This is a genomic window from Paenarthrobacter sp. NPDC090520 (assembly GCF_044769205.1).
Taxonomy (GTDB): Bacteria; Actinomycetota; Actinomycetes; order Actinomycetales; family Micrococcaceae; genus Arthrobacter.
Window position 1 is genome coordinate 1 of the sequence record NZ_JBIVXM010000029.1, and the last position, 46260, is coordinate 46260.

A 46260-nucleotide genomic window follows, 5' to 3' on the forward strand; every position below is an offset into this window, starting at 1 on the left:
GGGCCAGACACATCCGGTGCCGCGGAAACCTCTGCATCGCCCGCACCAGCAGCGGAACACGCCCCACCGACCGCCTCTCCAGCAAAGCCGCCCGGCCCACCCGGCACCTACGACCAACGCCTCGGCGACCAGACCCTCCCCGGCCGCCACCCCGACCTCCAACCCACCATCGGCGACACCGACGGCGGCCCCGGCACCTGGCAGGAACCACCTGGACGAAGCCCTAACGGTGCGCCGGACCAGACGTTCGCAACCGGGGTCACAGCCACCGGCCCCAAAGGCAACGCTTTGGAATACGTCACGGACTACATCACCGCCGCCGGCGAAAAGAAATCGATCGCCTTCGACGGCCACCTGTGGCGAGGACGCCCACCCATCCAGATCTTCCAAGAAATCAAAGGCAACTATGATCTCGTATACCGTGGGCTCTTTGAGGGGTTTCATGGCAAAGCCGCAATTCAGAAGGCGATCAATAAATGGGCTGATCAGACATTGATCAAGCAGATCGAAGCCTTGGAAGGTCGAGCTCCAGGGAGTCGACTGGAGTGGATCTTCACGCACAACCGCGAACTTAGCGAAATGATGGAGGACGCAGTCGATGCCTACCTCGAATCGCACCCCGACTGTACTGTCTCCATCGACGTCAAATTCATTCCCCTGGAGCGGTGATGATAAATTCCCCTATTACGATCGGATCTTTCAATGATTGCCTCGGAACTGTTTGACCCCGCACTGCGGGCAATAAGCCTTCGATTGATATTGGGGGGTCGAGACGCTAGCCCCGAGCAAATAGCTGTCAGGGTCATGTCTACAGTGGAACTCCTGGAGACTATGGACTCTCGCCCTATCGAATGGGCGCACGCCAATGCGTCGCGTCAGCGAACACACGACGACACGCTGCCTCGAAGTCTTCAGGATCTCTCACTCAGCGTAGAGGATGGGGCTCGCGTGGACGACGCAGGCAGGTTCCACCCAAGTTTCGGCTACTTCGTTTCTTTGTTCGGATTTTTAGCAGAATCCAAGCGAGAGGTATTTCCCTTTCACATTTCCGTCACCGACGGATGCCCTGGCCCCCATTCCGGCGACTCGTTCAAACTGGGCTTCGATGAAGCTGATGTGGCCGGGTGTTCGGCGATCGTCGACGGATTCTGCGCGCTCGTTGACATCTGGGAACCCGTCCGCGGCGCGGTCTCTGGGCTCGCGCTGGCAAAGCTGCACCGCAATGACCCGATCCTTTACCCACCAATCGGTGTACTCACCTACTTCGCCAACAGCAGCGGCTATAACCTCCCTGAAAGCCCGCTCGTAGACCTGCGGGTGCTGCAGCACGGCACAGTCGCAGTGCTCAAGGAATGGACCCTTGAGGCCAGCCTGGAGTATAAGAAGTCATTCGCCGCAGTCAACGAGGGTATACCCAACCGACGCTTAGGGAGCTGACGCCTCGTGGATGAACCAATATGGGACGAGCTGTTCGATGCGAATCTCGATGACATTGATCTCCGATTCCATCTCGGGGGGAGGTCCGCAACACCAGTCGAGATTGCGCGGCGGATACTGTCGTCCGTGGATGTCCTGGAACAGTTGGATACGCGCTCTCTGGAATGGGTTGACGTTCTATATCCAGGACGGAGCCGGGCTGCTGATGATTCACTCCCTCGGTCCTTTGAAGACGTAGTCGCGAGAGTACAAGACGGCGCCCGCAAAGACGATGTCGGCAACTTCCACCCGAGCTGGGGCTACTACCTCTCTGTGCTCGGCTTCCTCGCAGGGTCGGACAGAAGCCTCTGCCCATTCAGCTTCTCCGTCTCAGACGGAGAGGACCCACCCGGATCGAGAAACTCGTTCGAATTGGAGTTGAATGACGCCCTGGTTTCCGGACGAGAAGCAATAACCGAATGCGTCGCATCTCTTGTGGACATCTGGGCTCCCATCCGTGGGGGCGTATTCGGATACGAGGTAACCAAACGGAACGAAAACCACCCACTCTGGTATCCGCCGGTGGGAGTTTTGACGTACATGGCTAACGGCTCCGGATACACTCTTCCGTCAAGCCCCCTCGTGGACCTACGTCCACTTCAAAACGGGACACTCGCGGTCCTTACGGATTGGACGCTCGACGCAGTCCTCGACTATCAAAGCGAATTCAGAGCAGTCGATGCAGGAGCCGAGAGGGGCTGAGGGGAAGGTCATGACTGAGCAGAAAACAGAGCGATGGAATCGCTATCTTCCGAATGATGGCGGCGTAAAGGGCAGTCATTGGAGCACTCAAGACCTTGCTGTCTTCCATGGTAATTACGGAAACATTCTCGATCGGGTAGGGAACGAGGACGGCGCATACCTCTACGCGCTGAAAAATGGCGAGCCAACGAGCTTTGAAGATCGCTCGCTTCCAGTCGATGCACTGAAGCTTCCGTACACGCGTTATCGCGTAGCGGAGCAGTGGCCCGATGGGCTTGAGGGGTCGACAGTTCAGGCTGCACTGGTGGCGCCTTGGTTCGGCCGGGCCGGCGGGTCAATCCAAGCTTTGTTCTTAGATGGGCAAGGCAGGCTAATCACCACAGAAGAGCTACTGAAGACGGGTGTACTTTCCTATGATCGATGAGTTTGACGCCATGATTGAGCGGCTGCACCCTGTGGTCAACTCGGCGAGATACGGCATAACCGGCTACGAAGATGGTGTGTGGTGTATTTCCAGTCTCGGCGGAGAGATCAGGCTCTACCTGGAGCGCAAGGGCAAGTGGATCACGCTGACAGAGGTCGAGCGTGCTTGGCACGAACGTCCAGTGTTTGCAGCCACCCATCAGGACGACATTCAACGAGTACTACTTTTTCGCTTCATGAACCGGTACAGACGTGTTCAGTTGCAGAGCAACTACCTGAGCCCAACAACTACCCCCATCAATGCGAGCAAGGTGGCCACCGGCTACAGCCTCAAGGTTGGTGATGACGGCATGTGGCAGCTGGAGAAAACCGGTTCGCCTGACACATGGCGCGGTAATCTCACCGTCTTGGTTGAGTTTTCCCACTACGCACACATGGACTCCCACGATCTTTGGGAGTGGCTCTACGCGCCAGAGGGCGGGATATTCCAGGAGATCCTCACCTGATTGCCACTCCGCGCTTGTCATTTCGGAAATTTCCGACATATCATCATCACGTGCTTCCCGACGTCTTCGGCGCCCTCGCAAACCCCTCGCGGCGCACCATCCTCGACAGCCTCCTCGGCGGCCCCTTGTCGGCGGGCGAACTGACGGGTCGCTTGACACTCAGCCGTTCGTCGGCGTCGGAACATCTGACCGTCCTCAAGGACGCCGGACTGATCCGCGAAGAGCGGCAAGGCCGGCACAGGATCTACCACTTGCAAGCTACGGGCCTGCAGGAAGTCAGCGGCTGGCTGCAGCACTACGAGCACTATTGGAACCAGCGGCTCGACGCCCTGGGCGAACTACTTGATAAGGAAGACCCATGACCGAGAACGCCATCCGCCTTGAGCGCACCTTCGCCCACTCCCCCGAAGCCGTATGGGCCGCCCTGACAACGCCCGACCTCCTCGCCAAATGGTGGGCACCAGGCGATATCGCACCGGTGGTCGGCCACCGATTCACCATGGACATGGACCGCTGGGGCCAGCAGCAGTGCGAAGTCACCGCCGTCGAACCCGGTAAGTCAATCACGTTCGTCTTCGCAGAAGGCGTCCTGGACACCACCATCACGTGGTCGCTTGAAGCCAGGGAAAACGGCACCGTCCTGCATTTCGAACACGCCGGTTTCAACCTGGACACCCCGATGGGCCGCACGGCCATCGAAGGCATGGGCAACGGCTGGCCAGGCCTGATCGCGCGCATCGACCAGGTGCTGGTCAGCGTCGACTAGACGCGACTACCCGGCGAGCGCCGTGCAAGGATGAACTGATGGACACTTCTTCCGAGCTCCTGGCAATCGCAATCGGCAAGGTTATCGGCGGTGGCCGAGGTGTCCCCTACGAAGCGGTTTCGCTCTGCCAGATCAATGGCCGCGTTGAGCGCGAGCCGGAACCCGAACCGGGTGAGCACGACTTCGGTTTCGTGGCAGGCCACAAACCGTAGACCACGACTGATTTGGGGGAAGCATGGAGCTGGATGTTGCGTCGTTGTTGGCCGGACCACGCGGTCGGCGCTTGTGCCTTGAACTCGCGATGGAGGCTGACGACGAAGTCCGCATAGCCGTTTTCGACTTGGCCTACGACCGCGATCCCGGTGCGGGTAAGTCCCGTGTCATGACGTCGTCGTTTGCTTCGTCGGGCGAGGTTCCGCCTCCAGCGCCCAAGCCGACGGTTGCGGAACTGGCCGACCGGATGTCCCGGCTGGATCTGGGCCGCATCGATGACGCCCTCGTACAGAAGGCCTTGCTTCGGGCAGTCGACGCGGCACGGTATTGGCAGCAGCCGGACGGTGAGGACGTCTTGGCTGCCGAGGCACGCCTGGCCGATGCGCTTGAACATGTCGCCAGCGGTGTCCTCGCTACCCGTGCAGCCAAGGCCTGGGGGAATCAGTTCAGCGCACCACAGTGGGCAGTCGACTGGAGATCGGCCGCTGACCCCACACCACTGTCAAGGAACCCGAGCCAGACGCTCTCCGAGTGGACGGAACACACGCTTGACGTGGAATTCCGCAGCGCCTGGCAACTCCCGGCGGACCTCAGGGCCCAAGTGAGCGGAGAATGGTGGTCCATCCCCTACCGCCTCATTCAAACCATGAGTCGGATACCCGAAGGGCTCGACCTCATCGAAGACTCACTGGGATGGGAAGAAGCAACGGTCATCCCTGTCTCGGGATCCGGCCGGATTCTCGAAGTCGAGGTCGCCGAGGATTGGGTCACGCTCTTCCGCGACTTCCCGTTCCAGGTCACGGCCTCGCGTCGCCATGACTGGTACCGCACCACGGGCCGCGACGGGCATTGGGTGATCCCGGACTGGGAACAGGTAGCCACACGTTGGGACGCCGTACACCTGACAGTGAACGGCTACCTCCACCTGGCAGGACGGGCACTGGAGGTGGACGCAGTCCAGGGAACAGCCAGCGTCATCGCGGGCTGGAACCCAGACACAACGCTGTGGCTTACGGACAGGCTCAGGGAAACCGAAGAACCCCGCCAACACTGGCGCCGGGAACACAGCTGGGACGAATGGATGCTGCTCGGAAGTGCCTAGCTGGCATCCCGTGCGTCAGCTGGCCGAGCCAGCGAGGGGTGAAGGTGTTTGTCCGTCGCGTTGAACAAAGCAGCGGGGGCGCCACCAGAGGCCGCTCGTACCTTTTGACCGGTGTCGTGCAGTTGCGGGACCATTTTGCGCGTGAAGTTGCCGGCGGGCAGGGAAGTGTTCCACACGGCGTCGTAAACGGTACGGAGCTGGGTCACCGTGAACGACTCCGGCAGGAGCCGTGCCGCAATCAACGTGTACTCCATCTTGCCGCTGAGACGGTCCAGTCCTTCACGCATGATGGCTGCGTGATCGAACGCGAGATCACCCTTGAGTGTCTCGTGAACCGGCGACCACTCAGCACCCGCCGCATCAGACCCAGCAGCGAGTGGAGGCAGGGTTAGTCCGTCGGTGGCGAGCAGTACCAGATGGGCTATCGACACGATCCGCATGCGGGGATCCCTGTCAGGCGAGCTGTAGGTCGCGAGCTGTTCCACGTGCGCCTCCGGTGAAGGCAACGTCATGCCCGTTTCCTCGGCGAGCTCACGCCACGCAGCATGCAGGGCGTCCTCATCAGGGTGAAGGAAGCCGCCCGGCAATGCGAGGGAACCCTTGAAGGGGTGTTCACCGCGTCGAACCAACGCAACGTGCAGAACACCCTGCGCGACGGCCAACACAACCAGGTCCACGGTGACAGCGGTAGCGGGATAGTCCTCGGGCCGGTATGACGCCAAGAATTTCTTTTCGCTGTTCAAGCGGTGGCTCCTATCAGGACGGTTCGTTTGGCCCACGGCGGTGAAATGAATGTGGACCGTTGCTCCAGTATGAGGTCGATGATGGTGGTAGCCGTAGCCATCCTGCGTTCGTGACTGCCCGTCACCAATACCCAGGAGTGCCCCGCTGCGGTCAGTGCCTCCTTGAACCACTCCGTCATGTCTGCCCGGATGTGCTCACCGTCGCGGATTCCGTCGTCTTCGAAGTCGACACCCTCGTGATCCGTCAGCAGGTAAATGTCACGCGAAGGGAGGTTCGCGGCCGCCTCCGCAGCGCCGAAGCTGTCCGTGCCCATGTAGCGGCGCTCCCACAGTACGGTCGCCAACGAGTCGGTATCGGCGATCACCAGCGGACACTGGGATGCGGCGGCGTTCTCCAACTCGTTCTGTCGCTTCGCGATGAGGTCGAAGTCCTCGGTGGTCCACACCAGGTCCTCAACGCCCGCGCCGGGATTGAGGCTCCGGAGTTCGTCGAGCTTCTCGTAGGTGCGCAGGCGCCCGTACTCGGGGACATCCCCGATGGTCTGGTACCGGCTTCGGTAGTGATCCATCAGCGCCCGCGTCAACGTAGTGGTGCCCGTGGACTCTGCTCCGACCACGATGATCCGCGTAGCCAAACCCTGCCGGGCAGGTTCAATGATGTGCGGCCAGGCCGCGTTGAGGTCATCCCTGCAGAGAGTGCCGCTGACGGGAAACTCGCTCCGGTCAGGGTCCACCAGGACGTGCCGCGCATTGAAGGCATCCGCCAGTTGGTACCCGTACATCTCCGAGGTGAAAACGGCGTCAACTTTCGCAACCCCGGCGTTCTGCAAAGCCGAGCGCATTACTTCAACGTGGGCCTTCCAGATCTCGTCCGAGCCGTAATCCACGGGGCAATCATCTGCTTGGACAAGGATTCGCACGTTAGCGTGAGTCTCGAATTCGGCGGAAAGCCACTGAGCTCGGTCAGCCATGCTTATTGACTCGAAGCGAGTACCCAGGACGATGACATAAACGCTGTCCGACTCAGCTGCCGCCGCCTCGATCAGGTGCCGATGCCCTGCATGTGGAGGGTAGAACTTACCAATGACAAGTCCGTTGCCGTAGAGGTTCATACCAGCGCTCCTTCGCTCTGCGCGGCGTCAACGCCCTGCAGCCGGCGTGCACGGTTCCAGTCCACCAACCCGTAAATGCAGAGCGCCAGGAAGCCGATGTAGAGAATGCCGGTGAGCGCCAGCCCCTTCACGAAGTACAGCGGTATCGAGACGATATCCACGATGATCCAGACGTACCACTGCTGCAGAATCTTCTTGGCCTGGCCGTAAGTGGCCACCAGGGATGCAGCAAGGATGAACGCGTCGGGCCACGGAACGGTGGAATTGGTTTCGACGGCGAGCATCCATCCCACCAGCGCCGTGGCGACCGCCGTGATGCCTACTCCCCAGGCGATCTCGGCGCGGCTTGCATCGCGGATGGGAAGGTCGTCCTTCACTGCGGTGCTCCGGTTTCCGCGGATCCAGTTGAACCAGCCGTAGGCCCCAACCACGCCGAAGATAACCTGCAACGCCGTATCACCGTAGAGACCAGCTCCCAGGAACAGGATCATGAACGCGATGTTGTTCACGATGCCAACCGGCCAGCTCCACAGCTTCTGTCGGGCGACTCCGTAGACGCAAGCTGCGCCAGTGACGAATCCAATGACTTCGATCCAGCTCACGGGGCTGCCCAGAAGGTTCGGAACAGCCGGGGAGTTCATCCAGTCGAGCAGGGCATTCATGGCCCCTCCAATCGTTATTATCAAATTGATAATAACGAGACTACACCATCCGGACCTGAAACCGGGAGGCCATGCGATATCTCGCCCATGTGATGTGCGCAACAGAGGAAACCCGGCAATTTCGGAACCTGGATCACAACCAGGATCGTTGGAAGCTACGTAAGACACCCTGACGTTTCACCCGCACAACTTCCCGGAGGCAGCCACCCCAGCCACTCGCCGTCGTACTTCCCCACAAGGCCATGAACCAACGCCAGGCGACCCAACCCGGTAGGTTTATGGCAAGAGTTTTTGACCCTCGCTGAGTTACACGCCCCTCACGAAAGCAGGATCACATGACCGTCTCTCCCCTCATTTGGGGCATCACGATCGTCGTTATTTTGGCGCTTCTCGCCTTCGACTATTTCTTCCACATTCGCAAAGCCCACGTTCCGTCGCTGAAGGAAGCAGCAATTTGGTCGTCCATTTATGTGGGCCTGGCCGTTGTCTTCGGCATTCTGGTTTTGGTCTTCGGCGGAGCCCAAATGGGGTCCGAATACTTCGCCGGATACATCACGGAGAAGGCCCTGTCAGTCGACAACCTCTTCGTCTTCCTGATCATCATGGCCAGCTTCCGGGTGCCGCGTGAGGACCAGCAGAAGGTGCTGCTGTTCGGCATCGTCTTCTCGCTGATCGCCCGGACCGGCTTTATTTTCCTGGGCGCCGCGCTGATCAACTCGTTCGCGTGGGTGTTCTACCTGTTCGGCCTGATCCTCCTGCTGACCGCCGGCAACCTCCTCAAGCCCGGCGACCACGGTGACGATCAGGCGAACAACTTCATCATCCGGCTCGCCAAGAGGCTTTTCCACACCACCGATAAGTACGACGGCGACAAACTCTTCACGGTGGTCAACGGCAAGCGTGCGCTAACCCCTATGCTCCTGGTGATGGTGGCGATCGGCGGCACGGACATCCTGTTCGCGCTCGACTCCATTCCGGCAATCTTCGGCCTGACGCAGAACGTCTTCATCGTGTTCACGGCCACGGCGTTCTCGCTCATGGGCCTGCGGCAGCTGTACTTCCTGATCGACGGCCTGCTGGACCGGCTCATCTACCTGTCCTACGGTCTTGCCGCGATCCTCGCGTTCATCGGCGTGAAGCTGATCCTGCACGCGCTGCACGAGAACAACCTGCCGTTCATCAACGGCGGCGAGCACGTCAACGTTCTTGAGATTTCCACGGGCCTCTCGCTGAGCGTGATCTGCGGAACCCTGGTTGTCACCGTGCTCCTGTCCCTGCTCAGCCCAGCCGGCAAGGCCCAGACCGCCATCAACAACGCGCGTCGCCACGCCGTCGATTACCTCGACCTCGACTACACCGCCGACGCCGCCGAACGCGAACGCATCTACCGGGCACTGACCGCGGAGGAAGCACAGATTGTGCAGATGCCGCTGAAGTACCGGAACAAGGCCAAGGATGTGGAGACGATCCGCGAGCAAGTGAAGGAAGCACACCGGCAGCATGAGGAGTTCCTGAAGCGGTAAGTCTCGACTGAAACGCAGCGCTGCCCCGGCATTCTCCGGGGCAGCGCTGCTTTGCCATCCAATCCCGTGCGCCTCACAAACCGTGCACGTACTTCGCGTGGAAGGAGCGTATGCGTAACGATGTCGGGAGCGCTTGGATCCTGATCACCCAAGACACCATTCTTAGGGCAACTGTGGCCACCGAGCCTCCGGTTCCTGTGTGGGAAGGAAGCAGTCTTCGGCGGACGCTTCTGATGAGGCGCGCAATAGCCCTCCTGGTCATCGGAACCGTCACAGCGCTGCTCGGTTGGTCCGTCATTGTGGGAGTCAGGCACGCCATGGACGAATACACGACTGTTGAGGCGAGAGTGACCAAGCAGGAGGACACCTCATCCCGTCGTTCGGCTTCGTGTCGTCTCCATGTTTCCTACGCGGTGAGTGATCAGCAGTTGCAAGGCGTCGCTGGAGTCAACGCCGGCTGCGGCACCTTGCCATGAGTCGGCTTTCCTGTGGCTTTGAACGTCTCAACGTCGGATCCACTCGACATCTGGGTGGACGGAGCTGACGACTCGAATCACCCGGATCCCGTTGTCTTTGGCGCACTACTCCCGTTCGCCGCTTTGGCCTGCTTGTTGTGCTTTTGGGGCGATCTCACGGACTTTGGCCTGACTCGAAAGCTGCTTGCCTCGTGCGCTCAGTGGAGGACTGTGCAGGCCACGGTCACTGGAAAGGCTGGCAACCGAAGCGCCCTTGCGGTCCACCTGGAGGCTGAAGATGTCGACGGCAGGCCACGATCCTTCAGCATCGTGTACCGCTTCTTCAACCCCATCGGACCTGTGCGCAAAGGCGACACCGTGGAATTGACACTGCTGGCCGATGGACGCTTGCAGGCACTCCTTTGGAGACCGGATCAACAGCGTATCCGGCTCATCCACGTCGCCCAACCGCCGGTGAGACACTATCTGGCAGAGCAGCAGACGTAGATCGCAAGGCCGGGAACCCATGGAAGCCCGTTCGATGGCTCGCTGCGCATTAGACGACTCCTATCGTCTGAGAAGCAGCCAAGCATCTAAACGGCGGCCTCTGGTTGTCGACTGGTGCTTCACGCTAACTCTAACGACAGCCCATCCGGGTTTGAGTTCCGCTCGTCTGAAGTGCGATACATGAGCCCACTGAAGCTTAGATCCAGACGCGGCGAGTCTTTGCCCCTTTATCCCCGGCGACAGTAACACCCGCCGAGGTGGAGGCCCCGATCGCTCCCGTAGAACGGTGAACCTCCCGGACCTGGCCTGGCTCGAACAGGCAACCACCCTCACCAAACTACGGGCAGGACACGCACTTACCGGTTATACGCGTCTTGGGCAGGTTCATGGTCGAGCATATGATGTTGATGCGCCAGTAAGAGACTTAGCGACTTCTTACCGGTCGTAGCATCGTTGAGCACAACTGGTTCAGTATGGAGGCAGTCCTTGGACCGAGCAGGCCGCACGCCCCTGCATTACGCAGCCATGACCAACGACGTGCCAACCATCAAAGAGCTCATCGATCAGGGCGAATTGGTGAGCGCCCAGGACAAACAAGGCTTCACTCCGCTCCACTTCGCGGCCCAGGAGTATTCAGTGGCCGCCGCGTCAGACCTACTGCGCGCAGGTGCCCAAGTCGATCTGAAGAACGCGTTTGGCAACACGGCGCTGTTTGTAGCAGTTGCCAATTCACGAGGCAGAGGAGAACTAATTCGGCTCCTGCGCAGCCATGGGGCCGACCCGCTCCAGGCCAATGCGTCTGGGCAGACTCCCTTGGGATTTGCCGAATTGATCGGAAACTACAACGTAGTGGAGTTCTTTCGAGACCTTCGCGAATAGAACCCTCTGTTCACAGCCCGCCGCCTTCTCTCTCCTCGGCGATCCGCTCACGAATCGCACGCCGGTCATCCCAAACCCGTGAACCACCCATGGTCCCGGCGATCAGGCCTGCCACCACGCCGACACCGAGTACCAGCGGGCTGGGGGTCTTTCCGCCCACCAGCCAAGCAGCGACCCAGGCCGCTGGTGCGGCAATAACAATTGCCGCGGCAGTAACGAGAAAAACGAACATCGGCTTTTTCAAAGAGCAGTCCTTCTCCAGTGACATCCGCGGAATGAGAGCCCCTACGTAGGCCTACAGATGCGCTGACGCGTTGAGTGGGCAGACAAGCATCAGCCTGCACCAGAGTACAAGTGCAGGAGCCACGGCAAAGAACCGACGAAGAACAGCCCCGTTATTCGTCGATCCCGCCTGAGACTAGGCTGGCCCTCGTGACTGGCGCAACTGAAACTGACATCAAGCGCGGACGCGGCCCGCTCTGGCTGCTGCATCTCACAGCGGGCCTTGTCGTGCTGGCCTGCTTCGCCTACGGGATCCGCATCTTTGAGTCCCTTCCCGACGTGGTAGCAACCCACTGGGGGCCAGGAGGACGCCCCGATGCCTGGTCCCCGAAGACCTTCGGCTCGGTTTTCTTTCCTCTCCTGACGGCCGCCGGAGTTGTCGTGCTTCTGGCGATCGTCGCAGCAGCGGTGCCCAAGATGGTACTTCCGGACAAGGAACCGAGCGCCTGGGAGCTCTATCACCGGGAAGGCCTGATCCGCGGCACCATCGCTGCCCTGGGCGGCACCTCGTTCCTGATAGCCGTCGTGTTCGCATTCTTTGCCGTGGCAGGATGGTCTGACCCGGATCATGTTTCTTCGTTGCCCGCCCTCTTACTCATTGCACTGGTTCTTGGCGTGATCCCGGTTTCGTACGCCATGGCTTCCCGTTGGGCGCGCAGGACAGCACTGGCTGAAGGAATTCGCCCCACAGCGGCCGAAGAGGAACAAGACAAGCTCTGGATCGCGGGCATCCTTTACAACAATCCTGACGACCCGCACATCCTTGTCCCCAAACGACCTGGCACAGGCATCGGCCTGACGGTAAACGTGGGCAATCGCAAAGGACGTGCCATCATGGTCATTCTCCTGATCGTCCTGGTGATCGGCCCACTGGTACTCGGAACCATCGCGTCGCTGTAAGAAAGCCCCGCAAGTCCGAGCGGCCCTCCCGCATGTCTGCGTCGCGACACCCATTTCGATGGCTGCCTGTGCATGAGACGATTCCTGCCGTCTAACACGCAGCCATGCGTCTATACGGATCGAGAGGAGCGCCCACTTCGATGGCTTGCTGCCCGTTCGATGGTTCGCACGGCACGGTGGGCAACTACGCATCGAAATGGCGGCGGATCCCCCAAAAAAGACCCGCGAACAAGGCAGAAAAAAGAGGAGAACACCTCTCCTCACTTTCAATCTATACGGCACAGGGGGCCTTGCCGCAAGGCCCAGGGGTTCCTGCACAATTGAGAGCCGAATCCGGACCAAGGAGCTCCCATGCCACTCGCAACCAGTGCCCTCAACCTGCCCGAGCACCTATCCCCCAAAGCCAATCCAGCCCTCGTGGCCAAAGACGAGGAGCACTTCGCAGCCATCGCCGCCAGCATGGAACAGACCGTTGCGAGCCTCGAACAGCAACTGGAAACCATCAGGAGAGCCCCCAGCCGCTTCGGCCAGGAAGCTGTAGAGAAGGACGTCGAAACCCGCCGGCTCACGAGCAGGCTCAAAGCCCTGAAATCGTACGGCCTGGACCTGTGCCTGGGCCGCGTCACCACAGCAGGGAACGCAGAACCCCTCTACATCGGCCGCCTCGGGCTCACGGACAGCGACGGCCAGCGCCTCCTCATCGACTGGCGCTCCCCTGCCGCCGAGCCTTTCTTCGGCGCCACCCACGCCAGCCCGATGGGCCTGGCCAGCCGTCGCCGCTACCGGTGGACCCGCGGCCGGATCACGGATTACTGGGACGAATCATTCGCCCAGGACAACCCAGAGGAAACGGCAGCGCTTGAGGACCTCTCCGCCTTCATCGCCAGCCTGGGCTCCAGCCGCTCGGCCAAGATGCAGGATGTGCTCGGCACTATCCAGGCGGACCAGGACGCCATCATCCGGGCTTCGTCCCGTGGTGCCTTGGTGGTCGACGGCGGTCCCGGTACCGGCAAGACCGTGGTCGCCTTGCACCGTGCTGCCTACCTGCTCTACTCCGATCCCAGGCTGGGGCGTCGCCGTGGCGGAGTCCTGTTCATCGGACCCCACCGCCCGTATCTGAACTACGTGGCGGATGTCCTTCCCAGCCTCGGTGAAGAGGGCGTGCAGACGTGCACCATCCGGGATCTGGTTCCCGAAGGAGCCGCCGCGGCACCCGAGCCGGATGCCGCCGTCGTACGCCTTAAAGCGCAAGCGGACATGGTCAAGGCCGTTGAAAAAGCCGTCCGGCTGTACGAGCAGCCACCGGCTGAAGGCATGGAGGTGGAGACGCCGTGGGCCGATGTCTGGCTCGGCGAGGACGACTGGGCTGAGGCGTTCAACGCGCCAAGCCCCGGCACCCCGCACAACGAGGCCCGCGAGGAGGTCTGGGATGAACTGGTGACTATCCTGCTGGACAAGTTCGACACCGACGAGATCCCCGAGGACCTCCTCCGAAGGGCCTTCGCGCAGAACGCCGAGCTGACGCAAGCGTTCACCAAGGCCTGGCCCCTGTTGGACTACGCGGAGTTGGTCGCTGATCTCTGGCGCGTCCCGGCCTTCACGAAACTGTGCGCTCCGTGGCTCACCGAACAACAAGTCAAGACGCTGCAACGAAGCAACCCCACAGCCTGGACCATCCCCGACCTCCCGCTCCTGGACGCAGCCCGGCAACGGCTCGGCGACCCGGAGGCCTCGAGGAAAAGGCGACGCCAACGTACAGAGGCAGCGGCGGAGAAGGACTTGATGGACCGCGTGGTGGAGGACCTCATCGCCGCCGACGATTCCGAGCTCATGGTCATGTCCATGCTCCGCGGCGAGGACATGCTGGAGAAGCTCGTCGAGGACGTAGCCATCGCAGACCCTGACGTGTTGGCCGGTCCGTTCGCGCACATCGTGGTGGACGAGGCGCAGGAACTCACGGACGCGGAGTGGCAGATGCTGCTGCAGCGCTGCCCGTCGCAGAGCTTCACGGTGGTTGGCGACCGCGCCCAGGCCCGGCACGGATTCGTCGAGTCATGGCAGGAGCGGCTGGAACGCGTGGGGTTGGGGACTATCCACCAGACCAGCCTGACCATCAACTACCGCACGCCTGAGGAAGTCATGGCGGCCGCCGAGCCCGTGATCCGCGCTGCACTCCCCGACGCCAACGTGCCCACATCCATCCGCAGAGGCCCGCCAGTGCGGCACGGCGCCTTGGATGATCTTGAGCCTCTGCTCACCGATTGGCTCGCGGCCAACGCCGATGGCGTCGCTTGCGTCATAGCAACGCACGACGCCGGATGGGGCTCGCTCCCAGCGTCGCCACGCATCCGTGTGCTGCCACCGGAACTGGTGAAGGGGCTGGAGTTCGATCTGGTGGTCCTCGTGGATCCTGACGGATTCGGTGACGGCATCGAGGGTGCCGTGGACCGCTATGTGGCCATGACGAGGGCAACCCAGCAGCTGGTCATCCTGACGTGACGCTGCCCGCGTGACCCCGCTGCCGGCGTCGCAAATTCAGCTGCCTTTCTCCGCTGCCGACTTGAGGTCGGCCGCGAACTGCTCAAAGCTCGCGTCGAAGGACGGGATCTTGCTGGCAAACAAAGGAAAGATGGGGCCGCCGATGCGTTCGTTCATCTCGAAGCGCGTGCCGCCGTTGGTTTCCGTGAGGGTATAGACGCGCGTGCCCAGGGCGTCACCCCAGGAGAGGCGCCGGGCGGGTTCGAACTCCTTGACTTTGAGCTTGAACGTCCGGCTCGAATCCAGCGTGGAAACGAGCCGGATGGTGGAGCCGGGCGTGATCTCACCCTCCAACGAGACCACCGTGGAGTTCCACGTAGGGTAGTCGCCTGCTGTGGTCAGCAAGCTCCAGACCTTGGCCGGAGTCGCATTGATGGTGGCGGAAACCTGCGTGCTGCGGCTGAACGTCTTGCTGGTGGTGCTGGCCTTGATGCCGGAGTCGTTGGACATATTCCAGATGCTACATTCAGGCATTCCCCAGCGCTTCCCCTGCGGGCACCCATTTTTAAACTGTGCCGTCATGAACTACGGGGGCTCGCCACTGAGTTGAAAAGACTCACGCACAAAAGAGGGATGACTCATGACTGGAACGCAGGAACCCCGGGCTGCCATTGAACCGGGAATCGGCTGGGTTGTGGCTACGGACTGGACCGGGCTCAGGGGCCGAAACGTGGAAGTGTACGATCACGGACAGTTCGTGGACCGCGGGAAAGTGGAGTCCGTGACGCCGAGCGGGCACATCCTGTGGCTCGCCTTCCAAGGGAACATTCCGCGCCGCATCATCGAGAAACTGCCCGAGGTGAGCATCCGGATCATCTCGGACTAAGCTGCCGGTTTCCGCCACATCACGGACAGCACAATCACCACGGCGCTCAACGCCAGCATCACCAGGACCATCAAGCCCCAGTTGGTTTGGTTCACACCGGGACCGTAGAACACGCCGATCAACACGGTGGCCGTGATGGCTCCCAAGTACCGGCAGGTCTGGAAGATCCCGGCCGCGACGCCGCGTTCCTCCGGCCGGGCGGAGACGTACAGTCCTTGGTTGGAAGCTGTGCTCACGGCACCGTAGGGCACGCCCATCACGGCGGTCAGCACCAGCACCAGCGGTGGCCAGAGGGACAAGGTCAGCAGGCCAAGCGCCGCAGCCGCAACCGTGAGCACCAGCACCCCGGTGATCAGCACGGCCCGGACGCCGAACCGCTCAATCAGCCGGACGGTCAGCGGCGTTACCAAAACGGACATCGACGCAAGGGGAAGCATGAGCAGGCCTACCAGTCCGGCGTCGTAATTCCCTGCTTCCTGGAGCAACTGCGGAAGGCCGAAGAACGCAAAGTAGTAGACCCCGCTGAAGACCACGAACACCAGGTAGATGAACAGGAGTGGGCGGTTCCGGCCCAGCAGGCGGAGGTCCAGGAACGGCGGATTGAAGCGGAGTTCCCGCCACGCGAAGAGCGCGCCGATCACCACGGCAGCGCCCAGCAGGTACCAACGGACATCGGGCAACACGTTCAGCAGCGCCATCATGGCCAGCATCAGGGAGACCACGAACGCGAGGATGCCCGGGATGTCCGAATCGCGAATGAGTTTGCCCAGCGAGCCGGTCTCCCGTCCGGCGTCGGCAGGCGCGGTCCGCTGCACCACCAGCAAGGCGATCAGCGCCAGCGGCACGTTGATGACGAACAGTGCCTGCCAATCGAACAGGCTCACCAGCAGGCCACCCACCACGGGCCCCACGGCGGCAGCGGACGTGTTGGCCATCTGGATCCGCCCGAGGGGCCGGGTGGTCGGCACGTTGGCAAGGCGGCTGAGGTCGGTGACCATCACGACGGCGGACGGATACGCCGTCGCTGTGCCCACCGCCATGAGTGCCCGGGCAACGCAGACCAACGCGAAGTTCGGCAGGAAGGGCGCGATGGCGCACGTCACCGCCACGAGTGCCATGCCGAAAGTGAACAAGCGGCGTGGACCAAAGCGATCAGCGAAACGGCCCATGAGCGGCTGGCCGGCAGCAGACGCGAGGTAGAAGGCCGTGATCACCCAGGTGACCGTGGCGACGTCGAGCGCGAAGTCCTCCCGCAACACCACCAGGGCCACCGCGATCATCGACGAATTCAGCGGATTCAGCGCGGTACCGATGCTGAGCGCGGCGATCGCCAGGCCTGGTCGGGAGTTTCTGTTGGTCACCTACCCCAGTCTGGTACATCGTTGCCTCGGGTCACGAAACGGGGCCGCTGGGTGGGACGCCGGCGGGACGCCCCAGATCCGGATTCCTCGGTCGAGGCCACCCATCAGGGCGTTCGAAACGCCGTGATGCTCGCGCGGGAAGGTGCGTTGCGCCGGGACTGAAGTGCTACTCCTCGAAGTGCGTGGTGACCTTGCCTGACGAGACTGCTTCAATGATCGACTGGGCTAAGTGCCGCAGCTTGATGTTCCGGTTGCTCGAGGCCGTCCGGAGGATGGTGAACGCCTCCTCCTGGCTGCAGTGGTTCTGCGCCATGATCGCTCCGACTGCGAGGTCGATGATGGTGCGGGACTGCATGGCCGCGGCGAGATCGTTGCGGGCATCGCTGAGCTGCGCGATCTTGAGGGCCAGGCGAAGTGACTTGGAGGCGTGCGAGGCGAAGACTTCGGCGCGCTCAACGTCAGCGTCGCTGAAAGCATGTGCCCGTTCGGAGTAAAGATTGAGCGCTGCCCGGGTGTCTCCCTCAACCACAAGCGGAACGCTGAGGACGGAGCGCAGGCCTTGTCCGGCCGCGGCCTCCACATACTCCGGCCAGCGAACTTCGCGGACCAGATCCGGAACCAAAACAGAGCCCATGCTGTCCATCGCAGTCAGGCAGGGACCCTCGTGAGTGTTTTGGAGTTCATCGAGGACCCGGGCTCGTTCATCACTGCTGGCGGCAGTGGCGGCGCGCTTCTTGCGCAAGACAGTGATCCCGCAAAAAACGGGAGCATCGGAGAGCGAGAGACTTTCGGACGAGAAGGCGGCCAAGTCCGTCAGAAACGCCTCGACATCTTCGCTACCCAGGACAAGATCCAGAAAGTATCCATTCTGGAGAGCTTCCTGCTCGGGGCGGGGGTTGACCATGTGACGTGTTCCTACTGACTGAAAAGCGTCCCTGGCCTACAGCAAAGGAGCGGAGATTGCCGCCCTCTGCAAAACGGTCTGAAGATACCTTATCCTCCAACGATCACCGGTACAAAGTGCGCCACGGCAAGCGCTGACCTGCGGTTTTGTGAAGAGATCAAACGGCATTCTGTCAACTCCTTACGGCTGTCGCATCCACCAATAACTAAGTATGCTTACCATTATAATTCCAGCCCGCCATACAAACCATCGATCGCAAAGGAGTCATCCCATGGGCATCGAAAACAGCATCCACAAGGCAGCAGAGAACGCAATGGAGGACCTGGCGGGCACATCCGATCCAGTGGACAAGGACCAGGTTCCCGATCCCAACGAAAAGGCCGACGACATCCACGTGCACTCCTCCCTCAGCGAGGGATCCAACGCCATGGACTCAGACGTTCCCGGCGAACAGGACGATGACCGCTCGTTCGCCGTGGACGGACACGGAGAAGCGCACGAAGAGCACACCCACCACGACGCGGGCGTGACAGACAGCAACATCAACCAGGACCGCGAAGGCGACCAGGACATCCCCACGGCTTCGGGAGACGTCCCCGGACCGGCCGGCCTGCCGGAGGGTGATCCGGACGCACTCCGGGCAGACCCCTCAGAGAGCGGCGAGGATCCGTCGAGCAACATGGGCCGGGGCTAAGGCTAGTGGGCGTGCCGTCCTGACCCACTTCCACAAACGAACGGCCACTTTGCAACCTGCTGCAGTTGCGAAGTGGCCGTTCTTCCGCCAAAGAAGGTCGGGAAGGTCACGCCCGTCGGGCAGTCTTTCCGGCGAGTAGGTCGCTTGCACGGGCAACTATCGCTTCACGTCCAACCTGGAAAAACGCGGAATGAGGGCTATGTCCCGCTCAAGAGCCCTGGCAGCGGCAATTGCGGTCTCCAAGGCGACATTCTCCCCGCGTTCGAGTCGCACGATGGTGTGACGACTGGCCCGAATTATGGCTCCGAGTTCTTGCTGGGTTAGTTCACGTTCTTTGCGAGCGCTTCTCAGCGCAGCCCCGAAGGACTTGGCGTCAAAGGCCCGGAAGAAATCGGTCTCCTGCGAATGTTCCACATCTTCACCGTATCAACGAGGTGTAAGAATGTCGCAGATCATGAACATTTCAACAAAAAGCTCAAAAGTTCATGATCTGCTACATCAAGGAGACGAGGGCGCCGTTGTCGACCCCCGTACCACCAGCTCCGTGCCCAGTTCGATCCGTTGCGGCAGTTCCTCGTCGCCCTCCAGGTGCCGCAGCAGCGCCCGCATGGCCGTTTCTGCCATCTGGACCACCGGCTGTCGGATGGTGGTGAGCCCAGGCTCGATCCATTCGGCCGCGGGGATGTCATCAAAGCCGATGATGGACAGGTCCTCCGGTATCCGCAGCCCCGCAGATCGCGCGGCCCTATAGGCACCCAAAGCCTGGGCATCGTTGCCGGTGAAGATCGCGGTGGGCCGCTCCTTCAAGGACAGCAATGCCTCCGTGCCCCGCTCCCCCGACTCAATGGAGAAATCTCCCGGTACCATCAGGGACGAATCCGCTTCAACACCCCCACGCCTGAGTGCCGCCAAGTACCCGTCCTCGCGGGCGCCGCTGCACTGCAAATCCTCGCGTCCGCCGATCATGCCGATCCGCCGGTGGCCCAGCTTCAACAAATGCTCGGTCGCTGAGAACGCACCGTCCCAGTTAGCCGCGCCCACGGTCATGAGTTCGGGTCCGGGTTGGCCAACGGGATCGATCAGGATCACGGGAATGCCCAGCGACTTGATGCGCTGGATCTGCTTCGGGTCCAGTTCATAAACCGCCAGCAGGACGCCGTCGGACTTCCGCTCGGCGAGGTTCGCCAACCAGGGGCGGATGCGCGAACCGTCCAGGGACAAGCTGCTGACCACGGTGCCGTAGCCTGCTTCCTGGGCCACGCGTTCGACGCCCTCGATGATTTCGCAGGCCCACTCCGAACCCATGCCCGGGAACACCAGGTCAACAAGTCCGGCCTTCTTGCTTCGTTTGGCGGGCCGGCGGGCGTAGTCGCGTTTGGCGATGATTTCTTCGACTTTGGCGCGCGTGGCGGCCGCCACATGGGCGTGGCCGTTGAGGACCTTGGAAACCGTGGGTACAGACACCCCGGCTTCACGGGCGATCTCGCTGATGGTCGCCCGTCCCGAGTCCTGCTTGGTCACCATGAAGCTACCCCTTTCAGCCGAAAGCCACCGTCCCGGCATCAACAGTTTCGGAAAGTTCCCACGCCTGGATCCGGCCGCACATGCCGTAGATCCTGCGGGATTTCCGTTCGCCCATCGTAGTCCTTGCTTCCTGCAGGTAGAAAGTTTCCATGGACTCCAGTGAAGCCAAGTGGCCAGCTGTCACTTCCGCCTGCCTGGCAGCTCCGTCTGCGAGATAACCGCGCCACAGCTCCGTCCGTTCCCGCACCAAGTTCGCGGCGGCGGCATGGAAGTCCGCGAGCGCAGCCACCCCCGCCTCTTGGACGGCGGCTTTCAGCTCCAGATACCCCGCCAACGCCAAATCACGACGACGGCGCGCGGCCGCCTCCGCGAACGCCTCACCGCCGTCGGCGTCTTTGGACGGAAGGTGGGCTGCCCTGGCGTAGGCGTCGACGCTCACCAAGTGCTCGGGCGGGAAGGTCATGACGGCGTCGCCGTTCTCGGGCAGCCCTGCATTCTGCATGACCACGAGCACGCGCAGGTCGCCGGAGTCATTGATGGCGCGGTGAACGGTACCGGGCGTGAACCACACCACCGTTCCCGGCTCCAGGGGCGTGGACGTGAACCCGCGTGAGTCGAGGGTTTCCAGACGCCCACTCCCCTGCTGGACCACATACGCCTCGGTGGAGGCTGTGTGCAGGTGCGGCGAGCCTCCCGCTGCGCCGTCGGCCCCGGGCCACGAATAGATGCTGACTTCAGACACCGCCGTGGCGCCCGGGAACGACGTACACACTAAGCCCAGGCCTCCAGCGCCGCCGTCGCTGCGTCCGCGAGCGCGGCAGCCGAACCGGCATCAACGCTGCCGTCGGAAATCACGACGGCGTACCGGTACGTCAGCGGTTCGCCCACCTTGAGCGGGACTACTTCGCTGAAGAACGGCGCCGAGCCGAGGCAAGCGAACATCGACGAGCGCGCGAACCATTGGTTGGAGGCACCCGGGTTGGCCTGATCCTCGACGAAGAGGATGGTGGACTTGCGGCACGTGACATCATGCTGTCCGGTGAAGGCAATCCAGGACGAGCGGGTACCCATGAACTCGTCGGCACCTGTCCCGGCCTCGGAACGAAACTCCCCGCCGGTGAAGGACCGGGGTCCCCTCCAGAACAGTCCGCCATAGCCCGCGTTGTCCCGGCCCTCGGTGGTGGGGCTGCCGATGGTGATGTCCGCGTCCGAAGTGTTGTCCATGGTGGTCTCGAAGAGCAGCACCCAGCAGCCCGGGATGGGCAGGAGCTGTAGCGCAAAACGCCGGCCCTCCTTGATGAGCGCCTGCCCTTCGCTTCCCGGAGTTGGCTGCGCGGTCCAGACCAGCGACTCCGAGGCTACGATCCCGTCCGTGGATTCCTCGATGCTCGTGAACACCTCGTGGTTCACGGCCCCGTTGTTATCCAGGTTGGCGTAGCCGGTTTGGCGGGTATAGGTGGCGCCGCCCCAGAAGTTGTGCTCGCCCACGTTCGGCAGGGCCCAGGACAAGCCCTTGTGCCACACGTGGTCCCATGGCCGGGAGATCGTGACCTCGTCGCCACCCAGGGTTGTGAGTGGGTGGAAGTAGGGCCGCGGGCTTTCGTACTGGTGGTCCGTGGGACGGTACGTGTAGCTCGCGATGTGCTGGGCGCCGACAGTGAAGGTGAGTGTGCGGCCATCGTCCGTATAGCTGAGGGGGTTCGTTGTGTGGTTGGTGGCAGTGGTTGTCATGGGTTCTCCAGGCTCAGGCGTGGGCGGTGGCGGCCAGGACGCGGGTACCGAGGCCATCGCCGTCCATGCCGTCGTAGAAGGGGTGGCCGGGAACAATGTCCCCTCGGCGGACAGGCCGGCCGGTGAAGGCCGAGGCGTAAATCGCGGCAGCGAACTCCAGTGTTTGCCGCGCAGAGTCGGCTCCGGCTGGAAGGGGCAGTCCGGCGTCGAGCGCGTCATACATGGCAAGGAACTGGGCCGAGTGGCCGCTGCCGCGTTCCAAGACTTCCGCTTCCCAGGCACCGATAACATCCTGCTCGTGGCCTGGGGCGGCAGTAATGGTCCAGTCCTTGGTGCCATAGCCGTAGAGGTGGCTGAGCTCGATGGTGGCAAACTCACAGTCGATGCGGATGTCCGAGGTCTCCCTCGGCGAGAGCAAGGAGTTGATCACCGTGGCCGTGGCACCGTTTTCGAAGCGGACCAGGGCAGCAGACAGGTCCTCGGTGGAGGTTGCCCGGGCTTGGCGCGAGGCTATCGCCACCACTTCCTCCCACGGGCCCAGCAGGTGCAGGAGGAGGTCGAACTGGTGGATGCCGTGGCCCATGGTCGGTCCGCCGCCTTCGGCCTTCCACGTCCCACGCCACGGGAGCTCGAAATACTCGTCGGGCCGGTACCAGAGCGTGTCGCAGCGGGCTACGAGTGGACGCCCGAAACCTGCGCCGCCGATCAGTTTGCGGGCGGCGGCAGAGGCATCACCGAAACGATGTTGGAAGACGCAGGAGAACTCGGCGCCGCCCTTCGCCCGGGCCGTATCCAGCCGGTCGAAGTCGGCCAGGCTCAGCGCCGGCGGTTTCTCGGAAAGCACATGGGCGCCGGATTCCAGGCACTCGATGGCTTGGTCGATGTGCATCATGGGCGGCGTGCAGAGGTGCACGATGTCCGGCTTCGCTTCGGCCAGCAGTTCCGTAAGGGTGCCGTATCGCCCGGAGATTCCATGCTCGTCGCAGAAGACACGCAACCGGGCCTCGTCGACGTCGCAGGCCGCAACCAGCTTGGCGCGGTTATCGGTACGGGCCAGGTTGGCGGCGTGAACTGCGGCGATCCCGCCGGTTCCAACGATGGCCACTCTGTACGTGTTCATGGAGTTCTTCCTACGGGTTGGTTCGGAAAGTTTCGGACTGACAGAGGCGGTGCTTCACACACCCAGGCGCACAAATAAGTTCTCGCTTATGCGCAGAAACAGCGGATTCTGAAGTAGCTGCCCAGCAAACAGTCAACACTTTCGAATCTAGAAAGTAAACAGAATTTTCTGATAGTTTCTAAAAATCGCCATCCCAACCTTAGGAGAACCCAGTGACCAGCGGCGCCGCCGAACAGCAATCACTTGCCCGCGTCCCCGCCGAGGACGTCGTGGAACACCTCATCCGTGAAATGACCCTTGAAGAGAAACTCGCCCAACTGGTGGGCGTGTGGGTGAACGCGTCCACGGATGGCGACTCCGTTGCTCCCCTGCAAAGCCAGATGGCTGGCGACGCGCGCTCGTGGGAAGAGGTCATTGCCGACGGGTTGGGCCAGATCACCCGCATGTACGGGACCGTTCCCGTGGACCCCGCCGAAGGAGCCCGCCGGCTCGCCGCTGCCCAGGAACAAATCATGGCCGCCTCCCGGTTCGGGATCCCCGCGCAGGTCCACGAGGAGTGCCTGGCCGGACTGGCCGCTTGGAAGGCCACAGCCTTCCCGGTCCCCCTCGCTTGGGGCGCAACGTTCAACCCCGGTCTGGTGCGCGAGATGGCACAGAGGATCGGCACCTCCATGCGTGGCCTCGGGATCCACCAGGGCCTGGCACCCGTGCTCGATGTAGTCCGTGACCTCCGCTGGGGCCGCGTGGAAGAGACCATCGGGGAGGACCCCTATCTGGTGGGTACCCTCGCCACGGCCTACGTCCAAGGCCTGGAATCCACCGGCATCGTCGCCACGCTGAAGCACTTCGTGGGCTACTCCGCCTCCCGGGCCGGCCGCAACCACGCGCCGGTCTCCATGGGTCCGCGCGAACTCGCCGATGTCATGCTGCCGCCGTTTGAAATGGCGATCCGCCACGGTGGCGCCCGTTCCGTGATGCACGCCTATACCGACGTCGACGGCGTACCGGCCGCCGGGAACCGCGCCCTTTTGACCGGGCTGCTTCGTGAGGAATGGGGCTTCGGTGGGACGGTGGTGGCTGACTACTTCGGGGTTGCCTTCCTCAACGTAACCCATGGAGTAGCCGCCGACTCCGGCGACGCCGCGGCACTGGCGTTGACGGCCGGCGTCGACGTGGAGCTCCCCACCGTGAACTGCTTTGGTGAGCCGCTGTTGTCTCTGGTGCGTGCCGGCAAGGTGGACGAAAAGGTGGTGGACACGGCGCTCCGGCGCGTCTTGAGGCAGAAACAGGAGCTGGGTCTGCTGTCCCCCGACTTCTCCGCCGTTCCGGCTTGGCTGTCTGGTCCATTTGAGCTTGATCCTGCTGAGGACCGCCAGTTGGCCCGCGAAGTGGCAACACAGTCCTTGGTGTTGCTGAGCAATCAGGCTCGCGCTGATGGACCCGCGCTGCCCCTCCCCCAGCGTGGTTCCCTGGCGGTTGTTGGTCCCTTGGCCGATGATCCCTTCGCCATGTTGGGCTGCTACTCCTTCGACGCCCACGTGGGCGCGTCCCATCCCGAGGTTCCGATGGGTATCTCCGTGCCTTCCGTCGCCGCAGTGGCCTTGGAGCGGTTCCCGTCCGTGGCGGTGTCCGTGACCGGCAACTGCGAGGCCTCTTCCGAACACCAGATCGCCGAAGCATGCGCAGTTGCGGCGTCCGTGGACACCTGTGTGGTGGTGGTTGGGGACAACGCCGGACTGTTTGGGCGGGGTACCTCCGGCGAAGGGAACGACGCCGCCGACCTCCGCCTTCCCGGCGATCAGCACTGGATGTTGGACCGCGTTTTGACGGCGTGTGCTGATTCCGGAACACGTGCCGTGGTAGTGGTCCTCAGCGGCAGGCCCTACGCGCTGGGCGACTTCGTGGACCGCGCCGACGCGATCGTCCAGGGCTTTTTCCCTGGCGAAGAAGGTGCCGCCGCCCTCTGGGACGTGCTCACCGGCGTCGTCAATCCGTCCGGAAAGCTGCCCGTCTCAGTGCCCCGATCCCCCGGCGGCCAGCCCGGCACGTACCTCCACTCGCGCCTCGCCGGAGCTACGCAGGTGAGCGCGCTGGATCCGTCACCGCTGTTTGGCTTCGGGCACGGCTTGTCCTATACGGACTTTTCCCTCGCGGACCACCGGTGCAGTGCGCCCACCATGTCGACGTCGGACTCGGTCACCGTCTCCTGCACGGTGACCAACACGGGTTCGCGTGCCGGGGCTGAGATCGTGCAGCTCTACTTGGAAGACCCCGAGGGCGAAGTGGTCCGGCCTGTCCGCGAACTCATCGGTTATGCCCGGGTAGAACTGGCCGCCGGGTCCTCGGCCCAAGTGGAGTTCACGGTCCATGCCGATAGGACGTCATTCACCGGGCTGGACCTGGCACGAGTGGTGACGCCGGGGCTGGTGAAGCTGCATGTCTCGACCTCAAGCACTTCAGACGCTGCGACCCACGAGGTGATCCTGCACGGTGAGCGCCGCGTAGTGGGCTTTGAGCGGGAGATGCTGACGCCAGTGGAGGTCCGCCCGGCCTGAGCCTCCCCTACCCCCGGACCCTCTCTCACCAAACACCCCCTACCCCCGGACGCTCTCTCACCAAACACCCCTACCCCCGGACCCTCTCTCACCAAACACCCCCCATCCCCCGGACGCTCTCTCACCAAGGTGGGGTGCGTCGGCCGGAAGGGGAATGAGACGTACCCTCCCGACCTACTTTGAGCTTCCGCAGATCCGAAGGAACCCCCTTCCGGTTGCCTTTCGGCTTGGCGGGATTCGAAGTGGGTCGTGGAGGTACAGTGCCGCCCAGGCAAGGGCTCAGCTCACGCGATCCGGGCGTCTGTGTCGGGGTCTTTGCGGGTATCCAGCATCCCGGCGACCTTCTTTTCCAGAGCGGCAACCGTGGTTTCGGGCAAGACGATCAGGCCGTCCAGTTCCTTCCGGGCGCGCTTGTAGGCCGTCTGGCGCTCGGCCGGAGTGGCCGCGACGTCCTCCGCAATGCGCAGGAGTTTGCGCGCTGTGGCCAGGCGTTCCCGTTCGGGACCGGTGAAGTTGCCGTCCTTGATCCGCTTTGATTCGCGTTCTGCAATCTCGAAGGCAATCTCATAGCTGTGCACCGTCGCCCGGTATTCGGCGAGGCGGGCCGCCGTCGTAATTTCCGCAGGCGAAGCGGGCCGCATGCCGTCGGCCTCCTTCTTGGCACGAAGGAAGGCCACCGTGAGCGGCTCGCGGACGTCGCTCATCAACGGGTAATCAATAAGCTTTCCCACGTCCAACTCGTAGTCGAGCCACTTGTGGTTCACGGCATCGTGGGCCGCCATCAAAGCGGCAACTTCGGCTTGGCTGGCTTGTTCGGTCACGGCCTGTTGGTTCTTCAGCTTGTACAACTCAACCTTGCGCCGGTGGCGCCGTTCGCTGGCACGGGACCATTGCCGGATCCACCCGCCGGCCATGCCGCCGATCGGGAAGATGAGCCACCAGTAGTGTCCGAGGAAGTCGAAGAAGGGTTGCACAGACTCATCCTCCCACCGCCGTGGACCTGCCTCAACAACGGCCGCGCCACCTCAACGGCTGATGTTCAGCGGTTTGACCCGTTCAGCGCAGGACGCCCGTTGAAGTTCAGGTTCCCCGCGGCCTACCCGGTTGTTCCTGCCGGTGTCGTCGCACCAGTCGACACCGTCCGGGGACGCGCCGACGCTGGCTATACCCGATTTCATGGTTGTGGGCACTTGGAACGTGTAGGAGAAGCCGCCTGCGTCGGCCATGGGAGCTGTGGTGGTGAGAACTTCGACGCCGGTGGAATCCTTAACGACGATCAGCACCCGTGCGTCGTGGCCGTAGCGCGGATCGCACGTGGCATCCGCCGCGGTAATTGTCACGGAGTCACCAGGCCTGGCGGCAGTCGGACTGACCGTGTAATCAGGAGGCATGCACGGCGGAGCGCCTCCCCAGTAAGAGATGCAGCCGCTCAGGGACATGGCAGCGAAGGACGCCGTGGCCACCGCGGCGGCGGTTCGGCGGTAGTTGATGCCAACAGTAAGTGCCTTAGGTCATTGTCGCTCGCCGGGCGCCCCGGAAAACCGGGGCTATTGAATCCGTGCCCGGATCGTTGTCTCGATTAGAACTTCACGCCGGCACTTCAATACCGCTCACCTCGGCACAATCCGATCCAAGCATGAGAATCTCTTACGCTCAGCCGGAATATCCGTTAGCCCGTGCCGAGCCTCGCTACGCTCCTTAAGAACGCAAACACAGTTTTGGAAGGACTCGCCGTGCCCCTTACGAATGACCACAATGACGTGGAAGCCGCCCAGCCCCTCAACGTGGTGGTCGCAGGATCCACCAGCGCCGCAGGGCAGGCTGTCATCGCCGCACTCCTCGCCAAGGGCGCGCGGGTGGCCGCCGTCGACCTCGACGCCACCCGGCTGGAGGCCTTGGCCGAAACGTACCCAGGCACCAAGACCTATGTATGCAACCTTTCCAACCCGGAAGCCGTGGAAAAACTCGCCGCAGACGTCCGCAACGACCTCGGCAGCGTGGACGGGCTCATCCATTTGGTGGGCGGTTGGCGCGGCGGCGAAGGAATTGCCGGCCAGCGCGACGAGGACTGGGACATCCTCCACACCAGCATCATGACCACGCTCCGGAACACCTCGCGCGCCTTCTATGCCGACCTCGAGGCCTCGCCGCGCGGCCGCCTGGCCATCGTTTCGGCTGTAGCGGCTGCCAAGCCGACCGCGGGCGGTGCCAGCTACTCCGCCATCAAGGCTGCATCGGAAGCCTGGGTCCTGGGCGTGGCGGACGGCTTCAACGCGGCCCAGTCAGGCCACAAGACCGAGCCGAAGGAGCAGACCTCGGCCGCCGTCGTTTTCGTGGTGAAGGCACTCCTTGACGACGCCATGAAGGAGGCCGCACCCCACCGCAAATTCCCGGGCTACACCCACGTCAACGAACTCGGCGAGCACGTGGCCGCCTTGTTCGACGCGCCGGCCTCCGAACTGAACGGCACGCGCCAGCACCTGGCCTGAGTTATCGTCGCTCCTCCTCGCTAGCATGGCCGTATGGAACAGCGACTGCATTTCATCACGTTTGCCACGCTTGATCTGGACCGGGCCCGCGCCTTCTACAAGGACGGGCTCGGTTGGGATCCCCTCATGGACGTTCCCGGCGAAATCATCTTTTTCCAGGTTGCCCCCGGACAGGTTCTCGGTCTCTTCGACGCTGACAAGTTCGACCAGGACTTGGCCAGCGGCACCAAAACCGCGGGCGTCAGTGGCGTCACTTTGTCCCATAACGTTGGCAGCGAGGCGGAAGTGACCCGCACCATTGAGAAACTGGCCTCAGCGGGCGCCAGTGTCATCAAGCCGGCCCAGGCAGGCGCGTTCGGCGGCATCTACCACGGCCACGTCAAGGACCCCAACGGCATTGTGTGGGAAATTGCCTACAACCCCGGCTGGAGGGTCGACGACGACGGCACGGTGGCTCTCGGATGAGCGCCCCACTACGCTCGGCTGATGGCGTCATCACCGCGGACGCCCACGTGCAATTCGAGGCCTTCATCGACGAACACCGCCGCGCACTGAACGCCAGCCTGGACGGACTCACCGAAGAACAAGCCCGACGCCGGCTGGTCCCCTCGCGGACGACACTCCTGGGCCTCGTGAAGCACGTGACGTTCGTGGAGAAGGTCTGGTTCGACGAAGCGATCACCTGCCGCTCCCGTGCTGAGATCGGCATTCCATCGACACCGGACGAGTCGTTCATCCTTGAGGAGACGGACACGATCGCTGGTATCCAGCAGGCCCACCGCCAGGCGTGCGAAGCATCTCGCCGCGCGGCCGCTGACCTCGGACTTGATGACCTGCTCCTGGGGAACCGCCGCGGCCCGCTGCCATTGCGCTGGGTGTATCTCCACATGCTCCGGGAGTTGGCACAGCATTGCGGGCATGCCGATATCCTGCGAGAACAGATTCTGGATGGACAAGCTGATCCCGCCTAACACCGCCCGCTATTTGGCATACCAGAACGAAATCTCACGCACATAATCTGGCATAGAAGCTTGCGCTCATCGGCCCACATCCTGCATTCTGGAATACCAAAAGTGGATCGCTAGATCGTAGCGGCCCCGGTAGTTCCACCCAGGAGTACAACGATGTGCCTTCACGACCACACTTCAGCGCCCAAGCCCACCGGTGAATTGCCGCGTCGTGGCATCCTCGCCGGCGCCGCAGCCCTTGCCGGAATTTCCGTCGCAGGCATCGCCGCTCAAATGGTCTCCGCTCCCCCGGCCTTGGCAGACAACCCGAAGTCCGGGCCGAACTATCCCGGCCAGCCTCTCACTACCCAAGCAGTGGTCATCGAGGGCGGCACCGTGGTGGATCCCAAGACCGGCGACGCTGTAGCGGATGGCGTGGTGGTCCTCGACGGTGGCAAGGTGACCGCCGTCGGAACCCGGGACCAGACGCGCAAGGCGGTTGCCGCCGTCGCAAACCGTGCGCGTGTGCTGAACGCGTCCGGCCGCTGGGTCCTCCCGGGCCTCGTCGATGCCCACGTGCACGCTAACGCCCTGGCCGATGCCCGCCTGCTTCTCCAGGGTGGAGCTACGAGTGTCCGCAGCGGGTCGAGTACCTTTTACCAGGACATCGCCATGGCCGCGGTACCTTTCTGGGCGCCGGGCGTCACTCCTCGCATGACCCCGGCCGGACTGTTCATCTCCCCGGACCAAGGAGACTCCCTCCTGGCCGATCCGGACCTGGCGCCGCTGGCCACTCTCAAGGGCGGCGTCACGGAGGCCCAGGATTTGGCCTACCTCACCCGCATCAACCTCAAGCGTGGTGCCGAGGTCATCAAGACCCGGGCCAACCCGCGGGCAGGCATCCCCGAGCAGGATCCCCGCGAATTGGTCTACAACGTGGATCAAATCGGTGCGATCGTGAAAGCCGCAAAGGGTGCCGGTGTGCTGTGTCACGCGTACAGCGCAGAAGGCATCGACGGCGCGGTCCGGGCCGGTGTCCGGAGCATTGAGCATGGCGTGTTCATGTCAGAGGCGACCATCCACGAGATGGCGCGTCGAGGAACCTATTTCACGCCCACCATGGATGCAATCACCAGCATGGCCAGGTCGAGCAACCCGATCCTGGCTGCCCGCGGCAAGGAGTACACCCCGATCCTCCAGGCAGCCGTGCGGGCAGCAAAGGAAGCCGGAGTGACGATCATCGCCGGTACGGACTCGTTCGGCACGGACGTGACGCCCATCGGCACCGAGGTTCGCCTGCTCTCCGAAGCCGGCCTCACTCCCCTCGAGGCGCTGCAGGCTGCCACGACCAACGCGGCACGTTTGCTCGGCCGTGGCGACGCCGTGGGTCGCCTGGTACGCGGCTCGATGGCCGATGTCGTTATTGTTGATGCCGACCCCCTGGCGGACGGTTCTGCCCTCGAAAAGGTGAACACCGTCGTCGCCCAGGGCGCAGTAGTCCGAACGAACCTCTAAGCGGAACCCGGGGTCACTTAGGGCCCATGTTGACCGCGATGATGGGCCATAAGTGACCCCGGGTTGCTTTAGGCGGGCAGCGTGAACTTTTCCTCCACAAGCTTGAGCAGCGGCCTGGAGTTCAAGCAGATGAGGTACACCACGGCGCCGGAAATGAACGGCAGCAGCCAGGCCGTAGTGGTGACCAGCAGGAATCCGGCGATGAACAGGATTCCCGCGTTGCCGAGGGACACCCGCTTCAGGGAACCGAGGCTGTAGAGCGAGAGCCTGTAAATGTCCACGGTCCTGAAAGCGAACCGGGACAGCAGCAACAGAGCATGAACGGCTGCGGTGCTCACAAGGACAGCCAGGCCCAGCAGCCCCACCCGGGCAGCAACAGTTTCAGGGTTGCTGCCCGGAAGGCTGATGAGGTTGGCCGTGATGACCGCCAGGAGGACCAGGTATGGCAACCACGCGATCAGTGCCTGTCCAAAGTTCTGGCGGTAGGCCTTCACGAAGTCACGGAAGACCCCCGTGTCCTCCCCAGCCATGAGCCGGTTGAAGGCGTAGCACGCAGCCACCACTGCCGGACCGACCAGGACCAGCGGAATCGGGGCCAGCGGCCCCAGCAGCGGGATGGCCAGCACGAGGACGTTGGTCAGCACCAGCAAACCGCTCCCCACCATCACGCCGTAGACAGTGCCGGCCGCCTTAAAGAGCGTTCCTGAGCCGAATTCCGCTTTCGTGGCTGCCACCAGAACCTACTTCTTGTCCGCGTAGGCCTTGTATGCCTTGTTGGCGAGGTCCACGTATTTGCCCATGCCTTTGCTGTCGAGTTCCTTCACATATGCATCGAACTCGCCGAGTGCCCTCTGTCCGGTGATGAACTTCAGGGTGTTCTGCTTGACGTGGTCCTTCAGCGGCGTGAGCGCCAGGGTGGCTTGTTCACGATCCACGTCGCTGAAGGGGACAGGCGGCGAGACAGGACGGGGCTTCTTGGACTTCATGGCCTCCTGGAACGCCAGTTCTTCCTCGTTGAACGTGGACTGCAGGAGGTCCGTGGTACCGCCATAGGCGAAGTTGCCGCCGGAGAATCCGTAGTCCACCCGAAGGTCCTTGGTCCCGGCGGGGTTGAGTCCCTGATAGTTGATATCAGCTGCGAGCTTCCTCTTGCCGCCCTGCTTGGTATAGGTGGTCCCTTCGACGCCCCACTTGCTGAACTCCTGGCCGGCGTCGCTGTAGAACAGCCAGTCGATGTATTGGATGAGTGCCACGAAGCTGTCCTTCTCCTTCACGGACGAGTTCAGCATGATGCCGTTTTCCAGGCGGGTGCCGCCGATGATGTCGCCGGCCGGACCGCCCGGAACAGTGATCTTGCCGATCTCGAAGGCGCCCTTGCCGAGCGACTGTTCCATGGAGGTGCGGTACGTGATGACGTTCTGCGAGTTGGCACTGATCACGAACGACTTGCCGGAAACGAACTTCTGGATGGCGGCGTCGTCCGTCTGCGTGAAGCTTTCCGGGTCCATGAGGCCTTCTGAAACCAACGAGTTGAAGTAGGCGGCCAGGTCCTTGAACTTGTCGGAACCGGCCGCGAAGCCGAACTCCTTCTTGTCCTGGTCGAACAGCAGACCGTCCACAAGACCCCAACCGGCCACAGTGCCGTAGGCGACGCCAGCGATGTTCAGGACACTGTCGCCTTTGAAGCGGTCCGAGAAAGGTACGACGTCGGGATAGGCCTTCTTGAGCGCGCGGAGCACTTCCCGGAGTTCGTCCCAGGTCTTGGGCTCAGACAGTCCTTCCTTCTTCAGGACGTCCTTGCGGAAACACAGGGAGTAGTCCGGCCACAGTTCCTCATGCAGGCCCGGGAGGACGTAGTACTTGCCGTCTTCCTGGGTGAGGGCTTCGATCTCGGGCTCGAGCTTCCACTTCTTGACCTTGTCCTGGTAGTGCGGCATCAGGTCGACGTAGTCGCTGACGGGCAGCACGGCACCGGCAGAGACGAACGCCGATTCCTGTCCCGGGTACGTCTTGGCAATGATTTCAGGAGCACTGCCGGAGCTGATGAGGAGGCTGCGCTTCTGCTCGTAGTCGCTGTTGGGAACGATGGTGGGTTCCAGCGTGATGTTGTTGTCGCTGGCCATCTTGGTGAAGAGCAGCCAGTCCTTCTTGTACGGATAGGTGGGCTGGTCGGAAAAGAGGAAGGAGAACGTCAGTGGCGCCGTCGCCTTGAAGGTGTCTCCCACTTTGAAGCTGTCCATGGCTCCATTGCGGTTCTTGGACGTATCCACTTTGTCCTTGGGATCAGCATCGCAAGCGGTCATGACCAGTCCTATGGTGACCACGGACGCGAGGCCCAGGAAGTCTCTTCTGCGAATCATTGGCATACCTTTCATAAGGGTTTATTCCTTGACGGAACCGAGCATCACGCCCGAGAAGAAGTACTTCTGGACGAAGGGATAGACACAAAGGATGGGGATGACGGTAAGGACGATGGTCACCGACTGGATGTTGGCGGCGATCTGGCCGACGTTCTCTGCCGTTCCGCCTGCAGATCCTGCGGTAGTGACACCGGCGATCATGTTCCGGAGGTAAATGGTGACCGGGAACAGGTCCGGGTTGTCCAGGTAAAGGAAGGCCTGGAACCAGGAGTTCCAGTTGGCCACGGCGTAGAACAGCACCATGGTGGCGACGATCGCCTTGCTCAGCGGCAGCACCACGCGGAAAAGGATCCCGTACTGGGTCAGGCCGTCAATGGAGGCCGCCTCTTCCAATTCCCTGGGCATGTTTTCGAAGAAGGACTTCATGATCAGCAGGTTGAAGACGCTGATGGCATTCGGCAGCACCACGGCCCAAATGGTGTCCCGCATGCACAGGGAACTGATCAGCACGTAGTTGGGAATGAGCCCGCCGTTGAAGAACATGGTGAAAACGGCCAGCCCGATGAAGACGCTGCGGCCCTTCAGGTCCTTCTTGGCAATCGCGTAGGCAAAGGACGTGGTGAGCACCATGGAAATGGCCGTGGCCACCACGGTGTACAGCACCGTGTTTCCATAGTTGGTCCAGAACGACGAGTCGGCCAGGATCAGTTTGTAGGTCTCGGTGTTGAAGCCCATCGGGAACAGGTTGACCTGCCCGGAGTTGATGAAACCTTCGCTGGAAAACGACTGCGCAATGATGTTCAGGAACGGGTAGGCCGTCAGGAACACCACCAACAGCAGGAACACGAGGTTGCAGGCCTGGAACACGCGCATCCCCTTGGACACCTTCATGTTCCGCACCAGGACGCCACGCTCGGCAATGGAAGTCTTGTTCACCACAGGCTCGTTCCTGCGACGCGCTTGGAAATGGCGTTCGCTGAGAGGATCAACGTGAGGCCGATGACGGATTCGAACATTCCGATTGCGGCCGCATAGCTGAAGTTGCTGGATTCCAGGCCCACCCGGTACAGGTAGGTGGAGATGACGTCCGAAGCTGCGTAGTTGAGGGGGTTGTAGATCAGCAGGATCTTCTCGAACCCGACCGCCATGAATGTGCCGATGTTCAGGATCAGCAACGTGATGACGGTTGGCCGGATGGCGGGAAGCGTCACGTGCCACGTCTGTTGCCAGCGATTGGCGCCATCGATCCTGGCCGCCTCATAGAGCGATTCGTCCACCCGCGTCAGCGCCGCCAGGTAGAGGATTGCGCCCCAGCCCATGGTCTGCCACACCTCTGAGCTGATGTACATGGGACGGAACCAGTTGGGATCCTGCGTGAAGTTCACCGTATTGCCGAACAATGCCTCGGAGATCTGGTTCACGGTTCCGGTCATGGAGAAGTTCTGCAGGATCATGCCGGCAATGATCACCACGGACATGAAATGCGGCAGGTAAGCCACGGTCTGGACGAACTTCTTGAACTTCTGCGATCGCAGTTCGTTCAGCATCAGCGCGAAGATGATGGGCATCGGGAAGCAGAACACCAGTGTCAGGACACCCAGGACAATCGTGTTCTGGAAGGCCTGCCAGAAACTGGGATCGTTGATGAAGAGGGTGATGTATTTGAAGCCCACCCATTTCTCGCCGAAAATGTTGCCGCCGGGTTGGAACTGGCGGAAAGCAATCACGTTGCCGGCCATGGGCAAGTAACGGAATACCAGGAAGTAGGCCAGTGGTAGCGCTAACAGTGTGTACAGACGCCAATCGCGTTTGAGCGCCAGCTTCCAGCTTCCAGGCTTGTGGCGGCGCTTCTTGTGCGGCTTCTCCTCGACGACAGCCGCCGGAGGGATGTCCAGTCTCAGTGCCACGACGCCACCCTTTCCTCCAGGATCAGAACGCCATTTGCCTCTACCTCAACCGTGCCCTGAACCGGGCGGTCGCTGAGAAGGTCCGTGCCGCCGTCGTGGACGTCTACCTGGACGGGAGCGTCGTTGTGGTTGAGCACCAGCAGGAAGCTGCGGGCAGTGCCGTCAGCCTTGGTGCCGGCACGACGGCGGACCTGGACTCCTGCGGGCACGTCCAGTTCGGGGGCCACACCGGCGGCGTGAAGTTCGTCGTCGAGCAGTTGCCGCAGCAGGCCTTCGTCCACCCGCGCTGAGAGATAGAGCGCCGTTCCGCTGCCGAAGGAGTTGCGTGTCACCGCCGGCGAGCCGGCGAGTCGGCCCGAGGCGTAAGCGGCCACGACGTCCGCCGTTTCCGTGTTCAGATGCTCAGTCCAGTAGCCCGCGGAGGAGGTCCCGCCGTCGCGCGTTGAAAGCTTGACCTGTTCGTCCTCATCCGCGAGCGGGTGCATCTCCTCACTCCACGCTCCCAGGACGTTCCGCAGCGCACCCGGGTAGCCGCCCAGGCGGATGGTGTTGTCCTCATCCACGACCCCCGAAAGGTAGGACACCACCAGGCGGCCGCCGTCAGACACGTACTTCCCGAACCTCGCCGCGGACTCGTCGGTGAGGAGGTACGACGCCGGCATGATCACCAGACTGTACGGGGAAGGGTCGCTGTTGGCGTTGACGAAGTCCACGGTCACGTTGGCCTCGAAAAGCGGCCGATAGAAACGCAGAACTTCCTGCGCATAGTTGAGGTCAGAACGCGGTGAGTTGCCCAGCTCAAGTGCCCACCAGCAATCCCAGTCGAACACGATGGCCACCTTGGCTGTGGACCGCGTGCCGGTGAGTCCACCGAGGGACTTCAACTCTTGACCAAGCTCGCATACTTCCCGGAAGATCCGTGTGTTGGGACCGGCATGGTTGACCATGGCCGAGTGGTAGCGTTCGGTTCCGCCCTTGGCCTGGCGCCATTGGAAGAACAGGATGGAATCCGCACCCTGGGCAATGGCCTGGTAGGAACCGAGGCGCATCTTCCCCGGAAGCTTGGACACGTTGATGGACCACTGGCTGACCGCACCGGTGGCCTGCTCCATCACCATCCATGGCTGGCCGTGGCGGAGCGAGCGCATCAGGTCGAAGTTCAGCGCTGCCGAAACGTGCGCGTCCTCTTCCCGTGGATCCGGGTAGATATCCAGCGCCGCAGCGTCTTCTTCCGCCGCCCAGGCCCAGTAGTCGTTGGTTTTGTAGAAGCGCATGAAGTTGGTGACGATCGGCAGGTCCGGGGTGTGCCGCCGGAGGATGTCCCGCTCCGCCTTGAAGTGTTCCAGCATGCTGTCCGAGGTGAACCGGTGGAAGTCCAGGCGCCGGGAGGGGTTGGACCACGTGCGTGGCTGCGCCGGTACACGGACCTGGTTCCAGTCGGTGTAGTGCTGTCCCCACACCGTGGTGCTCCAGGCCTGGTTGAGTTCGTCCAGGGAGGCGTACTTCCGTTGCAGCCATGTCCGGAACGCCTTCTCTGCCCAGGGGCCGTAGGACGTGGGTCCGTATTCGTTGCCCACATGCCACATCCGCAGCGCCGGGTGCTGGGCGTACCGCTCCCCCATCTTCTCCGTGAGGGCCAGGGACTTTGCCCTGTAGACGGGATGGGAAACATCAAAATGCTGGCGGGAGCCAAAACCGAAAATGCTGCCATCCGCGCGCTCAGGCATGATGTCCGGATGCTGCTCCACGAGCCACGCCGGCGGTACGGCGTCCGGGGTAGCGAGGTCCACGCCGATCCCGTGGGCATGCATGAGATCCATGACGTCATCCAGCCATCCGAAGTCGAAGACACCGTCCGTGATCTCCAACCGGCTCCACGAAAATACGGCCAGCGTCACCAGGTTCACGCCTGCTTGCTGCATGAGCCTGGCATCCTCGAGCCACACCTCGCGGGGCCATTGTTCAGGGTTGTAATCGCCGCCGTAAGCAATGCCGCCCAGGCGTTCATGCAGGCGTTTCAAACGCTCCTCAGCGCTCAGTAAGTCCTCAGGGTGGATGGTCATCTTCGTCCTTCACTCGGCCTTCGTCGCCCCGAAGCTTCAGTGCGACGCGCATCACAGAGAGAAACTATCGTAAAGTTTACGCAATAACAACAGATGAGTTTCCGAACTCGCGGGTAACTTTTAAGCTGCAATGGAGGCCAGTATCGGGTGCTGGTCTCGTGCGCTGGTGCAGATAAGCAGATCTAGAGCTTGCCGTGAGGCCCACATAAGGACAATCCAGTTTCTGCTGCAATCCAGAAACTATCGGAAAGACCAAGGCGGGGTAGGTCTCGCCGGGTACGCGGGAAGACGTCGCTTTCGCTGTTCGTGATCGGGGGGTTCCGCCGCTTTCCGGCGAACTCGAGTGCGGGCAGCGGCAGGGCCGGGCAGCGCCACAGAAACCGTTGACACGTGACCAAATGGTCACCTATTCTGTTCCCATGGACCCCGTGTTCAAGGCACTCGCAGACCCAACCCGCCGGGAATTGCTCGACGAGTTGTTCCGCGAGGACGGGCAAACCCTGTCAGCCCTCGGAGCCCGGTTCGAGATGACACGTTTCGGCATCGCCAAGCACCTCAAGCTGTTGGAGGATGCAGGACTGGTGGTCACCCGCCGTCGGGGGCGTGAAAAGTTGCACTTCCTGAACCCGGTCCCCATCAGGCTCATCCATGACCGCTGGGTGAGCAAATACGCAGAACCATGGGCCGCTGCCCTCAGCGACCTCAAATCCAGATTGGAAAGTCCCATGGAAAAGATCTTCGAGATTTACATCAAGACCACGCCCGAACGGCTGTGGGAAGCCATCACCAACAGCGAGATCCGGAGCAAGTACCAGTTCGGAAACACGTTCACGTCGGACTGGACACCGGGTGGCCGCTTCGAGATGCGGAACGTCAAGGCAGATGCTCCGCTGGGTGAGGGCGAGAACATTGAGGTTGACCCACCGCGCCGGCTGGTCCAGACCATGACTGCGTTGTGGGGCGAGGACGTCAAAGCCGAGGGCACGTCCCGGATCACGTGGGAGATCGAACCGGTGGGCGACTCTTGCCACCTCACTGTGACCCACGACCAGCTCCGCGAAGGCGCCAACGACCAGCTGTACGGCGGCTGGCCCATGATCCTCTCGGGCCTGAAGACCTGGCTCGAAACGGGCGAAACGCTGACCACGCCCGGCTCCCTGATGTACGCCTAACCCAAGTAAGTCGCAGTAGTGCGCGTTATGACGGCTCATAACGCGCACTACTGCGACTCAGTTGGGTTAGCGGGGGCGTTAGGCGACGGGTGTTACGGACTCGCGCTCGGAGAGCCACGCCGCCTGCAGGGTGCCCAGCAGGTGCGGTGCGAATTCCTCGCCGATGGACAGGACCACACGGCACCGTGCTCCGCGCTGATCCGGGAAACCGACGTACTGTCCGCGAAGGTCGCACACCGTCTGGCCGCGGCTCGGACCGCTGGTGGTGTCCACCTGGACGCGGACCTTGGGTGCGGTTGCAAGCTCTACTCCCCTGACGGCAATGGCCGCGGCGAGGGGATCGTGCATGGCAGAGCAGGCCCGGCCGAAGATGTCCACGTAGAAGCCAAAGTAGTAGCCCAGCATCTCGCCGAGGGCCTGCGAGACGGGGTGGTCCGAGGCCAGGAGTTCCTGCCGGTGGGACTCCTCCAGCACGTTGGTCATGGTGACGTCCAGTGGCACCAAGGTCACATCCCAATCGGCGGCGAGGACTTCGGCCGCGGCCTCGGGATCGTTGGCGATGTTCGCTTCGGCAACGGGCGTGATGTTCCCCGGGGCCAAGGCTGCGCCGCCCATGATGGTGATTTCTGCAACCAACTCCGGCAGCTTCGGTTCCAGTCGGAGGGCCTCGGCGATGTTGGTCAGCGGCCCGATCGCCACGACTCGCAGCTCACCCGCGTATTGGCGAGCCAGCTCCACCAGGAGCTCGGCGGCAGTCGACTGAACGGGTGACCGGTCAGACGGCGAGAGGTCCACTCCCCCGATCCCGTTGTCGCCATGGACGTGCGGAGCGCCACCGTGGAAGGTGCCCACCTGCGGATCGTGGGCGCCCACAGCGACAGGAATGTCCGGCTGCCCGGCGAGCTTCAGCAAGTCCAGTGTGTTCCGGGCGCCGCCGGCCGCACTGATGTTGCCGCTCACGGTGCCGATGCCCACGAGCTCCGCCCGAGGAGTAGCCAAGAGGTAGGCGAGGGCCAAGGCGTCGTCGATGCCGGTATCGCAGTCAAGGAAGAAGGGTGCGGGCTGGTTCATGGTTTCTCATTTCGGATTGGCTTGATGAAGGGGGCCGTGCCCCCGGGTGGTGGGGGCCGCCGTCGTGCTTTAGATCTTTTCGCCCTTGGGGGCGGCGATGAACAGGCTCACCACAAACGCGAGGACCGTGATCCCCACGGAAATCCAGAGCGCTGTGGAGTACCCGGCGGCGGTTCCCAGGCCCGCGAACGGGGCAACAACCACGACGCCGAGACTCGCCCCGATGCCGAAGCTCGCTCCGTTGATGCCCGGCAGCGCGGCCGGCGCTTCCTTGGGCGAGAGGAGGACTGAAAGTCCGTTGATGGCGGTAAGGAAGAAGCCGTTGTAGAAAATGCCGAGTGCTGCGATGGCAACCAGGACGGCGATCTGGTTGTTGGCGAACAACGCTGCAACGATCGCGCAGGCGAGGCTGGCTGCGGAGCCGACGCGGACGGTTTTGATCCAGCCGCGGCGGTCGGCGATCCATCCGGCGAGCGGAGCTGCGAAGACCCCGATCAACGCTGCGGGAGTCAGGAAGAGCAGGGCCGCGACGGATGCTGACAGCCCGAAGCCGTTGGTTTTGTCCTGGCTCAGGAGCACCACGGTGAAGTTGATGATGGCGAAGATCCCGGCGAGCGTCAGGACCGTGGTGGCGATAACGGGCCACACTTGGCGGGAGCGCAGGTGATGGACGGCCACCAACGGAGTTTCGCGCTTCTTCTCGATGAGCCAGAACGCGGTGAAGGACGCGATGCTGCCGGCAAGGAGACCCAGGGCTGCCGGCGAAGTCCATCCGGCCGAGGAACCGGTGGAAACGAAGTAGGTGATGAACACGAGGAACACCGAGAGCGAGCCCGCACCCCACCAGTCCATGCGGCCGCTTGCGGCGGCTGAACGCCCCTTGGGGACCACTTTGATAACGCACACGACGGCGATCGCGGCCAGTACCAGCACGGCGACGAAGATCGACTGGAATCCCATGGTCTCAGCCATCAGGCCGCCGAAGTAGCCGTCCACGCCACCCACGCCACCGTTGATGGCGGCAATAATGCCGATGGAGGTGCCAAAGAGCCGTGCGGGCAGGTATTCGTTCAGGACGATGTAGGACAAGGCGAAGATCGCACTTGACGTGCCCTGCATGAACCGGCCTGCCACCAGCAACGGAAGGTTCGGAGCAAAGATGCACAGCACCGTTCCCACGCCCATGATGGCGAGGACCAACAAGAGCGCTGTGCGTCGGCCGATGAAGTCGCTCCAGCGTCCGATCACGGGACCTGAGATGGCGCCGGCCAGGAAGAACATGGACTGCACCTGGGCAACAGCTTCAGGAGACTCACCAAAGAACGAGCCGATGTGGGGCAACGCAGGGGTGATCATGCTGGCGTTGAGCTGGAACGCGAGGACGGCCAGGACAAGCGTGGTGATCAGGAAGGCGGCGGCACGGCCCTGGAAGCGGTTTACCTCTTCGACGGCGGCGGGTGCCGTTTCCTGCGGTTCCACCGCGGTGTTGGGGATGTTCACATCAAACTCCTTTGTCCGAGGGCGCCTGCGAGCGCCGCGAGATGTGAGTTGTTATACAAGCATGTATTACTCGCTTGTGCAACCTCTCACATTTCTCCGGTACAGTGTCCCTAACCGATTCCAAGCGAGGTTCCCTTGACCGACAACGCTGTCCAGTTCCTGTCCCGGCCCATCGCTGCCCAACAGGGGCAGCCCCTGCGAGTGGCGGCCTACTCCCGCATCGCAGAAGCCATCAGGACCAAGCTCCTGCCGCCGGGCTCACTCCTGCCCACGGAAACAGAACTCGGCACCATGATGGACGTGAGCCGCACCGTGATCCGGGAGGCCCTCATGCTCCTGGAAGAAGACGGCCTGACGCGTTCACGACGCGGTGTGGGCCGGTTCGTGGCAGACACCTTGCCCCGGATCGGGATCGAACACATCCGCCCCTTCGACCAACTGCTCGGCGGGCCGGACTCCGACATTCAGGTCAAACGCGTGGCTGCGATCAAGCAGCCGGCCTCCGAATTCGTGGCCCCGGGCCTGGGCGTCCAGCCCGAGGAAGACGTCTGGTTCTGGGAAAGTGTCCTCATCCGCGATGGCGAACCTGTGGCCCACCTTCAGGAAAACGTGGCGCAGGACCTCCCCGAAGCGGCGGCGTTGCTCGATGCCGCTGAAGCTCCCGGGCTGCCGGCGCAGACACTGCTGGAAATCCTCGCGAGCCTCTCCGGCAGCACCCTGGGACCCGGCGAATGCCAGATCAGCCTCAGCACCGCAGGCCCCAGCCGCGCCAAGCTCCTGAACCTCCGTCCGTCCGATCCGGTGCTGGTGCTGACCCAATACGTCCGCCGCAACGGCGCCCCGGTCTACTTGGCCAAATGCCTTGTCGCAGCCAGGGCCGGCCACCTCTCAGTCATCCAATCCTCCTGACGTTCCGTTCCATGATAGGGCCCTCCATGAGCACTTCCCCTGCACTCACTGTCGTGGGCAGCATCAACCTCGACATCACCGCCACCACCCACCGGCTCCCCTCCCCCGGTGAAACAGTGGGCGACGGCGTTCTCCGCCAGCAACCCGGCGGCAAAGGCGCCAACCAGGCCGTCGCCGCGGCCCGGCTCACGGGAACCTCCCGCATGGTCGGGGCCGTGGGACAGGACGAAGCCGGACGCACGCTTCTGAACGCGATGGCTGACGCCGGCGTCGACGTCGGCGATATTGCGCACGTGGATGAACCCACAGGCACCGCACTTGTCCTAGTGGACAGCGACGGCGAGAACCAGATCGTCGTGTGCCCGGGCGCCAACGCACACGTGTCCGTAAGCGGCGTGACGTTCGGTGAAGGTCCCGTGCTGTGCCAGCTTGAGGTTGACCAGGAAGTGGTCCTGGCTGCCGCCCGGGCCGCCAAGGGCTTCTTTGCCCTGAACGCCGCGCCTGCCGCGCCTTTGCTGCCGGAACTCCTTGAACGCTGCGACCTGGTGATCGTCAACGAAACCGAGTACGCGCTGATCCCCGCGCTGCAGGAAGCGCCGTTGGTGGCCGTGACCTACGGCGGCGAGGGTTCCGCGATCCTGGTCCATGGCGAGAAAGTTGCCGAAGCGCCGGCCGTTTCGGTGACAGATATTGCCAACACCATCGGTGCCGGCGACGCGTTCTGCGCCGCCCTGGTGTTGTCACTGCAGTCCGGGCTGGACTACCGGCACGCCCTTGCTGCGGCCAACGCTGTGGGTGCCGACGCCGTTCGGGATCCCTCCTCACAGCCGGCCTTGCAGCGGCTGGAACACTACATCGAGGCAACCCGCCCCACGGATTTCACCTCGCTCAAGCGGGTGAAGACGGAGCTAAGCACTGCCGCAATACTTGCCGACGTTCGCGGGGACCGCTGAGTTGGCTTTAGCCGACGATCCGAAAATCCTTAAAGTCACCCGTCGCCTTTGAAACGTCGGATTCCACGTTCTCCACACGGCCCGGGGCATCGGATGAATTCAACCAGGCCAGCATGCGGTCAACATCGGCAGCCGGTCCCTCGGCCACAATCTCCACGGAGCCGTCGGAGCGGTTCCGGACTGTGCCTTTCAGCATGAGTTCGTCGGCTTTTCGGGCCGTCCAGTAGCGGAAACCAACGCCCTGCACCACGCCGGAAATCCGGGCAGTGAGTCTCACCTCGTCTGTCGCCATGGACCCACCTTAACGAATCCCGCCCCTGTTCGCTGCTCCCGACCTTCAAAGGTTGGGTTCAGCGGACAAGGGCGGGATTCTGTGTTGGAAGTAGCTAACTGACCACGATGTCCCGGGTGGCGTGGTTGTACGTGATGGTGACCGGGCCGCCGTCGTGGTTCAACTCGTGGTTGGCACCATCGCGGGCGCCGAACGCGCCATAGTTCTCCTCCCACGAGCGGTTCAACGCGATCTTGTAGGTGTAGAAACCGGCAGGCAACTCAGCGGTCAGGGACCACAGCTGGACCAGCGGGTTGAACTCCATCTGTGCCTCGTCATACTGCGGAGCCCAGTCCTCGGCCGCACCCAGGAGCTTGTTGAAGTCGCCCGCAATGGCAACGGCCTCCGGCTGCGGCAAAGTCTCGACGGCGGGGGCTACGGCTGCTTTGGCCGGCGCCTTGCGCGTGGTCTTCTTGGCGGCCTCGGCCTTCGGAGCAGCAGCCTTCTTGGGAGCAGCCGCCTTCTTGGGCGCGGCAGCCTTCTTGGCCTTGGGCTTGGCCGGCGGGGCCGTCGGCACGGCGACGTCGTCCGGAATGGGGGTGCCGGCGTCGAGCGCTTCGGCGAAAGCCGAAACATCCGGGAACGCGACCGTTGCACGCAAGCCGTCATCCGGGATGGTCCAGCCCGAGCGGCCCTTGACCAGCCAACCGGCCTTGACCAGCTTGGCTGAGGCCGAGGTCAGGTTCTTGTGGCCGCGCGGAATGCCACCGCTCAACAGCTCTGCCTCGTGGGCGTCGAAGGGAACGCGGACGGTTGCTTCGGCCAACACTTCACCGGCGTTCAGCGTATCTCCGGACCATACGCTTTCGGCGAGGATGTCCAGTACGGCCTTCAGACGAAGGTTGGTGTTCTCGGCGGTGCTCGCGCCCATGCTTCTCCTTCAACGGTGGATACTCACCCAGCAGTTTGCCAATGATTTGTTAATTCCGGCGACTGAAAAAGGTAAACACCGTGTGTCGTGACCGAGTGTGACATCCGTGACGCCGCAAGTGAGCGAAGGGTCTCGGCTCAGGCCCCGCTACTGCTGCGGAACGGACTCCTTGACCCACTCCGTCACTTCGTCGAGCAACACCTTTTTCCGCTCGTCGCTGGCGAAGGAAGACCGGATGGAGTTCGCGGCAAGAGTGGCCTGCTCAGGCACGGAGAAGCCGTGGACTTTCACCAGTTGCTGGTAGGTGTCATCCACGTATCCACCGAAGTACGCGGGATCGTCGGAGTTCACGCACACGTTGAGTCCGATGGCCAGCATCTCCGGGAGCGGGTGGTCCTCGAGCTTGTCCACTGCGCGGAGCCGGACGTTGGAAAGCGGGCACACCGTCAACGGCACCTGCTCAGCAACCAGGCGCTGGACCACGTGGGTGTCCTCCATGCAGCGGATGCCGTGATCAATGCGCTCAGCGTGCAACACATCCAGTGCCTCGGTGATGTACTCCGCGGGGCCTTCCTCGCCCGCGTGCGCGATCCGCCGCAGCCCGGCCTCCAGCGCGCGCTGGTACAAGCGCTCAAACTTCGACGGCGGATTGCCCACCTCTGCGGAGTCCAGGCCGATGCCAACAATCGGTGCGTGCATGGCGAGGAGCTGGTCGAACACCTCCAGGGCCGAATCCTCGGACATGTCACGCAGGAATGCTGCGATAAGAAGAGTTGAAACGCCGAAGTCCTCCTCCGACGTTGCCAGTGCGTTGGCCACTCCGTTCACGCACGTTTCCAAGGAAACCCCGCGCGAAACGTGTGCTTGCGGGTCCATCATGATCTCGGCGTGGCGGACTCCCCCGGCGGCGGCACGCTTCAGGTAGTCGCGGGTCATGTCCGTGAAGTCCTGCTCGGTCTGCAGCACGGCCATGTTGGCGTAGTAAAGGTCCAGGAAAGACTGGAGGTCTGAGAACTCGTACTTCTCGCGCAGTTCTTCGATGTCCTCGTAGGGCAACTCGATGCCGTTACGCTCAGCGAGGGAGAAGATCAGCTCGGGCTGCAGGGTCCCTTCGATATGCAGGTGCAGTTCGGCAACCGGGGGTGCCGTCGTCGTCGTTTTCTCACCAAAAGTTTCCACCCGACAACTCTAGGCCGAAGTCCGGCGCGTGTCCCGGAGCACTCAACTTGGTTCTGCGCCCCGGCACCGCCAAACTGAAGGGATGCAGACTTTCCTCCCCTTCGCCGATTTCCGTGAGAGCGCCGCCGCGCTGGACACCTCAAGGCTCGGCAAGCAGCGCGTCGAAGCCCTCCAGGTGCTCCGCGCCCTCGTCATCCCCGAGTACGGATGGCAGAGCCACCCGGCCGTTCGCATGTGGATGGGCCATGTACCCGCCCTGACCCTGTACGGCCTGGCCATGGCCGACGAATGGATCAGGCGCGGACATCCTGACAACACGCGGCACAACATCACCGAATTTGCACCACAGGCGGCGCACCCGGACTATGCCGGCAAAATCGTCATGCCGTGGTGGTTGGGCGACGAGGACCTGCATGAGACGCACCGTTCCAAGCTCATCGGCAAGGACCCCAAGCATTACAAGCACCTGTTCCCCGGCACCGAAGAACGGCTGGACTACATCTGGCCCGAACCGCGCCACGAATTCCACCCCGAAGATCCGGAAGACGACCGCCTGTGGATCCTCCGGTCCGCCGTCGAGGACCTCCGTCCTGAAGACCTGCGCACCGTGAGCCTGCCACCGCACGGGAAGGCCCGGCCAGCAGCCGATCCTGACGAGTACCAGTTCGTGTACCAGGAGGAGAAGTCCCGCAGGAACCTCGGCGCACCCAAGAAGCGGCCGGTCAAGCTCGAGAAGAAGCCCACCCGCAAGCGCGCCGCAGCCGAGGAAGCGTTCAACGTCCTTCCCGGCAAAACAGAGATCGCGGTTCCGTTCGAGGGCGGCCGGATCTTCGCGCTGGGCAAGGTAGTGGGCCGGCCCATCACCGTTGACGGACGCTTTGCCCGCAACTTCGAACTCACCGACGTGATTGACCGCGCAGCTTTCGACTACCCGGCCCTGCTGCAGGATCCCCGGGTGTTCTTCCCCGTTCCCGCACCGTAACCGCCAGGAGGGCCATGGATTTCCAGCACATCATCGAGGTAGTAGGCCGCTACATGGATTTTGCCGGTGTGGCGGTGATGGTGGTTGGCGCCGTGGTTTCCCTTCCGCTGGCCCTCCGTGGGTTCCAACCCAAGCGCGCCGACGGGCTGGCTCCGTTCTCCCCCTACCGCGCCTACCGGCAATTGCTGGGTCGGTCCATCCTCTTGGGACTCGAACTCCTGGTGGCCGCTGACATCATCCGGACCGTCGCAGTGACGCCCACGTTTGAAAGCGTGGGCGTCCTCGCGATCATCGTGCTGATCCGGACGTTCCTCAGTTTCTCCCTGGAACTGGAAATCACCGGCCGCTGGCCGTGGCAAAAGGAAAAGAACAACGACGCCGGCACCCAACTGGGTCGCAGTTAATGCCGTTTTGAGCCCTTCGAATCATGCGGTGATCGCAACACCTGATTATTGAAGGGTGTCGATTGCCGTGGTGAAGTTCTCGAATCGTTTGGTTTCTGAGGTT

At 62.6% G+C, this 46260-nt stretch carries 51 protein-coding genes; 27 read left to right on the top strand and 24 right to left on the bottom strand.

Annotation, left to right across the window (positions count from 1 at the left end):
- The 9 genes from ACIQTZ_RS22315 to ACIQTZ_RS22355 all read left to right on the top strand — a co-directional run.
- Positions 1 to 669 (top strand): hypothetical protein (locus tag ACIQTZ_RS22315; protein ID WP_402984208.1); only part of this gene is annotated, 669 nt, incomplete at its 5' end.
- Positions 670 to 948: 279 nt separating this feature from the next.
- Entirely contained in the window at positions 949 to 1437 is a 489-nt protein-coding gene (locus tag ACIQTZ_RS22320) for a hypothetical protein (protein ID WP_402947293.1), read from the top strand.
- Positions 1438 to 1443: 6 nt separating this feature from the next.
- Positions 1444 to 2178 carry a hypothetical protein gene (locus tag ACIQTZ_RS22325; RefSeq protein WP_402984210.1) on the top strand — a complete coding sequence of 245 codons (735 nt, stop codon included), beginning with the start codon at positions 1444 to 1446 and terminating at the stop codon, positions 2176 to 2178.
- A gap of 10 nt (positions 2179 to 2188) precedes the next feature.
- Positions 2189 to 2602, top strand: coding sequence for a TNT domain-containing protein (locus ACIQTZ_RS22330; RefSeq protein ID WP_402984213.1), 414 nt, complete (start codon positions 2189 to 2191; stop codon positions 2600 to 2602).
- Entirely contained in the window at positions 2592 to 3107 is a 516-nt protein-coding gene (locus ACIQTZ_RS22335) for an Imm61 family immunity protein (RefSeq protein ID WP_402984216.1), read from the top strand. Before ACIQTZ_RS22330 ends, ACIQTZ_RS22335 begins: the two co-directional genes overlap by 11 nt.
- Before the next feature lie 50 nt (positions 3108 to 3157).
- The gene (locus tag ACIQTZ_RS22340) at positions 3158 to 3469 is read left to right on the top strand and encodes an ArsR/SmtB family transcription factor (RefSeq protein WP_402984219.1); all 312 of its coding nucleotides are present in this window, start codon (positions 3158 to 3160) and stop codon (positions 3467 to 3469) included.
- Positions 3466 to 3873, top strand: a complete 408-nt coding sequence (locus ACIQTZ_RS22345) for an SRPBCC domain-containing protein (RefSeq protein WP_402984221.1) — start codon at positions 3466 to 3468, stop codon at positions 3871 to 3873. The genes ACIQTZ_RS22340 and ACIQTZ_RS22345 overlap by 4 nt, the downstream gene beginning before the upstream one ends.
- Before the next feature lie 38 nt (positions 3874 to 3911).
- Positions 3912 to 4085 carry a hypothetical protein gene (locus ACIQTZ_RS22350; protein WP_402984224.1) on the top strand — a complete coding sequence of 58 codons (174 nt, stop codon included), beginning with the start codon at positions 3912 to 3914 and terminating at the stop codon, positions 4083 to 4085.
- A gap of 23 nt (positions 4086 to 4108) precedes the next feature.
- On the top strand, positions 4109 to 5188 hold the full coding sequence (locus tag ACIQTZ_RS22355) for a hypothetical protein (RefSeq protein ID WP_402984227.1): 1080 nt from the start codon (positions 4109 to 4111) through the stop codon (positions 5186 to 5188).
- On the opposite strand, the gene ACIQTZ_RS22360 is transcribed toward ACIQTZ_RS22355, so the two are convergent.
- The 3 genes from ACIQTZ_RS22360 to pnuC are packed head-to-tail and all read right to left on the bottom strand — an operon-like array spanning position 5185 to position 7705.
- Complete coding sequence (locus tag ACIQTZ_RS22360; RefSeq protein ID WP_402984230.1) at positions 5185 to 5931, bottom strand: NUDIX hydrolase; 747 nt, start codon at positions 5929 to 5931, stop codon at positions 5185 to 5187. The two genes, ACIQTZ_RS22355 and ACIQTZ_RS22360, sit on opposite strands and share 4 nt — an antisense overlap.
- Positions 5928 to 7043: an AAA family ATPase gene (locus ACIQTZ_RS22365; protein ID WP_402984233.1), complete on the bottom strand. Its 1116-nt coding sequence runs from the start codon at positions 7041 to 7043 to the stop codon at positions 5928 to 5930. The genes ACIQTZ_RS22360 and ACIQTZ_RS22365 overlap by 4 nt, the downstream gene beginning before the upstream one ends.
- Positions 7040 to 7705: a nicotinamide riboside transporter PnuC gene (gene pnuC, locus ACIQTZ_RS22370; RefSeq protein WP_402984236.1), complete on the bottom strand. Its 666-nt coding sequence runs from the start codon at positions 7703 to 7705 to the stop codon at positions 7040 to 7042. The genes ACIQTZ_RS22365 and pnuC overlap by 4 nt, the downstream gene beginning before the upstream one ends.
- A gap of 335 nt (positions 7706 to 8040) precedes the next feature.
- Here pnuC and ACIQTZ_RS22375 point away from each other — a divergent pair, with 335 nt between their 5' ends.
- The 4 genes from ACIQTZ_RS22375 (at position 8041) to ACIQTZ_RS22390 (ending at position 11069) form a co-directional block, all read left to right on the top strand.
- A complete protein-coding gene (locus ACIQTZ_RS22375; protein ID WP_400336639.1) occupies positions 8041 to 9228 on the top strand; it encodes a TerC family protein in 1188 nt (395 codons plus the stop codon).
- A gap of 110 nt (positions 9229 to 9338) precedes the next feature.
- Positions 9339 to 9704 carry a hypothetical protein gene (locus ACIQTZ_RS22380; protein WP_402984239.1) on the top strand — a complete coding sequence of 122 codons (366 nt, stop codon included), beginning with the start codon at positions 9339 to 9341 and terminating at the stop codon, positions 9702 to 9704.
- Between the two features lie 18 nt (positions 9705 to 9722).
- Positions 9723 to 10190, top strand: a complete 468-nt coding sequence (locus ACIQTZ_RS22385) for a hypothetical protein (protein WP_402984242.1) — start codon at positions 9723 to 9725, stop codon at positions 10188 to 10190.
- A 486-nt stretch (positions 10191 to 10676) separates the two neighbouring features.
- Positions 10677 to 11069: an ankyrin repeat domain-containing protein gene (locus tag ACIQTZ_RS22390; protein ID WP_402984244.1), complete on the top strand. Its 393-nt coding sequence runs from the start codon at positions 10677 to 10679 to the stop codon at positions 11067 to 11069.
- A gap of 10 nt (positions 11070 to 11079) precedes the next feature.
- On the opposite strand, the gene ACIQTZ_RS22395 is transcribed toward ACIQTZ_RS22390, so the two are convergent.
- The gene (locus ACIQTZ_RS22395; RefSeq protein WP_402984247.1) at positions 11080 to 11313 is read right to left on the bottom strand and encodes a hypothetical protein; all 234 of its coding nucleotides are present in this window, start codon (positions 11311 to 11313) and stop codon (positions 11080 to 11082) included.
- A 188-nt stretch (positions 11314 to 11501) separates the two neighbouring features.
- On the opposite strand from ACIQTZ_RS22395, the gene ACIQTZ_RS22400 reads away from it, so the two are divergent.
- Positions 11502 to 12251, top strand: a complete 750-nt coding sequence (locus tag ACIQTZ_RS22400) for a DUF1648 domain-containing protein (RefSeq protein WP_402984250.1) — start codon at positions 11502 to 11504, stop codon at positions 12249 to 12251.
- A gap of 351 nt (positions 12252 to 12602) precedes the next feature.
- Positions 12603 to 14750: an RNA polymerase recycling motor ATPase HelR gene (gene helR, locus ACIQTZ_RS22405; RefSeq protein ID WP_402984253.1), complete on the top strand. Its 2148-nt coding sequence runs from the start codon at positions 12603 to 12605 to the stop codon at positions 14748 to 14750.
- Between the two features lie 36 nt (positions 14751 to 14786).
- On the opposite strand, the gene ACIQTZ_RS22410 is transcribed toward helR, so the two are convergent.
- The gene (locus ACIQTZ_RS22410; RefSeq protein ID WP_402984256.1) at positions 14787 to 15239 is read right to left on the bottom strand and encodes an SRPBCC family protein; all 453 of its coding nucleotides are present in this window, start codon (positions 15237 to 15239) and stop codon (positions 14787 to 14789) included.
- Between the two features lie 130 nt (positions 15240 to 15369).
- Between ACIQTZ_RS22410 and ACIQTZ_RS22415 the strand changes: the two genes are divergently transcribed.
- On the top strand, positions 15370 to 15615 hold the full coding sequence (locus tag ACIQTZ_RS22415; protein WP_400336632.1) for a hypothetical protein: 246 nt from the start codon (positions 15370 to 15372) through the stop codon (positions 15613 to 15615).
- Here ACIQTZ_RS22415 and ACIQTZ_RS22420 read toward each other — a convergent pair.
- A complete protein-coding gene (locus ACIQTZ_RS22420; protein ID WP_402984259.1) occupies positions 15612 to 16976 on the bottom strand; it encodes an MFS transporter in 1365 nt (454 codons plus the stop codon). The two genes, ACIQTZ_RS22415 and ACIQTZ_RS22420, sit on opposite strands and share 4 nt — an antisense overlap.
- 166 nt (positions 16977 to 17142) lie before the next feature.
- A complete protein-coding gene (locus ACIQTZ_RS22425; RefSeq protein WP_402984262.1) occupies positions 17143 to 17880 on the bottom strand; it encodes an ANTAR domain-containing protein in 738 nt (245 codons plus the stop codon).
- A gap of 271 nt (positions 17881 to 18151) precedes the next feature.
- On the opposite strand from ACIQTZ_RS22425, the gene ACIQTZ_RS22430 reads away from it, so the two are divergent.
- Positions 18152 to 18574, top strand: coding sequence for a hypothetical protein (locus ACIQTZ_RS22430; RefSeq protein ID WP_402984265.1), 423 nt, complete (start codon positions 18152 to 18154; stop codon positions 18572 to 18574).
- Positions 18575 to 18730: 156 nt separating this feature from the next.
- Here the strand turns inward: ACIQTZ_RS22430 and ACIQTZ_RS22435 are convergent, their stop codons facing one another.
- The 5 genes from ACIQTZ_RS22435 to ACIQTZ_RS22455 form a co-directional block, all read right to left on the bottom strand.
- Positions 18731 to 18988, bottom strand: a complete 258-nt coding sequence (locus tag ACIQTZ_RS22435) for a helix-turn-helix transcriptional regulator (RefSeq protein WP_402984268.1) — start codon at positions 18986 to 18988, stop codon at positions 18731 to 18733.
- A gap of 84 nt (positions 18989 to 19072) precedes the next feature.
- Positions 19073 to 20098 carry a LacI family DNA-binding transcriptional regulator gene (locus ACIQTZ_RS22440; RefSeq protein ID WP_402984270.1) on the bottom strand — a complete coding sequence of 342 codons (1026 nt, stop codon included), beginning with the start codon at positions 20096 to 20098 and terminating at the stop codon, positions 19073 to 19075.
- 13 nt (positions 20099 to 20111) lie between these two features.
- On the bottom strand, positions 20112 to 20840 hold the full coding sequence (locus ACIQTZ_RS22445) for a cupin domain-containing protein (RefSeq protein ID WP_402984273.1): 729 nt from the start codon (positions 20838 to 20840) through the stop codon (positions 20112 to 20114).
- A 29-nt stretch (positions 20841 to 20869) separates the two neighbouring features.
- Positions 20870 to 21829, bottom strand: a complete 960-nt coding sequence (locus ACIQTZ_RS22450; protein WP_402984276.1) for a PmoA family protein — start codon at positions 21827 to 21829, stop codon at positions 20870 to 20872.
- Between the two features lie 13 nt (positions 21830 to 21842).
- Positions 21843 to 22949, bottom strand: coding sequence for a Gfo/Idh/MocA family protein (locus ACIQTZ_RS22455; protein ID WP_402984279.1), 1107 nt, complete (start codon positions 22947 to 22949; stop codon positions 21843 to 21845).
- Positions 22950 to 23161: 212 nt separating this feature from the next.
- Here ACIQTZ_RS22455 and ACIQTZ_RS22460 point away from each other — a divergent pair, with 212 nt between their 5' ends.
- On the top strand, positions 23162 to 25504 hold the full coding sequence (locus ACIQTZ_RS22460; protein ID WP_402984282.1) for a glycoside hydrolase family 3 N-terminal domain-containing protein: 2343 nt from the start codon (positions 23162 to 23164) through the stop codon (positions 25502 to 25504).
- Between the two features lie 284 nt (positions 25505 to 25788).
- Here ACIQTZ_RS22460 and ACIQTZ_RS22465 read toward each other — a convergent pair whose 3' ends face one another.
- Positions 25789 to 26478 (bottom strand): hypothetical protein, encoded by a 690-nt coding sequence (locus tag ACIQTZ_RS22465; protein ID WP_402947357.1) that lies wholly within the window; start codon positions 26476 to 26478, stop codon positions 25789 to 25791.
- 51 nt (positions 26479 to 26529) lie between these two features.
- Positions 26530 to 26844: a hypothetical protein gene (locus tag ACIQTZ_RS22470; RefSeq protein WP_402984285.1), complete on the bottom strand. Its 315-nt coding sequence runs from the start codon at positions 26842 to 26844 to the stop codon at positions 26530 to 26532.
- Positions 26845 to 27237: 393 nt separating this feature from the next.
- Between ACIQTZ_RS22470 and ACIQTZ_RS22475 the strand changes: the two genes are divergently transcribed.
- The 4 genes from ACIQTZ_RS22475 to ACIQTZ_RS22490 all read left to right on the top strand — a co-directional run bounded on the left by ACIQTZ_RS22475 (position 27238) and on the right by ACIQTZ_RS22490 (position 30455).
- Positions 27238 to 27993: an SDR family oxidoreductase gene (locus ACIQTZ_RS22475; protein ID WP_402984287.1), complete on the top strand. Its 756-nt coding sequence runs from the start codon at positions 27238 to 27240 to the stop codon at positions 27991 to 27993.
- Positions 27994 to 28026: 33 nt separating this feature from the next.
- Positions 28027 to 28458, top strand: a complete 432-nt coding sequence (locus tag ACIQTZ_RS22480) for a VOC family protein (protein ID WP_402984290.1) — start codon at positions 28027 to 28029, stop codon at positions 28456 to 28458.
- Entirely contained in the window at positions 28455 to 28964 is a 510-nt protein-coding gene (locus ACIQTZ_RS22485) for a DinB family protein (RefSeq protein WP_402984292.1), read from the top strand. The genes ACIQTZ_RS22480 and ACIQTZ_RS22485 overlap by 4 nt, the downstream gene beginning before the upstream one ends.
- 153 nt (positions 28965 to 29117) lie before the next feature.
- Positions 29118 to 30455 carry an amidohydrolase family protein gene (locus ACIQTZ_RS22490; protein ID WP_402984295.1) on the top strand — a complete coding sequence of 446 codons (1338 nt, stop codon included), beginning with the start codon at positions 29118 to 29120 and terminating at the stop codon, positions 30453 to 30455.
- Positions 30456 to 30523: 68 nt separating this feature from the next.
- Here ACIQTZ_RS22490 and ACIQTZ_RS22495 read toward each other — a convergent pair whose 3' ends face one another.
- The 5 genes from ACIQTZ_RS22495 to ACIQTZ_RS22515 are packed head-to-tail and all read right to left on the bottom strand — an operon-like array spanning position 30524 to position 36785.
- Complete coding sequence (locus tag ACIQTZ_RS22495) at positions 30524 to 31189, bottom strand: DUF624 domain-containing protein (RefSeq protein ID WP_402984298.1); 666 nt, start codon at positions 31187 to 31189, stop codon at positions 30524 to 30526.
- 6 nt (positions 31190 to 31195) lie between these two features.
- The gene (locus ACIQTZ_RS22500) at positions 31196 to 32830 is read right to left on the bottom strand and encodes an extracellular solute-binding protein (protein ID WP_402984301.1); all 1635 of its coding nucleotides are present in this window, start codon (positions 32828 to 32830) and stop codon (positions 31196 to 31198) included.
- Between the two features lie 6 nt (positions 32831 to 32836).
- On the bottom strand, positions 32837 to 33706 hold the full coding sequence (locus tag ACIQTZ_RS22505; protein ID WP_402984330.1) for a carbohydrate ABC transporter permease: 870 nt from the start codon (positions 33704 to 33706) through the stop codon (positions 32837 to 32839).
- A 41-nt stretch (positions 33707 to 33747) separates the two neighbouring features.
- The gene (locus ACIQTZ_RS22510) at positions 33748 to 34722 is read right to left on the bottom strand and encodes an ABC transporter permease (RefSeq protein ID WP_402984304.1); all 975 of its coding nucleotides are present in this window, start codon (positions 34720 to 34722) and stop codon (positions 33748 to 33750) included.
- Positions 34713 to 36785 (bottom strand): beta-galactosidase, encoded by a 2073-nt coding sequence (locus ACIQTZ_RS22515; protein ID WP_402984307.1) that lies wholly within the window; start codon positions 36783 to 36785, stop codon positions 34713 to 34715. Before ACIQTZ_RS22515 ends, ACIQTZ_RS22510 begins: the two co-directional genes overlap by 10 nt.
- 419 nt (positions 36786 to 37204) lie before the next feature.
- On the opposite strand from ACIQTZ_RS22515, the gene ACIQTZ_RS22520 reads away from it, so the two are divergent.
- A complete protein-coding gene (locus tag ACIQTZ_RS22520) occupies positions 37205 to 37957 on the top strand; it encodes an ArsR/SmtB family transcription factor (RefSeq protein WP_400336612.1) in 753 nt (250 codons plus the stop codon).
- Positions 37958 to 38035: 78 nt separating this feature from the next.
- Here ACIQTZ_RS22520 and ACIQTZ_RS22525 read toward each other — a convergent pair whose 3' ends face one another.
- Both ACIQTZ_RS22525 and ACIQTZ_RS22530 read right to left on the bottom strand, forming a co-directional pair.
- Entirely contained in the window at positions 38036 to 39028 is a 993-nt protein-coding gene (locus ACIQTZ_RS22525; RefSeq protein ID WP_402984310.1) for a nucleoside hydrolase, read from the bottom strand.
- Between the two features lie 69 nt (positions 39029 to 39097).
- Positions 39098 to 40528, bottom strand: a complete 1431-nt coding sequence (locus ACIQTZ_RS22530; RefSeq protein ID WP_402984313.1) for an MFS transporter — start codon at positions 40526 to 40528, stop codon at positions 39098 to 39100.
- 135 nt (positions 40529 to 40663) lie between these two features.
- Here ACIQTZ_RS22530 and ACIQTZ_RS22535 point away from each other — a divergent pair, with 135 nt between their 5' ends.
- A complete protein-coding gene (locus ACIQTZ_RS22535; protein WP_400336609.1) occupies positions 40664 to 41437 on the top strand; it encodes a GntR family transcriptional regulator in 774 nt (257 codons plus the stop codon).
- A 26-nt stretch (positions 41438 to 41463) separates the two neighbouring features.
- The gene (locus ACIQTZ_RS22540) at positions 41464 to 42390 is read left to right on the top strand and encodes a PfkB family carbohydrate kinase (RefSeq protein WP_402984316.1); all 927 of its coding nucleotides are present in this window, start codon (positions 41464 to 41466) and stop codon (positions 42388 to 42390) included.
- A gap of 7 nt (positions 42391 to 42397) precedes the next feature.
- Here the strand turns inward: ACIQTZ_RS22540 and ACIQTZ_RS22545 are convergent, their stop codons facing one another.
- The 3 genes from ACIQTZ_RS22545 to ACIQTZ_RS22555 form a co-directional block, all read right to left on the bottom strand.
- Positions 42398 to 42682 carry an acylphosphatase gene (locus ACIQTZ_RS22545; protein WP_402984319.1) on the bottom strand — a complete coding sequence of 95 codons (285 nt, stop codon included), beginning with the start codon at positions 42680 to 42682 and terminating at the stop codon, positions 42398 to 42400.
- A gap of 94 nt (positions 42683 to 42776) precedes the next feature.
- Positions 42777 to 43592, bottom strand: a complete 816-nt coding sequence (locus ACIQTZ_RS22550; protein WP_402984322.1) for a glycosidase — start codon at positions 43590 to 43592, stop codon at positions 42777 to 42779.
- Between the two features lie 147 nt (positions 43593 to 43739).
- Positions 43740 to 44771: an adenosine deaminase gene (locus ACIQTZ_RS22555; RefSeq protein ID WP_402984324.1), complete on the bottom strand. Its 1032-nt coding sequence runs from the start codon at positions 44769 to 44771 to the stop codon at positions 43740 to 43742.
- A gap of 82 nt (positions 44772 to 44853) precedes the next feature.
- On the opposite strand from ACIQTZ_RS22555, the gene ACIQTZ_RS22560 reads away from it, so the two are divergent.
- Together ACIQTZ_RS22560 and ACIQTZ_RS22565 are read left to right on the top strand one after the other, a co-directional pair.
- A complete protein-coding gene (locus tag ACIQTZ_RS22560) occupies positions 44854 to 45753 on the top strand; it encodes an MSMEG_6728 family protein (RefSeq protein ID WP_402984327.1) in 900 nt (299 codons plus the stop codon).
- A gap of 14 nt (positions 45754 to 45767) precedes the next feature.
- The gene (locus ACIQTZ_RS22565; RefSeq protein ID WP_400336599.1) at positions 45768 to 46157 is read left to right on the top strand and encodes a DUF1622 domain-containing protein; all 390 of its coding nucleotides are present in this window, start codon (positions 45768 to 45770) and stop codon (positions 46155 to 46157) included.
- Positions 46158 to 46260: the final 103 nt, after the last annotated feature.

Excerpts from the sequence above, each read along its gene's own strand:
- ACIQTZ_RS22365 (WP_402984233.1), bottom strand. The coding sequence starts at position 7,043 with ATGAACCTCTACGGCAACGGACTTGTCATTGGTAAGTTCTACCCTCCA.
- ACIQTZ_RS22380 (WP_402984239.1), top strand. The coding sequence starts at position 9,339 with ATGCGTAACGATGTCGGGAGCGCTTGGATCCTGATCACCCAAGACACC.
- ACIQTZ_RS22550 (WP_402984322.1), bottom strand. The coding sequence starts at position 43,592 with ATGGGCGCGAGCACCGCCGAGAACACCAACCTTCGTCTGAAGGCCGTA.
- pnuC (WP_402984236.1), bottom strand. The coding sequence starts at position 7,705 with ATGAATGCCCTGCTCGACTGGATGAACTCCCCGGCTGTTCCGAACCTT.
- ACIQTZ_RS22490 (WP_402984295.1), top strand. The coding sequence starts at position 29,118 with ATGTGCCTTCACGACCACACTTCAGCGCCCAAGCCCACCGGTGAATTG.
- helR (WP_402984253.1), top strand. The coding sequence starts at position 12,603 with ATGCCACTCGCAACCAGTGCCCTCAACCTGCCCGAGCACCTATCCCCC.
- ACIQTZ_RS22500 (WP_402984301.1), bottom strand. The coding sequence starts at position 32,830 with ATGAAAGGTATGCCAATGATTCGCAGAAGAGACTTCCTGGGCCTCGCG.
- ACIQTZ_RS22515 (WP_402984307.1), bottom strand. The coding sequence starts at position 36,785 with ATGACCATCCACCCTGAGGACTTACTGAGCGCTGAGGAGCGTTTGAAA.
- ACIQTZ_RS22455 (WP_402984279.1), bottom strand. The coding sequence starts at position 22,949 with ATGAACACGTACAGAGTGGCCATCGTTGGAACCGGCGGGATCGCCGCA.
- ACIQTZ_RS22440 (WP_402984270.1), bottom strand. The coding sequence starts at position 20,098 with ATGGTGACCAAGCAGGACTCGGGACGGGCGACCATCAGCGAGATCGCC.
- ACIQTZ_RS22345 (WP_402984221.1), top strand. The coding sequence starts at position 3,466 with ATGACCGAGAACGCCATCCGCCTTGAGCGCACCTTCGCCCACTCCCCC.
- ACIQTZ_RS22480 (WP_402984290.1), top strand. The coding sequence starts at position 28,027 with ATGGAACAGCGACTGCATTTCATCACGTTTGCCACGCTTGATCTGGAC.
- ACIQTZ_RS22410 (WP_402984256.1), bottom strand. The coding sequence starts at position 15,239 with ATGTCCAACGACTCCGGCATCAAGGCCAGCACCACCAGCAAGACGTTC.
- ACIQTZ_RS22505 (WP_402984330.1), bottom strand. The coding sequence starts at position 33,706 with ATGAAGGTGTCCAAGGGGATGCGCGTGTTCCAGGCCTGCAACCTCGTG.
- ACIQTZ_RS22565 (WP_400336599.1), top strand. The coding sequence starts at position 45,768 with ATGGATTTCCAGCACATCATCGAGGTAGTAGGCCGCTACATGGATTTT.
- ACIQTZ_RS22350 (WP_402984224.1), top strand. The coding sequence starts at position 3,912 with ATGGACACTTCTTCCGAGCTCCTGGCAATCGCAATCGGCAAGGTTATC.
- ACIQTZ_RS22425 (WP_402984262.1), bottom strand. The coding sequence starts at position 17,880 with ATGGTCAACCCCCGCCCCGAGCAGGAAGCTCTCCAGAATGGATACTTT.
- ACIQTZ_RS22485 (WP_402984292.1), top strand. The coding sequence starts at position 28,455 with ATGAGCGCCCCACTACGCTCGGCTGATGGCGTCATCACCGCGGACGCC.
- ACIQTZ_RS22375 (WP_400336639.1), top strand. The coding sequence starts at position 8,041 with ATGACCGTCTCTCCCCTCATTTGGGGCATCACGATCGTCGTTATTTTG.
- ACIQTZ_RS22520 (WP_400336612.1), top strand. The coding sequence starts at position 37,205 with ATGGACCCCGTGTTCAAGGCACTCGCAGACCCAACCCGCCGGGAATTG.
- ACIQTZ_RS22355 (WP_402984227.1), top strand. The coding sequence starts at position 4,109 with ATGGAGCTGGATGTTGCGTCGTTGTTGGCCGGACCACGCGGTCGGCGC.
- ACIQTZ_RS22415 (WP_400336632.1), top strand. The coding sequence starts at position 15,370 with ATGACTGGAACGCAGGAACCCCGGGCTGCCATTGAACCGGGAATCGGC.
- ACIQTZ_RS22430 (WP_402984265.1), top strand. The coding sequence starts at position 18,152 with ATGGGCATCGAAAACAGCATCCACAAGGCAGCAGAGAACGCAATGGAG.
- ACIQTZ_RS22560 (WP_402984327.1), top strand. The coding sequence starts at position 44,854 with ATGCAGACTTTCCTCCCCTTCGCCGATTTCCGTGAGAGCGCCGCCGCG.
- ACIQTZ_RS22335 (WP_402984216.1), top strand. The coding sequence starts at position 2,592 with ATGATCGATGAGTTTGACGCCATGATTGAGCGGCTGCACCCTGTGGTC.
- ACIQTZ_RS22545 (WP_402984319.1), bottom strand. The coding sequence starts at position 42,682 with ATGGCGACAGACGAGGTGAGACTCACTGCCCGGATTTCCGGCGTGGTG.
- ACIQTZ_RS22330 (WP_402984213.1), top strand. The coding sequence starts at position 2,189 with ATGACTGAGCAGAAAACAGAGCGATGGAATCGCTATCTTCCGAATGAT.
- ACIQTZ_RS22540 (WP_402984316.1), top strand. The coding sequence starts at position 41,464 with ATGAGCACTTCCCCTGCACTCACTGTCGTGGGCAGCATCAACCTCGAC.
- ACIQTZ_RS22450 (WP_402984276.1), bottom strand. The coding sequence starts at position 21,829 with ATGACAACCACTGCCACCAACCACACAACGAACCCCCTCAGCTATACG.
- ACIQTZ_RS22525 (WP_402984310.1), bottom strand. The coding sequence starts at position 39,028 with ATGAACCAGCCCGCACCCTTCTTCCTTGACTGCGATACCGGCATCGAC.